This is a genomic window from Polynucleobacter sp. AP-Jannik-300A-C4, from assembly GCF_018688335.1.
In the GTDB taxonomy this organism is placed as follows: domain Bacteria; phylum Pseudomonadota; class Gammaproteobacteria; order Burkholderiales; family Burkholderiaceae; genus Polynucleobacter.
On record NZ_CP061316.1, the window covers coordinates 854,492 to 911,105 of the forward strand.

Below are 56,614 nucleotides of genomic sequence, written 5' to 3' on the forward strand. Positions count from 1 at the left end.
CGCTCATTTGGATTTATCTGACTTGGTGGATTACCTTGGCTGGAGCAGTCTTAGTTGCCAACCTCCCCAGCATTCGGAGCGGGCTGCTTAGGGTTATTCGTTACTGAAATACCTCAATTGACCCTTGATTCCCTTTGGGCTTGAGAATATATTGTTCATATAAGAACTTATTGCTGGAGACCAAATGAAGGTTTGTGACATATTGCGCGTAAAAGGTAGCACTCTATTTACGGTAGCTCCAGAGACTACTTTGCAAACAGCGGTCTTGGTAATGAGTGACCACGATATCGGCTCCTTGGTGGTCATGGAATACGACAAGCTTGTCGGCATCCTGACATTCCGTGAGGTGATTGCTGCCTTGGCTAAGCATCATGGCAAATTGGATAATCTGTTGGTACAAAGCGTTATGAATTCCAAACCACTGACATGCAATATGGAAACTGAGATTGATGAAGTGCGTCGTATGATGTTGGTGGAGCATGCCCGCTACTTGCCGGTGATAGATCAAAAGATGCTGATGGGTGTGATTTCTTTCTATGACGTGGCTAAATCCGTCGTTGAAGCTCAAGACTTCGAAAACACCATGCTGAAGGCATATATCCGCGACTGGCCAGAAGAGTCCGAAAAGGCATCCCCTTAAGTGACCTAGCCCGATAGTCCTGACAGATGACATAATGTCGATATGTCAGGAAATACTTTAGGCCTCCTCTTTACAGTCACCACCTTTGGTGAATCCCATGGTCCCGCAATTGGCGCCGTTGTTGATGGCTGCCCTCCAGGAATGTCTCTGTGTGAAGCAGACTTGCAAATTGATTTAGATCGTCGAAAACCGGGAACCTCGCGTCATGTCACACAGCGTCAAGAGGCGGATAGGGTTGAAATTCTATCGGGTGTCTACGAGGGCAAAACCACTGGGACCCCAATTGGTTTATTGATACGTAATACGGATCAGCGCAGCCAAGACTATGGAAATATCCTGCAGACATTTAGACCTGGTCATGCTGATTACGCTTATCACTATAAATATGGCTTGCGCGATCCTCGTGGTGGTGGACGATCCTCCGCGAGATTGACTGCGCCTGTTGTTGCTGCAGCAGCTATTGCTAAGAAGTGGCTCAAAGAACAGTATGGCACTGAGTTTTATGGCTTCATGAGTCAGCTTGGTGAAATTGAAATTCCGTTTCAAGATGCAGCACTCATTGAGAGTAATCCTTTCTTTGCTGCAAACGCCGATATTGTTCCCCAGTTAGAAGCGTATATGGATGCATTGCGCAAAGCAGGGGATTCCTGTGGCGCCAAGATTGAAGTGCGGGCGCGTAATGTGCCAATTGGTTTAGGTGAGCCTTTATTTGATAAGTTGGATGCCGACATCGCGCATGCCATGATGGGTATTAATGCAGTCAAAGGTGTTGAGATTGGTGCTGGCTTTGGATCAGTAGCGCAACGCGGTAGCGAGCATGGCGATGAACTCCATCCAGATGGATTTGCAAGCAATAATTCTGGCGGTACTTTGGGTGGCATTAGTACTGGCCAAGATTTACGAGTCTCGATTGCAATTAAACCGACTTCTAGCATCTTGAGTCCAAAAGAATCAGTTGACCTAGATGGCAAGCCGATTACCGTGCAAACCAAAGGTCGTCATGATCCTTGTGTAGGTATTCGTGCAACGCCGATTGCTGAAGCAATGTTAGCTTTGGTATTGATTGATCATGCTCTACGCCATCGTGCTCAGTGCGGCGATGTGCAACATGCAGTACCGCCGGTGCCGGCTGCCCGACCTGGTTCAGTAAGCGACTAAATCCGTTTAAGAAAAAGATAATGACACCTTCAGTGCGTTGGGCCTTCGGGTCCTTTTTCTTTTTATATTTCGCGTATGTTGGCTTAGTTTCTCCCTACGCCAGCCTCTTTTTCCTTGACCGTGGTTTTAGTGTTATTGAGATTGCAGTCTTAATGTCCATGCTACAAGTTACACGAATAGTTGGGCCATTCTCCTGGGGATGGCTGTCTGACTATCTATCCGATCGCATTGGCATTATTCGATTCTGCGCTTGCTTAGCAGCAGTCACTTTCTTGTGCATCTTTTTTCTGCAAAGCTATATCGCATTCTTCATTTGGATGTTTGTATTGCACACCATCCTAAGCAGCTTGATGCCATTAGGAGAGTCGGCCACAGTACATGCTTTATTTAAAGATAATTCCTTTGATAAGCGTTATGGCCGCTTACGCTTATGGGGGTCAATTGGCTTTATTGCGATGGTCTTAATTGCTGGTGAGTTATTTCAGCGTGAAGGTATTGAGCTCTATCCGATTGTGGGCGCGGTAGTGTTGATCTTCTTGGCATTAGTTACATTCCGCTTGCATGAGCTCAAGATGGAACGTCGCAAGATGGTGAAAGGCGAACTCTTAGTTGTTTTGTTTAATCCTGATGTGCGTTGGTTCTTGTTATCGGGATTCTTTATGATCTTTGCGCATGCTGCTTTGTATGTGTTCTATTCACTCTACCTAGCAGACCTGGGTTACGATAAATTCGAGATCGGCTTATTTTGGGCTCTAGGCGTTGCTGCTGAGGTGATCTTCTTTTATTTCCAGAGCAAAGTACTCAGTCGTCTGGATGCCGAAGTTGTTTTACAGCTTGCTTTTGGTATTGGTGTGTTTCGATTTATTTTGATTGCCTTTTTCCCATTCACTTGGGTGCTGATATTGGCTCAGTTGATGCATGCAGCTACTTTTGGTGCTCACCATAGTGCTGCGACCAAGTTACTGCAGCGTTGGTTTACTGGCTCGCTGCAAGCTAGAGGGCAGGCTTTGATGGCAACAGTGTCTTATGGCTTGGGTGGGACGCTAGGCGGTTTAGTTGCGGGCTGGCTCTGGGAAGCAACTCAGCCACGCAATGTGTTTGTGATGGCCGCATTAGCCTGTGGATTAGCAGGTATGGCGATTGGGAAAATGCGTCCACGCCACTACCCAGCTAGATAAATCAATCAACATTCTTTACATTGATCCGTAGTTCGGGCCACCACCACCTTCGGGGGTAATCCAAATAATATTTTGACTTGGATCTTTGATGTCACAGGTTTTGCAATGCACGCAGTTTTGCGAATTGATTTGTAACTGTGGCTGCCCATCTTTTTCTACATACTCATATACGCCGGCAGGGCAGTAACGTTGCTCGGGACCTGCATAAGTTTTGAGATTCAAGCTGACAGGCACCGACGCATCTTTTAATGTGAGGTGAATAGGTTGGTTCTCAGCATGATTGGTATTGGAAATAAATACTGAGGAGAGGCGATCAAAAGTAATCTTGCCATCGGGCTTTGGATATTGGATCGGTTGATGCTGCGCTGCTGGTTCAAGGCACTCATGGTCTGCATGTTTTAAATGAATTGTCCAAGGCATATTGCCGCCCAACAGCTTTTGCTCTAGACCAACCATCAGAGTTCCAAGGTAAAGTCCTTTGGACATCCACGGCTTAAAGTTGCGCGCTTGATTTAGCTCGGTATGTAACCAACTATTTTTGAAGGCGCTTGGATATGCAGACAAGACATCAGCAGAGCGATTCTCATTAAGCGCTGCAACTGCGGCTTCAGCAGCCAGCATGCCGGTCTTAATGGCAGCATGGCTTCCTTTAATGCGTGATGCATTTAAGAATCCTGCATCACAACCAATTAATGCACCACCTGGGAATACAGTTTTAGGCAGGCTATTTAATCCGCCAGCCGTTAGTGCACGTGCGCCATAGGCCAAGCGCTTACCGCCTTCAAAGGTCTCGCGAATCTTAGGATGTAATTTATAGCGCTGGAATTCTTCAAAAGGAGAGAGGTAAGGATTCTTATAGGAGAGACCTACCACCAGACCTACTGCGACCTTGTTATCACCCAAGTGATACAAGAATGAACCGCCATAAGTATCGCTCTCCAGTGGCCACCCAGCTGTATGAACCACTAGGCCAGGCTTGCTCTTGGAGGGCTCAACTTCCCATAACTCCTTAATGCCGATGCCGTAGCTTTGTGGGTCAGCATCTTTATCTAATGCAAACTTGCTAATCACTTGCTTGCCTAGATGTCCGCGTGAACCTTCGGCGAAGAGGGTGTACTTGGCACGCAATTCCATACCGAGTTGAAATTGATCAGTAGGATTACCTTCTTTATCTAAACCCATTGCGCCTGTAATGACACCACAAACTGCACCTTGCTCGTTATAGAGAATTTCTGCAGCAGGAAATCCGGGAAAAATTTCTACACCGAGATTTTCCGCTTGTTGACCAAGCCAACGAGTGACATTGGCTAAGCTAACAATGTAGTTACCTTCATTTTTAAAGCAGTGGGGTAGCATCCAGTTTGGAACTTGGAACGAACTTTCTTTTGTTAAGAATAAAAACTGGTCTTGAGTCACTTCAGCATCCAGTGGCGCACCCATTTCCTTCCAGCTAGGGAAAAGTTCTGTGAGGGCTCTGGGATCCATAACGGCGCCCGACAAAATATGAGCGCCGATTTCTGAGCCTTTTTCCAAAATACAAACGCTAATCTCTTTGCCAGCTTCATTGGCTAATTGTTTGGCTTTAATGGCTGCAGATAAACCAGCTGGGCCACCTCCCACGATGACTAGGTCATAGTCCATCGATTCTCTAGGTCCGAACTGTTCGAGCAATTCCTGGGCGTTCATTTCACTCTCCGACATCTCTTAAAAATAGGCTACTGAGTACATTTTCAGCAATTTTTAGCAATTCCACCATTTTTATGGCTTCCTTGAACCCTTTTAGTTTAGTTCCAAGCGGTAAAACCCAGCTAGGTGCCAACTGGCTTCGAGCTTGGATTCCCAAAGCGTTATGATTACTTTTTTACCTTTTTGGCAATATTAGGACGAATGTATGAATAAAACTTACCCATCAGCAGTAGATGCCTTGCGGGATATCTTGAAGGATGGTCAGAAGCTCGCTGTTGGCGGTTTTGGTCTTTGCGGCATCCCTGAGGCTTTAATTCAAGCGGTAAAGGATCTTGGCGCGCAAAATCTGACGGCAATTGCTAATAATGCTGGTGTGGATGGCTTTGGCTTGGGTTTGCTATTGAACTCAAGGCAAGTAAAGAGGATGGTTGCATCCTATGTGGGTGAAAACAAAGAGTTCGAGCGTCAGTTTTTAGCTGGTGAGCTCGAGCTGGAATTTACTCCGCAAGGTACTTTGGCAGAAAAGCTGCGTGCAGGTGGTTGTGGTATCCCTGCTTTCTATACCAAAACTGGTGTGGGTACTCTAGTCGCTGAAGGTAAAGAAGAAAAAGAATTCGATGGCGAGAAATACATCATGGAGCGCGCAATTGTTTCTGATATTTCTCTTGTCAAAGCATGGAAGGCTGATAAGTCAGGCAACTTGATTTATCGCTACACCGCACGTAACTTCAATCCAGTAGTGGCAATGGCCGGCAAGATTACGGTTGCTGAGGTGGAAGAGATCGTGGAGAACGGGGAGTTGGATCCAGATCAGATTCATACGCCAGGCATCTACGTGCATCGCTTGGTGCTGAACACTACGCCCGAGAAGCGTATTGAGCAACGCACTTTATCTGCAGCTTAATACTCATCGCAGCAATATAAAAACAGTACAGAATATTTAGGAAGATTGATATGCCTTGGAATAGAGATGAAATGGCAGCACGTGCTGCTAAAGAGTTAAAGGATGGTTACTACGTCAATTTGGGTATTGGTATGCCAACCCTGGTGGCTAACCATGTTCCTGAAGGAATGGAAGTGTGGCTCCAGTCTGAGAATGGATTATTGGGTATTGGCCCATTTCCAACGGAAGCAACTATTGATGCAGATTTAATTAATGCGGGCAAGCAAACTATTACGACTTTGCCTGGCTCTTCCATTTTTTCTTCTGCAGATTCATTTGGAATGATTCGTGGTGGAAAGATCAACATTGCGATTTTGGGTGCAATGCAGGTGAGCGAGCATGGCGACTTAGCTAACTGGATGATTCCTGGCAAGATGGTGAAGGGCATGGGCGGCGCCATGGATTTGGTTGCTGGCGTTAAGCATGTGGTTGTTCTGATGGAGCACGTTGCTAAGAAGAAAGACGGCACAGAAGAAATCAAGATTCTGCCTAAGTGCACTTTGCCATTGACTGGTGTGGGTGTTATTAGCCGCATCATCACCGATCTGTGCGTGCTTGATATCACTCCAAAGGGTTTGAAGTTGGTAGAGTTGGCTCCAGGCGTCACCAAGGAAGAGGTAGTGTCCAAAACGGGTGCCCCTGTAGATACAACGGGTTTCTAACCTTTTCTACTGGATAGTGAAATAATGGGGTCAATGACCCCATTTCTATTTCTAAAGAGTCTTCTATGAGTGCTGCAGATCATTCTCTTCATGCACATAAGCAGGGTGATGCTAAACATGCTCATGCCAAGCAGGTCTCCAATCAAAACCTTCTCCTCATTGCCCTAGTTCTGACATTAGGTTTTTCTGGTGTTGAAGGTGCTGCAGCGTATTTCGCAAATTCATTGGCCTTAATTTCAGATGCAGGTCACATGGTGACGGATGCAGCTGCGCTAGGCCTAGCCTTACTAGCCCAAATTATTTCCCGTCGCCCACCATCACCAAAACATTCATTTGGATTTGGTCGAGCAGAAGCCCTTGCTGCATTTGTAAATAGTCTTGCGATGTTGGCTTTAGTCGCTTGGATTATGGTGGAAGCAGTGAGCCGATTTTATGATCCGCACCAAGTGGATGGATTGACAGTCACAGTCGTAGCCGCAATCGGCCTGCTGATGAATATCGTTGTGGCATGGGTACTTTCGCGTGACAAGAAAAGTGTTAATACACGTGCTGCTTTGGTTCATGTCATGGGTGACTTGTTGGGCTCTGTAGCCGCATTGATTGCGGGTATTGTTATCCAGCTGACGGGTTGGATGCCAATCGATGCAATTCTCTCCATTTTAGTTTCGTTGCTGATTTTGAAATCTACTATTTCCATTTTGCGTGAGTCATATCACTTCTTGATGGAGGGTGTGCCTTTACATATTGATTACCTGCAAGTGGGCAACGATCTTAAAAATGTTCCCGGTGTATTGGCAGTGCACGATTTACACGTTTGGGAAATGACACCAAGTTTTCCAGCACTGATTGGCCATATTGAAATCGAGCAGATGAGTGAGTGGCCAGAAATCATGGCACGCATCAACGAGATGCTATTGAATAAGCATGGGATTGATCACGTCACTCTACAGCCTGAGATTGCGGGTATGGTGGATGAGCATACCCATGACGAGCAATTGAATGATGAGATTAAAAAACCCAATGTGATTCATCATGGAGATACTTTCTTTGTCACTTGCACTAGTCCCGACGGACCGCATCGCATGGCGTATCACGCCTGGGGCAATCCCAACAACCCAAAGGTTTTGGTTTGTGTTCATGGCCTAACTCGTAGGGGTAGTGATTTCAAAACCCTTGCGCAGGCGATGAGCAATGATTACTACGTCGTCTGCCCTGATGTAGTGGGACGAGGCGATTCTGATCGATTGAAGAACCCAATGCTCTATGCCGTTCCTCAATACGTCGCAGATATGGCGAGCTTGATTCAGCATCTTGGAGTTGCACAAGTCGACTGGTTTGGAACTTCGATGGGCGGCCTCATTGGCATGGTCTATGCCTCAATGCCTAAAAATCCAATACGTCGTATGTTAATTAACGATGTGGGTCCTCGGATTGAGCCTGAGGCCATTAAACGTTTAGGCTCTTACGTTGGGCAAGCTTTTAGCTTTGCCAATCGCGCAGATGCGCTGCAGCGTCTAAATGAGATCTGTGCATCGTTTGGTAGCCATACACCAGAAGAGTGGGAGATTTATAACGGCCCGATGCTTGTACAAAAAGATGGCCTTTGGGTGATGCACTATGACCCTGATATTTCTGTACCGTTTGCATCTGTTAATCCGATTATGGCTAAGGCAGGTGAGATGGCAATGTGGCATGCCTTCAAGCAAATTCATATCCCGATGCTGATCGTTCGTGGCGGTGAATCGGATTTACTCTCTGCTAAAACAGTGGCCGAGATGTGTAAGGTCAACCCCTACATTCGGAGTATTGAAATTCCAGGGGTGGGACATGCGCCTGCCTTTGTGAAGTCAGAACAAGTTGCTTTAGCAAAAGAATTCTTTAGTTAAGGATTTCGGTCTTCCATGTCAAATGCTGGCAATGTATCTGAGAGCATCAAAATCATAGATGGCTGGTATGGAGAGCCCTCTGAAAGTCATGCTGCCGGTGTTCTGAGTATTCTGAAATTGCTTCATCTAGACGAGGCTACATTAACTGCTGCAAGTAATATCGCGCGGACTCACGGCAAAGAATCACTCACTAAACTGATTGGCGATGAGTCAGCCAAACTGTTGATTGGTTATCGTGGTCTAAGGCAGGCTCAAGCTAAGCTCGTTCGTAATGATGGTGGTCTCAGCATCTCTGGGCAGGAAGAAATGCTGAGAAAGATGTTGCTCGCTTTTGGTGACGACTTACGTGTGGTCCTTATTTATCTTGCCTCACGCTTGCAAACCTTGCGATGGATTACCCATGAAAAAATGGAGATGCCAAAAGCCTGGGCGCAAGAGATTCTTAATATTGATGCATCGCTCGCAAATCGCCTCGGTATCTGGCAAATGAAATGGGAGATGGAGGACTTGGCGTTTCGAGTTCTGTCTCCAAAGACCTATCGAGATATTGCCAAGATGCTCGATGGCAAGCGGATTGAGCGTGAATCTTTTATTGAGCAAATTGTCAAAAAGCTTCAGGAAGAATTAACTGTCGCTCATATTCAGGGTGAGGTTCAAGGTCGCCCAAAACACATCTACAGTATTTGGAAAAAGATGCAGGGCAAGTCACTCGACTTTGCCAATCTTTATGACGTCAGAGCATTTAGGGTTCTAGTGGAGGATGTTAAATCTTGCTACGCCATTTTAGGAATAGTGCACAACGTCTGGCAGCCAGTGCCACGTGAATTCGATGACTATATTGCGAGACCCAAACCCAATGGCTACCAATCTTTGCATACTGTAGTGATGGATGAACATGGCACCGCATTTGAGATTCAGGTGCGTACCAATGAAATGCATCAACAGGCTGAGTATGGATTGGCTGCGCACTGGCGTTATAAGGAGGGTGCTTATGTTGGTGCTGCAACACCATCAAAAAATAAACCTGCCTCCAATACTCCGAACACACTAAACCCCAGCCATCAAACTGGCACACATAGTGCAGCGGTTGCTTATGAACGCCAAATTGCTTGGGCAAGGCAGCTCATCTCTTGGAAAGAAGATGCTTGGGATCAATTAAAGCATCATGAAATTGATGATCATATTTACGTTCTCACACCTCTGGGCAAAGTCATTTCCTTGGAGAAGGGTTCTTCACCAATCGACTTTGCATACGCAGTGCACACTGATCTGGGGCACCGCTGTCGTGGTGCTCGAGTTGATGGAGCTATGGTGCCATTAGATACGCCGCTACAAAATGGTCAGACTATTGAAATCATTGCTGTAAAGCATGGTGGCCCCTCGCGTGATTGGATAAGCCCTAATCGCAACTACTTGCGCTCACAGCGTGCTCGTACTCGTGTGCGCACTTGGTTTAATGCCTTGGATGATGAAGAGGCTGGTGCAAAGTCTAGCGATATCAAAACGGAGCAGAAGCCAGACACCAAGGTGACTGCACCAGCGCCAGAAATTATTCTGAAGCAAAGTACCCGTAGACAGGGTCAGGCAGGTGATGTGTTAGTTGTCGGGGTAGATTCATTACTAACTCAGTTGGCGCGTTGCTGCAGACCGGTGCCTCCAGATGCTATTGCTGGATTTGTGACTCAAGGTCGTGGTGTATCGATTCATAGAAGATCCTGTAAAACTTTTAGAGGCTTATTGGAGCGGGCGCCTGAGCGGGTTATTCAGACTGCCTGGAATGAGTCGACCCCAGAAACTCTGACAACAAGTGATCCAAAACGCGTATTCCCAGCGGATCTGGCTATTACTGGTCTTGATCGTCCTGAACTCATGCGCGAGTTGTTTGAAATTCTGACAAGGCAGGGTGTTCATGTGATTGATTTGCGTAAATCAGCTAAACGAGGCCTTGCTCAAATCCTGTTGACTGTGGAAATTAAGGACTCAGAAGCCTTGCGCTTGGTTCAAAATGGTCTTGAGGAAGTCAAAGGGGTGACCCAAGTACGCCGCCGGTGATAAACTCTATGGCTATATAGGCTCGTAGCTCAGCTGGTTAGAGCACCACCTTGACATGGTGGGGGTCGTTGGTTCGAGTCCAATCGAGCCTACCAACGAATAAAGACCCAAAAGTGCGCGGTTGCCGAAAAGCTCCCGCGCTTTCTTTTTGGTGGATGTTGTGCAGTAAATCAGTCAATTGGCTGAATCTTAATAAGATGGAGCGGTCATGCTTGTAGTTACTCTGCCAGATGGATCTAAACGTGAGTTTGATGCTCCCGTGCGCGTGCTTGATGTTGCCCAAAGTATTGGTAGTGGTCTTGCCAAGGCTGCTCTCGGTGGCATTGTTGACGGCAAGATGGTTGATGCCAGTTTTGTTATCGATAAAGATAGCCAGTTAGCCATCATCACTGATAAAAATCCAGAAGCGCTCGAGATTGTGCGTCACTCCACAGCACACTTGTTGGCCTATGCCGTTAAAGAACTCTTTCCAGAAGCGCAGGTCACTATTGGACCTGTGATCGATAATGGTTTTTATTACGACTTCTCATTTCATCGCCCATTTACGCCAGAAGATCTAGCTGCCATTGAAAAGAAAATGGCTGAGCTGGCTAAAAAAGATGAGCCAGTAGTTCGCACAGTCATGCCTCGTGATGAAGCGGTGAAGTTTTTTAAAGACCAAGGCGAAAACTACAAAGCTGAAATTATTGCGAGCATTCCGCAGGGCGAAGATGTATCTTTGTATGCCGAAGGAAAGTTCACCGACTTATGTCGTGGACCTCACGTGCCCTCTACCGGTAAGCTCAAAGTATTTAAGCTTCTGAGCGTTGCCGGTGCTTACTGGCGTGGCGATAGCAAGAATGAGATGCTGCAACGGATTTACGGTACTGCTTGGTTGAAAAAAGAAGACCAGGATGCCCATTTGCATATGCTTGAAGAGGCTGAGAAGCGCGATCACCGTCGCCTTGGTAAGTTCTTGGATTTATTCCACTTTCAGCCTGAAGCGCCTGGTTTAATTTTCTGGCATCCAAAGGGCTGGTCTATTTGGCAAGAAGTTGAGCAGTACATGCGTCGCGTCTATCAGCGCGAAGGTTATCAAGAAGTGAAGGCTCCACAAATACTCGATCGCGGTCTTTGGGAAAAGTCTGGTCACTGGGATAACTACAAAGAAAATATGTTTACGACTGAGTCAGAGAATCGTGCTTATGCATTAAAGCCGATGAACTGCCCAGGACATGTTCAGATTTTTAACTCTGGTTTGCATAGCTATCGTGAGTTGCCATTGCGTTACGGCGAGTTCGGTCAGTGTCACCGTAATGAACCATCTGGTGCTTTGCACGGTTTGATGCGCGTACGTGGCTTTACACAGGATGATGGCCATATTTTTTGTACAGAGGATCAGATTCAATCTGAAGTTGCTGCTTTTGATAAAGCAGTTCGTGAGGTCTATCAGGATTTTGGTTTTACTGAAGTGGCTGTCAAGCTGGCCTTGCGTCCCGCAAAGCGCGTTGGTGACGATGCGATTTGGGACAAGGCTGAAGCTGCCTTACGTGGCGCCTTGACTGCTTCAGGTCAAGAATGGGAAGAGTTACCAGGTGAGGGCGCTTTTTACGGTCCGAAGATCGAATATCACCTGAAGGACTCGATTGGGCGTACTTGGCAGTGCGGCACGATTCAGGTGGATTTCTCGATGCCTGCTCGTTTAGGTGCTGAATACGTGACGGAAGAGAACACCCGTAAGGCTCCAGTGATGCTTCATAGGGCAATTGTGGGCTCCTTAGAGCGTTTTATCGGTATTTTGATCGAAAACCACGCCGGAAACATGCCAGTTTGGCTTGCCCCGACCCAGGCTGTAGTCCTCAATATCTCTGACAATTCCGCTGCATATGCACAAAAAGTCCAGCAATCTCTGAAAAAACAAGGGTTTAGAGTCGAATCGGATTTGCGGAATGAGAAAATTACGTATAAAATACGCGAGCACGCATTACAGAAGCTCCCATTTTTGTTGGTTGTAGGGGATAAAGAAGCAGAAAGTAATTCGGTGGCCGTTCGTGCCCGTGGCGGAGTGGATTTAGGTGTAATGCCTCTTGATGCCTTCGTTGCCCGACTCCAGCAGGATATTTCCCAGAAAGTCGGACCCGAGCCTAGCTAGGGGTGGAATGGTTTTTATTGTTTTTTTAAAGGAATTAAGAAGATCGCTACTGATAAATCGCAGCGCATAAATCGGGAGATTACTGCTCCTGAAGTGCGTCTGATTGGACTGGATGGAGAACCCATCGGTGTAGTTAAGTTGAGTGAAGCCTTGGCTTTAGCGGAAGAGAAAGAGACCGATTTGGTCGAAATTGCTCCGACGGCTGTGCCACCTGTAGTCCGGATCATGGACTTCGGCAAATTCAAGTACCAAGAAGCCAAACGTTTGCATGAAGCTAAGCTTAAGCAAAAAGTGATTCAGGTGAAGGAAGTGAAATTCCGTCCCGGCACAGATGATGGTGACTATGGTGTGAAGCTACGCAATCTAATCCGCTTTTTGGAAGATGGCGATAAGACAAAGATTACGCTGCGGTTTCGGGGTCGCGAAATGGCCCACCAAGAAATCGGAGTCAGAATGTTGGAGCGCCTGAAGTTGGACTTGCAAGAGCATGGCCAAGTCGAGCAGTTTCCAAAGATGGAAGGTCGCCAGATGGTGATGGTATTGGCCCCCATTCGTAAGGCTAAGTAACTAGGTTCTACCTGGTTCTTATGTAGGGAGGAGTCGCAAGACTCTGGCAGTTTGAAGTGCTTCTAGGTACAGGAAGCGTAACCGTCGGTTACCACCTATGTTGCACAAGTAATTGAAGGGGTGCTTTATGCCCAAGATGAAGAGCAAGAGTAGCGCTAAAAAGCGCTTTACGGTTCGCGCAGGCGGAACGATCAAACGAGGTCAGGCTTTCAAACGCCACATCCTCACCAAGAAGACCACAAAGAATAAGCGTCATTTGCGTGGTTCCACAGAAGTTGCGAAGGCAGACGTTAAGTCAATTCGCTCTATGCTTCCATACGCTTAACCTCAGACTAGATTAGGAGAAATAAATGCCAAGAGTCAAACGTGGGGTTACAGCAAGAGCCCGTCATAAGAAAATCACCGATGCCGCAACTGGCTATCGTGGACGTCGTAAAAATGTATTCCGTATTGCTAAGCAAGCAGTTATGCGTGCTGGTCAATATGCATACCGTGACCGTCGTAATAAGAAACGTGTATTCCGCGCATTGTGGATTGCTCGTATCAACGCGGCAGTTCGTCAGCATGACATGACCTATAGCGTATTCATGAATGGTATGAAGAAGGCTGCGATCGAGCTTGACCGCAAAGTGCTTTCTGATATGGCCATTGCTGACAAAGCGGCTTTCGCTGCTTTGGTTACTCGGATCAAATCCGTAGTAAACGCTGCAGCTTAATTCTTAGTTCACTCAAAAACTAAGCTGCAATGGTTTCTCTCGACCACATTGTCGAGGATGCTAAACGTGATTTCCTCGGAGCTGCCGATTCGGCAGCTCTAGAGGACGCGAAAGCCAAGTATCTCGGTAAGTCAGGTGTTCTCACTGAGCGTTTAAAAGCGCTTGGTGGAATGTCGCCTGATGAGCGTAAGAGTGCTGGCGCCCAAATTAATCAAATCAAAACCCAAGTAGAAACTGCATTACAAGAGCGTCGCCAAGCATTGGCTGATGCGGTATTGCTGCAACGTCTTGCGGCGGAATCCATTGATGTCTCATTGCCTGGTCGTGGCCAAGTAGTAGGTAGCTTGCATCCTGTGATGCGCACCTGGGAACGGGTTGAAGAGATTTTCCGCTCTATTGGTTTTGATGTAGCTGATGGCCCTGAAATTGAAACCGATTGGTTTAACTTCACCGCCTTAAATAGTCCCGAGAATCATCCTGCGCGTTCAATGCAGGACACCTTCTATATCGATGGTAAAGATTCCAATGGGAAGCCTTTGTTGTTGCGTACACACACTAGCCCAATTCAAGTTCGTTATGCGAGCGAGCATGTCAAGAAATACGCTCACGCTGATGTGATGCCGCCAATCAAGGTGATTGCCCCAGGCAGAACCTATCGTGTTGATAGTGATGCAACGCATTCTCCAATGTTTCATCAGGTTGAAGGTTTATGGATTGCGGAGAGTGTTTCATTTGCCGATCTTAAGGGTGTTTACACCGATTTCTTGAGAACCTTTTTTGAAACGAATGAATTGCAAGTTCGTTTCCGCCCTTCGTATTTCCCATTCACTGAGCCTTCAGCTGAAATCGATATGGCCTTTGGTAGCGGTAAGTTGGCTGGTCGATGGCTAGAGATTTCTGGAGCGGGGCAGGTTCATCCCAATGTATTGCGCAATATGGGTATTGATCCAGAGCGCTATACCGGTTTTGCTTTTGGCTCTGGCTTAGAGCGCTTGACGATGTTGCGCTATGGCGTAGATGATTTACGCCTTTTCTTTGAGAACGACCTCCGTTTCTTAGCGCAATTTCCGGCTTAATTTGCCAACCTTCTAATAGTAGATAGCGCATATGCAATTTTCTGAATCTTGGTTACGCCATTATGTAAATCCTTCGCTCGATAGCAATGCTTTAGGTCATGCAATGACTATGGCTGGTCTTGAGGTGGAAGAGCAGCATTCAGTAGCGCCCCCATTTACAAAGATTGTTGTTGCACAAATTCTCTCAGCTGAGCAGCATCCGGATGCAGACCGCTTGCGTGTTTGTAAAGTCGATGCTGGCACTGGCCAAGAATTACAAATTGTCTGTGGCGCTCCCAATGCACGCGCAGGTATCAAAATTCCTTGTGCATTAGTTGGAGCTGAATTGCCGCCAGCAGAAGCGGGTGGCAAGCCATTCATGATTAAAGTAGGCAAGTTACGCGGTGTCGAGAGTCAAGGCATGCTGTGCTCTGGTCGTGAGCTTGGTCTTGGTGATGATCACGAAGGCATCCTGGAACTACCTTTAGATGCACCAGTAGGCGAGGATATTCGCAAATACCTAAGCCTGGATGATCAAATCTTTGTGATTAAGCTGACCCCAAATAAAGCAGATTGCTTATCGCTCATGGGTATGGCTCGGGAAGTGTCGGCAATTACCGGCGCTGAGTTGTGCGCGCCTAAGTGGACTCCTGTAGGTGTTGCTATCCAGGACAAGCTCAAAGTCACTATTGAAAACACAGATCTTTGTGGACGATTTGCAGGACGCGTTATTCGTGGTGTCAATCCAAAAGCTGAAACGCCTGATTGGATGATTCAACGTCTTTGCAATGCAGGTCAAAGAAGTATTTCTCCTTTAGTAGACCTGTCAAACTATGTCATGTTGGAGATGGGTCAACCTACCCATGTATTTGATCTTGATAAGTTGACTGGTGACTTATCTGTGCGCTGGGCAAAGCCAGGTGAAACTCTTGAGTTATTAAATGGCCAGACAGTAACTCTGCAAGGCCCAGACTCTGCAGGCAAGATGCAGGATGCTGGTGTAGTTGCTGATCAAAGTGGTCCAGTAGCTTTAGCCGGAATCATGGGTGGCAATCACTGCGCCGTGACTGACGACACTAAAAATATTTATGTTGAAGCGGCTTATTGGCAGCCTTCAGCAATCCAAGGTCGTAGCCGTCGCTTCAACTTCAGTACAGATGCAGCACATCGTTTTGAGCGTGGTGTTGATCCACAAAATACCGCTAATTGCTTGGAGTATTTGACTGCTCTGATTGTTGAGGTATGTGGCGGCCAAGTTGGCCCAATTGATGATCAAGTATTGGCTATCCCTGAGCGCAAACCAGTAAAAATGCGTTTGGCTAGGGCCGAAAAGGTGATTGGTATTCCCCTCACTCAAGACGTAGTTGCCGATGTCTTTAAACGCCTTGGTTTTGAATTCAAACAAGAGGGTGATGTATTTGTCGTTACACCCCCAAGCTACCGCTTTGATATTGAAATCGAAGAAGATCTGATTGAAGAAGTCGCACGCATGTACGGCTTTGAAAATATTCCCGATGTTCCACCCATCTCATCTTTAAAGATGAGTGCCAAAGCTGAGGCAAAGCGTGGAGTGCACTTATTGCGTCAACGTTTGGCTCTGCAAGGGTATCAAGAGGCGGTGAATTTCGGATTTACCGATTTAGAAAGCGAGCAGCGTTTAGCTGCCGCTACTGAAAAAGATTTAATTGCTGTGCTCAATCCAATTGCTAGTCAGTATGGCGTGATGCGCAGCAATCTATGGGGTGGTCTACTAGGTAATCTTAAGTCTAACCTCAATCGTGGTGCTAGCCGCGTCCGTTTATTTGAAACCGGTCGCGTCTTTAAGCGCGATTCGAGTGCACAAGAAGAGGCTGGCAAGGTGGCAGGCTTTCATCAGCCGCAGCAAGTTGGTGGTTTAGCTTACGGATCATTTGTCCCTGAGCAGTGGGCAAGTGTAGATCGCGCAGTGGATTTCTTTGATGTGAAGGGTGATTTGGAGCGCGTTCTGGATCCTTTGCATTTCACGACTGAGGCAGCCGTTCATCCTGCACTGCATCCCGGTCGTAGTGCGCAAATTCAATTAGTAAGCCCAACTGGTAAACAAAATATCGGTTGGATTGGTGAATTGCATCCTGGATTGCAGCAGGCTTATGAGTTACCGCAGGCGCCAGTTCTGTTTGAGATAGATTTAGAGGCGATTCGCAATCTTGGTATTCCGCAACCAGAGGAGTTAAGTAAGTTTCCTGCAGTGCAGCGTGATTTAGCGGTAGTAGTGAAACAGGCAGTCTCATCGCAGGCCTTATTAGATGCAATGAACGCAAAAAAGCAAAACTTTGTTAAAGCAATTGAGTTATTTGATGAGTTCAAGCCAAAAGCTGGTTCAAGCAGCATGGCTGATGACGAAAAGAGTTTGGCTTTCCGCGTAACTTTGCTGAACCCGCAAGAAACCCTGCAGGATGCTCAAATTGAAGCGGCGATGACGGCTTTATTGGCTGCACTTGAGAAAAATTGCGCAGCCCGTCTGCGCTAGGTTTAATATTGGTAAAAGATATTACAAAGAGACTTCCGCCATGAATGATTTAGTTAGCAACGATACCGTTACCAAGAATGAGCTCTCGGAAGCTCTCTTTGATCAAGTTGGTCTGAATAAGCGCGAAGCTAAAGATATGATTGATGCCTTCTTTGATCGCATCGGACAGTCTCTAGGGGCGGGGGTTGAGGTAAAGATTTCTGGTTTCGGTAATTTCCAATTGCGCAATAAATCAGCCCGTCCAGGTCGTAATCCTAAAACTGGTGAGATGATTCCCATTGCAGCGCGTCGGGTTGTTACATTTCACGCAAGTCAAAAGCTCAAGGATGTAGTTGAGTCACATGCTCGAGAAAACAGCATTTGATGCTGGGTCGGCGCTGCTCAGTTCTCAGCTCCCCCCAATTCCCGCCAAGCGTTATTTCACTATTGGTGAGGTATCAGACCTCTGCGGCGTTCGATCGCACGTATTGCGCTATTGGGAACAAGAATTCTCACAACTAAGCCCTCAAAAGCGTCGAGGTAATCGTCGTTACTATCAGCATCATGAAGTTGTTTTAATCCGCAAGATTAGAGCGCTTCTGTATGAGGAAGGCTTCACTATCAGTGGTGCCAGAAATCGCCTAGATGAGGCTCGTGGTGAGCTTCGCTTGCGTGATGAATTGCAGGCTGTACTGCAAATTCTCTCTAAATAGTTACTGATACAATTTTGTTTCTCGTCGGGGCGTAGCGCAGCCTGGTAGCGTACATGCATGGGGTGCATGTGGTCGGAGGTTCAAATCCTCTCGCCCCGACCATCACCTCAATTTCAAAATTGCTATGACATCCAGCACAAACAACACGACTTATTTTGGTTTAACTATTCCATTCTTGGCTCACTTGGGTGTTGTACCTGAGTATGCTGAAGGGGGTAAATCACGAATTAGCTTGGTAATTAAGCCCGAGTTTGAGAATAGCTTTCATATTGCTCATGGTGGTGTTGTGATGACTCTTTTAGATTTTGCGATGGGTGCGGCGGCTCGAAGCACTGTTGATCAGCCCCTTGGTGCAATGACGATTGATATGAGCGTCAGCTTTCTGCGTCCCAGTGTTGGCAAGATCGTGGTGGAGGGCAGCGTCCTGAAATCTGGAAAAACGATTAATTACTGTGAGGCCGTAGTCTTAAATGAGGCCGGTGAAGTTACTGCTAAATCTAGCGGTACATTTATGCTTAGAAGATAGCTCATAAATGGCCATATTCAATATAGTATTTATAATTAATATGTCAGTTAATATAATCAAAACACCTAAAAAGCCTTATTAATCATAGGATATAAATTATATTTAAATATATATACTGAATTATTAATCTCTGTATATAATGACGTTTCAGGAATAACTAATTCTTTTTTATTCCATAAAACTAATATTCGGAGAAATTAATACATGTCTTCTTATAAAGAACTTTTAGCCCAACGTGAATTGTTGGATAAACAGATTAAAGAAGCAGTTTTGCGTGAAAAAGCTGACGGTATCGCAAAAGCAAAACTTATTATTGAGCAGTATGGCCTGACAGCCTCAGATTTATTCAGTCGCAAAGCCGGTGCACGTAGCTCGAGCGGTAAGGTTGCTCCTAAGTATCGTAATCCTGCAACCGGTGAAACCTGGACTGGTCGTGGCAAGGCTCCAAAGTGGATTGAGGGTAGAGATCGCAGTAACTTCCTGATCTAAGATACTGATTTAAATAGATTTATTTTTAAAAAAGGCTGCTCAGTGTAAATTGAGCAGCCTTTAATTTTGGGTATTTGCGATTTAAGACCCTAGGTACATTTCCTGTTCAAAGCCTGGATAAAGAGAGGTTCCAGTATTTCATGCCGATTTTGTCCAAGATTGGCCTCATTGTCTGGATTGGTTGCTGGATAGCCAATAATGAGGGGATTTTGGTCAATTAACCCATTCTGCAGTTCTTCCTGAAGGATTTCTGGGTACCGCGATCTCACCCCGACAGTATTTTCATCTGCGAGGCCCATTACCCCGGGATGAAGCCGAATAAATCCTTCATCTACTAAAATAGGAATACGCTGTGTGTCCTTGTTTTTGCTCAGATAATGGATCAAATGGACTTGCTCAACTGGCGGTATTAGGGCATCCAGAAATATCAAGTCTGGAGTAATGGAAACGGCCTTCATCAGACCTTCTAGGCTATCAACAGCAACCTCCATATCCACCTTTAATTGCCAACATTGAATGGATTCAAGTAATTCATGGCTATTCTCAGCCCTTCTAAAGATGCCCATTGCAATACAGTTTTGAGTGGTTTTTTGGCGCATAGCTCGTTTACGGCGGGCAAGTTGCTGATCAAGCGAGGTGGCTAGAATTCGGCGATGACCGCCCCGTGTCTTCCAGGCGATTAATTCACCTAATTCAACCATTTTCTGGACGGTGCCTAGTGATACCTGCAACACTTTGGCGCTTTGACGGGTACTTAGATATTCTAAATCTGGGGTAATCGCTTTCATATGTCCTTAATCTCATTAATTCATTTGAAGATTTAGAGAATACGAATCAAATCTAAGGGAATCTGTCAGGAGCGGTTTAAATCAGGGTAGGAAAATTCTTATTCAAGATCCAAATAGGGGAAATACTCGTGCAAGCCCAAAATCAGGGAAAGCCCTTTATGGATCAATGGGTAATCGTGTTAAATTAACGGTTGTAACAGTATTCGCACAGATCAATTCGTAAAGCGGTTTAGCCGTAGAGCGAATGGTTTTAACCACAGTTTTTATTCGGGAAACCCGATGAAAGGTGAGCATCATGATGCAGGATCAAAGAGATAATTCCTATCTCTTCGGCGGAAACGCCCCTTACGTAGAGGAACTCTACGAATCCTACTTGCACGATCCAGCTTCTGTAGCTGATCACTGGCGAGATTATTTTGATAACGTGAAGCAAATTCCAGCGGTCGATGGTTCGTCTCGAGCTGACATTGCCCATGGACCTATTGTTGCTTCCTTTGCTGAGCGCGCGAAGCAAGGTCCTATTCGTACGGTATCCGCAGATTCGGCTGACTCTGAAATGGGTCGCAAGCGTGTAGCCGTTCAGCAGCTGATTGCTGCGTATCGCAACGTAGGTAATCGTTGGGCGGATATTGATCCCTTAAAGCGCACAGAGCGTCCGGATATTCCTGAATTAGATCCAGCCTTCTATGGCTTTGGTGACGGCGATATGGATATCGTCTTTAACACCAGCAATACATTCTTTGGTAAGAATGAAATGACCTTGCGTGATTTATTGCAAGCCTTGCGTCAAACCTACTGCGGCACCCTGGGTGCCGAGTACATGTTTATTGCAGACCAAAAGATTAAGAAGTGGTGGCAAGAGAAGTTAGAGTCCATTCGCGCAACCCCGCATTTCAATGTGGATCAAAAGCGCCAGATTCTCGACCGCGTGACTGCGGCCGAAGGTTTAGAGCGCTATTTACAGGCTAAGTATGTCGGTCAAAAGCGTTTCTCTCTTGAGGGTGGTGAAAGCTTCATCGCCTGTATGGATGAGTTAATCCGTGAGGCTGGTTCCAAGGGTGTTCAAGAAATTGTGATTGGTATGGCCCACCGCGGTCGTCTCAACGTGTTGGTCAATACTTTGGGCAAGATGCCTACAGACTTGTTTGCTGAGTTTGAGCACAAGGGCCCAGAAACTTTGCCTGCAGGCGACGTGAAGTATCACCAGGGTTTCTCGAGTGATATTGCTACTCCTGCTGGTCCAGTGCATTTGTCATTGGCCTTTAATCCATCCCATCTAGAAATCGTGAACCCAGTGGTTGAGGGTTCTGCCCGTGCTCGTATGGAGCGTCGCGGCGATTTGTTGGGTGAGCAAGTGATGCCGGTATTGGTGCATGGTGATGCGGCGATTGCAGGCCAAGGCGTGATGCAAGAGACTTTAGCGATGGCGGAAGTTCGTGGCTACTCTACTGGTGGCACGATCCATATTGTGATAAACAACCAAATTGGTTTCACTACTTCAGATCCACGCGATTTGCGTTCAAGCTTGTATTGCACCGACATCATGAAGGTAATTGATGCGCCGGTACTGCACGTGAATGGTGATGATCCTGAGGCGGTGGTATTGGCAACAAAGTTGGCGGTAGAGTTCCGTAGCCAGTTTCACAAAGATGTTGCGATTGATATCGTTTGCTTCAGGAAGCTTGGTCACAACGAACAAGATACTCCTGCAATGACACAACCTTTGATGTACAAAATCATTGCAGCTCACCCAGGTACACGCAAGCATTACGCCGATAAGTTAGAGGCACAAGGTGTATTGCCAGTTGGTACCGGTGATTTGATGGTGAAAGAGTACCGTGCTGCAATGGATGCTGGTAAGCAAACCTCTGATCCAGTATTAAGTAACTTTAAGGGTAAGTTCGCAGTAGATTGGTCACCATTCTTAAATAAGAAGTGGACCGATGAAGCGGACACCGCAATTCCGTTAACTGAATGGAAGCGCTTAGCAGAGAGAGTCTCAACAGTCCGCGAGGGCTTCCAGGTTCACCCGTTGGTTGAGAAGGTTCTCAAAGACCGCGCTGCAATGGGTCGCGGTGAAACTAATATCGATTGGGGTATGGGTGAGCATATGGCTTTCGCATCCTTAGTGGCTAGTGGCTACCCAGTTCGCTTATCTGGCGAGGATAGTGGTCGTGGAACCTTTACCCATCGCCACGCAGTGCTTCATAACCAAAGCCGTGAAAAATGGGATAAAGGGGTTTACATTCCCCTCCGTCACATTGCAAAAGATCAAGCTCCATTTTTGGTAATTGACTCGATCTTGTCAGAGGAGGCTGTCCTTGGTTTTGAGTATGGATATGCAGCAGCTGAGCCTAATACCTTGACTATTTGGGAAGCGCAGTTCGGCGATTTTGCTAACGGTGCTCAAGTTGTAATTGACCAATTTATTGCTTCAGGTGAAGTGAAGTGGGGTCGCGCAAACGGCTTGGTCATGATGTTGCCGCACGGTTATGAAGGTCAGGGACCAGAACATTCATCTGCACGTCTAGAGCGCTTCATGCAGTTGTGTGCTGATACCAATATGCAGGTGATTCAGCCAACTACGGCATCACAGATCTTCCACGTATTGCGTCGTCAGATGATTCGTCAGTTCCGCAAGCCGCTGATCTTGATGACACCAAAATCATTGCTACGTAACAAGGAAGCCGCTTCGCCATTGACTGAGTTCACCAAGGGTGGTTTCCAAACCATTCTTCCTGAACGCGATGACAGTATCGATGGCAAGAAGGTGACTCGTTTAGTAATGTGTTCCGGTAAGGTTTATTACGATCTAGCCAAAACACGTACCGAGAAAAAGCTTGATGATGTGGCGATTATTCGTTTGGAGCAACTCTATCCGTTCCCACATAAAGCGTTGACTGCTGAGTTGAAGAAGTACCCGAACCTTGAAGAGGTTGTGTGGTGTCAGGATGAACCACAAAACCAAGGCGCTTGGTTCTTTGTTCAGCACAATATTTTGGAGAATATGTCTGAAGGTATGAAGTTGGCATATGCGGGTCGTCCAGCATCAGCTTCACCAGCTTGTGGATATGCTCATCTCCATCAAGAACAGCAAAAGTCTCTTCTTACTGCAGCATTCGCAAAACTTAAGGGTTATGTCATTACGAAGTAATCGTAGACATCACTCAATATACAAACACTAAATAGGATTAATCATGGCTATTTTTGAAGTTAAAGTTCCTCAGCTCTCCGAGTCAGTAGCCGAAGCTACTTTGTTGCAATGGAAAAAGAAGGTAGGTGATGCTGTCGGTCAAGATGAGATTTTGATTGAGATTGAAACCGACAAAGTGGTGTTGGAAGTTCCTGCTCCATCTGCTGGGGTAATCACAGAGATCGTTGTTGCTGACGGCGGCACAGTTGTTGCTGAGCAGTTGATTGCGAAGATTGATAGTACTGCTGTTGCTTCTGCTGCCCCTGCAGCGGCTGTAGCTGCTCCAGCACCTGCAGCAGCTCCCGCTGCCGCTCCTGCTAAAGCTGCACCGGCTGCTAAATCGTCTGGCGCTGCTGCTGCACCTTCTGCTGCAAAGATCCTTGCAGAGAAAAATATCGATGCTGGTCAAGTTGCTGGTTCTGGACGTGACGGTCGCATTACTAAGGGTGACGCATTAAACGCTTCTGCCGGTGGTGCAAAATCTGCTGCATTGCCGAGCGCACCAATTCCAATGGGCGATCGTCCAGAAGAGCGTGTACCAATGAGCCGCTTGCGTGCTCGTATTGCTGAGCGCTTGCTTGAGTCACAGGCAAACAACGCCATCTTGACTACTTTCAATGAAGTCAACATGGCTCCAGTAATTGCCATGCGCAATAAGTACAAAGATCAGTTTGAAAAAGTGCATGGCGTGAAGTTGGGCTTCATGTCTTTCTTTGTTAAAGCTGCTACCCATGCGCTAAAGAAATTCCCATTGTTGAATGCCTCTGTTGATGGCAACGACATTGTTTATCACGGTTATTTTGATATTGGTATTGCAGTTAGTTCACCACGCGGCTTGGTAGTTCCAATTCTGCGTGACGTAGATCAAATGAATTTGGCAGACATCGAGAAAAAAATTGCTGAGTTTGGTGCGAAGGCGCGCGACGGTAAGCTGTCGATCGATGAGCTGACTGGCGGTACATTCTCGATTTCTAATGGTGGCGTATTTGGCTCCATGCTTTCCACTCCAATCATTAACCCTCCACAGTCTGCAATCTTGGGTATCCATGCAACTAAAGAGCGTGCAGTAGTTGAGAATGGACAAATCGTAATTCGTCCAATTAACTACCTAGCATTGTCATATGACCATCGCATCATTGATGGTCGTGAGGCGGTTCTTGGTTTGGTTGCGATGAAGGATGCCTTGGAAGATCCTTCACGTCTTCTCCTTGATTTGTAAGAGGGAAGAACATGAGCCACTCATTTGACGTATTAGTAATCGGCGGCGGCCCTGGCGGCTACATCGCCGCGATCCGTGCAGCACAACTTGGCTTTAAGGTTGCTTGCGCTGAATCGAATGCCTATGACGATCCAAAAGGTGAGCCACGCTTAGGTGGAACTTGCTTGAACGTGGGTTGCATTCCATCTAAAGCTTTGCTGGCTTCTTCTGAAGAATTTGAGAAGATTAGCCATCACGTTGCTGACCACGGCATCACTGTAGGATCAGTCAAGCTGGACTCCGGCAAGATGATCGCTCGTAAAGATGCGATTGTGACGAAGATGACTGCGGGTATTCAATTCCTGTTCCGCAAAAATAAAATTACCTTGTTAAAAGGCCATGCTTCTTTTGAAGGCAAAGGTGCCGATGGCTACCAAGTCAAGATTGATGGCAAAGACAAAGAAGTGGTGACTGCTAAGAATGTAATCATCGCAACTGGCTCAAAAGCACGTCATTTGCCAGGCATTCCTGTCGATAACGTATTGATTAGCGATAACGAAGGTGGTTTGAAATTTGATTCCATTCCGAAGAAGCTTGGCGTTATTGGTGCTGGCGTAATCGGTCTGGAGTTGGGTTCTGTTTGGCGCCGTGTTGGTTCTGATGTCACTATTCTGGAAGCGCTCCCAACGTTCTTGGGTGCTTGCGATCAAGGTATTGCTAAAGAAGCGCACAAGATTTTCACCAAGCAAGGGCTCAAAATCAATATGGGCGTCAAGATTGGTGAAGTAAAGGCAGACAAGAAGGGTGTTGTTGTTAACTACACCGATAGTGAAGGAAAAGCTCAGAAGTTAGAGTGTGACCGTTTAATTGTGTCTGTTGGACGTGTTCCGAATACTGAAAAATTAGGTCTCGATAAAATTGGTCTTAAGGTGGATGAGCGTGGCTTCATTCCAATTGATGATCACACTTGCGCAACAGCTGCACCTGGCGTTTACGCCGTAGGTGACGTTGTACGTGGACCAATGCTAGCCCACAAAGCGGAAGATGAAGGTGTGCTGGTTGCCGAAACGATTGCTGGTCAAAAACCCCATATCGACTACAACTGCATCCCTTGGGTAATCTATACCGATCCAGAAATTGCTTGGGTTGGTAAAACTGAAGAGCAGCTAAAACAGGCTGGTATTGCTTATAAGGCTGGTCAGTTCCCATTTGCTGCTAACGGTCGTGCATTGGGTATGGATCGTGCCGATGGCTTCGTCAAAGTATTGGCCGATGAAAAAACCGATGAAATCTTAGGCGTTCATATTATTGGACCAAATGCTTCTGACCTCATTGCAGAAGCAGCTGTAGCGATGGAATTTAAAGCGGCAGCTGAAGATATTGCTCGTATCTGTCATCCACACCCAAGCTTATCGGAAGTGGTTCGCGAAGCAGCATTGGCGACGGACAAACGTGCATTAAACATGTAATTGAAAGCATTAGAGTATTACCATCAAGAGTTAAAGACGCGCGGGTATCAGAGCGATCCCGCGCAGCTTGCTGCCATTGAGCGCTTACAGCGCTGTGAAGATGAATGGATTGCTTATAAAGAAATCCGTAGCAATGGCCTAAAAAAGAAACTGTTCAAACCAAAGCTTCCCCGTGGCGTTTATCTGTGGGGTGGAGTAGGTCGGGGCAAATCCTTTATCATGGATTGCTTCTTTGCTGCATCCCCTTTGGAAAAAAAGATCCGTATTCATTTTCATGAGTTCATGCGCGAGGTTCACCGTGAACTTCATGAGCTCTCTGGTATGGCTGATCCCCTCGATGAACTATCTAAAAGAATTGCCAAGAGATATCGACTGATTTGTTTTGATGAGTTTCATATCAACGATATTGCCGATGCGATGATTCTGTATCGCTTGTTGAGTGCGCTGTTTGAAGATCGAGTGCAGTTTGTCATGACTTCCAATTACCAGCCTAGCCAGCTTTATCCCAATGGCTTGCATCGCGATCGTTTGCTTCCAGCTATTAAATTGCTTGAGGAACAGCTCGACGTGATGAATGTGGATGCTGGTAATGACTATCGCCGTGTGCAGATGGCTCAAGTTGAGGCCTATCTCACGCCAGTCAATGCAGAGACTCATACTGTATTAATGCGGATGTTCCAAACCTTAATTGGGAATCAGAAGGAAACAGTCCGACCTGTATTGCGTATTGAATCTCGAGAATTAAGGCCTTTGCATATGGCCGAGGGTATAGTTTGGTTTGACTTCCAGACTCTTTGCTGCGGCCCAAGATCCCAAAATGACTATTTAGAGATTGCCAAGCTCTTTCATACGGTGATTTTGTCCGGGGTGCCTTATATGCCACCCAGAATGACAAATGAAGCCCGCCGCTTTATTTGGCTGATTGACGTCCTGTATGACCATAAAATCAAGCTAATCATCTCCGCAGAGGTCCCAGCGGTGGATTTATACACTGAGGGTCAAATTACCAGCGAGTTCTCAAGGACGGTTTCACGTTTAATTGAGATGCAGTCTCGTGACTACCTGGATGCGCCTCGCCGGGTAATTGACACCAGCTTGACCTAAAATAGGGTCATGACCAGTAATTCCAGCCTCAACGCAGACTTACACTGCCATTCCGTTGTTTCTGATGGAACCCTAACGCCAGAGCAGTTGGCTGAACGCGCCTATGCCAATGGCGTGCGTTTATGGGCTTTAACCGATCATGATGAATTAGGTGGGCAGGTAAGAGCTCAGGACGCTGCAAGCGCGCTTGGCATGGATTACCTTTCTGGGGTCGAAATTTCAGTGACCTGGATGGGGCAGACTATTCATATTGTTGGTTTAGGAATTGATGCTGCTCATGCAGGAATTTTGGAGGGCTTGCGACTGACTCGCGAAGGCCGTGGTAACCGCGCTAAGCTTATGGCAGAACAATTATTAAAGGCAGGCATACCAGGTGCCTATGATGGCGCACTGCATTTTGCAGGCAATCATGAGCTGATTTCTCGTACGCATTTCGCACGGTTTTTGGTTGAGCAGGGCGTATGTCGCGATACCGATCAAGTATTTAAAAACTATTTAGTGGAAGACAAGCCAGGTTATGTGCCACACCTTTGGGCAACTTTGGATAATGCGGTTGCTTGGATTAAAGCCGCCGGTGGTGTCGCGGTGATTGCCCACCCTGGTCGTTATAAGTTGAGCTCCATGCAGATGGATGAGCTCTATAAGCACTTCAAAGAAATCGGTGGTATGGCAATTGAGGTGATTACTGGAAGCCATAGCCCGAATCAATATCAAACTTATGGCAAGATTGCCCAGCACTATGGATTTTTAGCTTCTCGTGGGTCAGATTTTCATGATCCAGAAGAGAGTTATATTGATCTCGGTACCTTGCCACATTTGCCTGATCACTTAACTCCTGTGTGGTCGCTTTTCCACTAACTGATTCCTCCTATTTGCTTAACTAGTTTTAATTACCTATAAGAATAAAGATCAAGATGTTTGCAGAACGTGTTCTATCTGGCATGCGACCTACTGGTAGCTTGCACCTCGGCCACTACCATGGTGTTTTAAAGAATTGGGTTCGCTTGCAGTCTGAGTACCCCTGCTACTTTTTTGTAGCAGATTGGCATGCCTTAACTACTCACTATGAAACCCCGGATGTGATTGAGCAATCCGTATGGGACATGGTGATTGACTGGTTGGCCTGTGGCGTTGATCCAAACCAAGCTACTTTATTTATTCAGAGCAAAGTGCCTGAGCATGCAGAACTCTTCTTATTGCTTTCTATGGGTACGCCTCTCGGTTGGTTGGAGCGTGTACCAACCTATAAAGATCAGATCGAAAAGCTGAAAGAAAAAGATTTACAGACCTATGGTTTTTTGGGCTACCCCTTGTTACAGGCTGCTGATATTTTGATGTATCGCGCGCAGTTTGTTCCGGTAGGCGAAGACCAAGTGCCACACGTAGAGATGACGCGCGAAGTGGCGCGCCGCTTTAACTATCTTTATGGTCGCGAGCCTGGTTTTGAAGAGAAGGCACTAGAGGCAGTTAAAAAATTAGGTAGTAAACGTGCCAAGATGTATGCCGAGTTGCGCGTGGCTTTTCAGGAGCGGGGCGACGATGAGGCGCTAGAAGAGGCCAAAGCTTTGTTACAAGAAGCACAAAGTCTTTCTATGGCTGACCGTGAGAGATTGTTTGGCTTCTTAGAAGGTGCTCGCAAAATTATTCTGCCTGAACCACAAGCTTTGCTGACAACGGCATCACGCATGCCTGGTATTGATGGTCAAAAAATGTCTAAATCTTATGGCAATACGATTAGCATTCGTGAAAAGCCAGAAGAGGTGATTCGTTCGATTCGTACGATGCCAACCGATCCAGCGCGAGTGCGGAGAACTGATCCAGGTGATCCTGCGCGTTGCCCAGTATGGCAGTTGCATACCGTCTATTCCAATGATGAAACCAAGACTTGGGTTCAAAAAGAATGTCAGTCTGCAGGCATTGGCTGTTTGGAGTGCAAGCAACCCGTAATTGATGCGATTCTTGCTGAGCAGCAACCCATGTTTGAGCGCGCCCAGAAATACTTGGATGATCCAAGCTTATTGCGTTCGATTATTGCAGATGGTTCGGACAAGGCTCGCAAGGTGGCCCAAGAAACGATGCGCGAGGTTCGTGAAGCTATGGGCTTGGCGTACGACTAAGGCATCCCTTTGATTTTAGGCCATGATTCCATTGCAGTTGCCTCTCCCTGGGTAAGGCGTTTTGTACCAGCGATTCCGAAGGATGGCAGGGTCTTAGATCTTGCCTGCGGTACAGGTAGACATACTGCTTTATTGGCTTCTTTGGGCCATCAGATTCTTGCTGTTGACCAAGATATTTCCATGGTGGAGTCGCTTAAAAGTAACTCCATCCAAATTCAAGCACTTGATCTTGAGGGCTCGGATTGGCCTTTGTTAAATCAACAGTTTTCAGGCATTGTGGTGACTAATTATTTATATCGCCCATTTTTGGATGAATTGCCCAAAATGCTGACCGAAGGCGGCGTTTTGATCTATGAAACCTTTGCAGATGGGAACGCTGAGTTTGGCAAACCCTCAAATCCCAATTTCCTACTCAAATCAGGGGAATTGCTTGCTTTGGCCCACCGATCAGACCTTAGGGTCATAGCCTACGAGGATATTTACCTTGATCACCCTAAACCAGCTATGGTTCAGCGGATTTGTGCCGTAAAAGGGCATTTAAAAGGGTGCGTTCCGTTACAATTTGGTGGTTAACATTCAGATAATTCAGACACATTAAGTGACTAATACAACACAATCCCAAGCTAGTAAAAAGCCTATCGCAGGCAGTATGCCCGCTATTGTGACGCCGATGTTCGAGGATGGAAGTCTGGATTTTCCGGCTTTACGTTCGTTGTTGGATTGGCATGTTGCTGAGGGTTCTGATGGAATCGTCATTGTTGGTACGAGCGGAGAGTCTCCCACCGTATCTGTAGATGAGCATTGTGAGCTGATTAAAGTCGCCGTTGAGCATATTGCTGGACGCATTCCAGTGATCGCGGGTACTGGTGGTAATTCCACTACCGAGGCTATCGAGTTAACCAATTTTGCAAAATCGGTTGGTGCTGACGCCAGCCTCCAGGTTGTTCCTTACTATAACAAGCCAACTCAAGAGGGTATGTATGCCCACTTCAAGAAAATAGCGGAGTCAGTTGATTTGCCTGTGATTCTTTATAACGTTCCTGGCCGAACTGTTGCTGATCTTGCGGGTGAGACTACCGTGCGTTTGGCCGGAGTGCCGGGTATTATCGGTATAAAGGATGCAACTGGCAGCATTGAGAGAGGCACTTTGTTGCTAGCCGATCTCAAGCGTGCTGGACATGCTAATTTTTCTGTATTTTCTGGCGACGATCTGAGTGCGGCGATGCTGATGTTGATGGGTGGCAAGGGTAATATTTCTGTTACTGCCAATATTGCCCCACGTCTAATGCATCAATTGTGCCAGGCAGCAATGTCTGACGATGTCGTCAAGACACGTACTATTCAATATCAATTACTGGCTGTGCATAAAGCCATGTTTACTGAGGCAAATCCGATTCCTGTGAAATGGGCTCTGCATGAAATGGGCAAAGTCACTGCTGGAATTCGTTTGCCTTTAACCCCTTTGAGCGTTGCTTTGCGTGAACCTTTGAAGACTGCAATGAAACAGGCCGGCTTACTATGACGAATGTGTTGCAACTTGTGCGCCAGTATTGCGCAACTTTATTTATTCTTTCTTTGGCAAGCATCTCTCTACTGGGATGTAAATCGGTAACAACGAACGATACCGTGGATTACAAATCTGCTGGTGCTGTTCGTGGACCTAATTTGTCCTATCCTCCTGATCTCATCACAGCTCAAGCTGATCGCAGATATATCGTTCAGGATGGCTCCGCTACGATGTCTGAGTACAACGCGGCAGTAAAAAAATCAGTACAAACTCGCAAGAATGTCATGACCGGCATTCCAGGTATGCGTATTGCTCGTGATGGTGAGCGTCGTTGGTTAGTTGTCGAAAAACCTGCTCCAGAGCTCTATCCACAAATCAAAGATTTCTGGCAAGAAAATGGTTTCCTATTGGTGATTGATTCACCATCTACCGGCATCATGGAGACGGACTGGGCGGAGAATCGTGCCAAGATTGCACAAGACTTTATTCGATCAACCATTGGCGGTGCGTTAGATTCCCTTTATGACACTGGTGAGCGTGATAAGTACAAGACTCGTCTTGAGGTGAGTAAGCCTGGCGAAACGGAGATTTACATCACTCAACGCGGTGCTTTAGAGGTGTGCACTACTGACAGTACCGGTTCTTGCATCTCTACTATTTGGACTGCGCGTCCAAATGACCCTGAGCTTGAAGCGGCATTTTTAGCTCGTTTAATGGAGCGCTTGGGGATGACGCAAGAAATGGCCAAGGCTCAAGTTGCTGTACCGCTTGGTCCCAAGACACCAAAAGCAAAGTTAGTTCAAGAGGGTGTTAACACTGCACATATTGAAATGGCCGCAGGCTTTGATCGTGCATGGCGCGACACTGGTTTAGCTTTGGATCGATCTAACTTTACTGTTGAAGATCGTAATCGCGCTAACGGTGTTTACTATGTTCGCTACGTTAATCCCAAGGATTTGGGTGATACCAAAGGGTTCTTCTCAAATCTATTTAGCAGTAAGGATGATTCCAGCTTGAAGGCAAAGAAATACCTCGTAGTAGTTAAATCAACAGGGGATAATTCTTCAAGCATTTATGTTCAAAATGCAGATGGTAAGCCTGAAAATTCTGCCGCTGGCTTGCAACTTTTAACCTTGCTTACTGAGCAAATGGCCAGATAAGCACCAAGTAAAAAAACTGAGCCAATAAAAAAGCCGCTTTTCAGCGGCTTTTTTTCTTCAAGAAGAAGATTACTTCTTAGCGTCAGCAGGAGCAGCTGGGGCAGCAGGAGCAGCAGGAGCAGCGGCAGGTGCAGCAGGTGCATCAGCAGCAGGTGCAGCAGCAGGAGCGGCAGCAGGTGCAGCAGGAGCAGCTTCAACAGGTTTTGCTTCTTCTTTTTTACCGCAAGCGGCCAAAGCGATTGCCAACATTGCTAAGAGTGCTAGTGACTTCTTCATTTGTAATTTCCTCTAAAAAAATTATTATTAATAACCGGTTATTAATACTTGGAATCTTCAGGGTTACCCCTTAGGTATTTTCCAGCAGACATTATAGCCATCTCTAAATTTACTCCTCGAAAACCAGCCAGCCAGCCTCGTACGCCTCAAAAAGACTATTACCCAGCCCATTTTTACCTAGCAGGCCTTGGAAACTCCTCTTGGCCGCAAGCTTGGACCAAGCCACCTGAGTTTGCTGATCTTGCCCACTGGTGACATCCTCTCCGTTGCAGTAAATCCGTTCACCTAGGGCAAGTAGTCTTGTTTGAGGGTGCGGAACTAGAGACCGCTTGGTGATCTGAAGCTGAAATTCCTTAAGGGACAGATGGTTTGCGGAACCATCAAAATAGGCCTGGGGTTTTGGTTCACTCAGGTAGGCAGTAATTCCAGGTAGAAATGTTTGTATGCGATCTAGTTTTAATTCCCTTAATTTTGTGGACACCTGCGCAATGATTTCCTCTGGAAGCTGTTCTGGGAAACGAGTTGCTCTTTGCCGTGGATCAGCAAAACGCTGCTCTAACACAGGGATATCCTCAAGCGATTCAGCAAGACGCCATAAACCTTCTTGCAGGATTTCCTTATAACTTTGCGCCCTGAAACCAACTGACCAAGTTTGACAGCCGACATCTAAAGCAATGCCATCGTGTGCAACGTGAGGAGGTAGATAAAGCATATCGCCTGGCTCCAGATCCCACTCTTGTTCCATCTTAAAGTTCTGCAAGATCTTTAAAGGAAGCTTGGGGTTTAGGCTCAAATCCTTTTGTTCGGAAATACGCCAGCGCCGACGGCCTGACATCTGAATTAAAAAGACATCATAAGAATCAAAGTGTGGCCCAACTCCTCCACCTGGTCCGGCAATGCTAATCATTAAATCATCCAAACGGGCATCTGGAATAAAGCGAAACCAAGAAAGTATTTTTGCAGCTGCTGGATGTCTTGCCTCCATTCCTTGAAGTAGGAGTGTCCAGTCTGGCGAATCCAGCGGTGGGATCGATTTCTTTTTAAAAGGGCCATTTGAAAAAGTCCAGGGCTTGGCCTGAATTAATCTGGACTCAACTGCATCATCACCTGCAATGTTGAATAACTCTTCAGGAGATATTGCGCTACCCAAGGGCTCACCTAATCTTTTTGTAAGCTCAAAGGCGGGAATAGCGCCACGCACCAATAACGGTTTTTTGTGCCAATAGGATTTCATGAACTTCTCAGGGCTAATGCCACCCAGAAGGGCCCATGGGCAATCCAGGGGGAGGTTTTGGGGTGCCTGGGGAGGATCGTATGGCTTGCTCAAGTAAAATGAGTTCATATAGTCAGAAGCTGTTTAAAACACAATGTTGAATGAATTACGCATGAAGATCGAAAAAAATACCGTTGTATCCCTGCGCTACAAATTAACTGATGCGCAAAACAATATTATCGAGGAACCAGATTCTCCGATGGTATACCTGCATGGAGGATATGAGGGTACTTTTCCAAAGATTGAGACTTTATTAGATGGTCAAGATGTCGGTTATGAAGCCAGCATTCAGCTTGAACCCAGCGAAGCTTTTGGCGAGTATGATCCAGAGCTCTTAAAGATTGAACCACGTGCCCGCTTTCCGGAACCTTTGGAAGTAGGGATGCAGTTTGAGGGTGTGCCAGATGCCGAAGAAGAGGGTGAGTCTAGTGATGTGGATGAGGAGCCCTTGATCTATACCGTTACTGATGTAGCAGATAGCCAAGTAGTTTTAGATGGTAATCATCCGCTAGCTGGTATGGCCTTGCGTTTTTGGGTTCAAGTAGAAGATATTCGTGCTGCAACTGATGAAGAAATAGAAAATCAACACCCTGAGGGTGCTGAGGCATTCGCATTTGGCATGCCTGATGATGCTTCAGAGGAAGATGAGGATGAGTTAATTGATGCCACCCCTCATGCTGGCGGTTCATCCCCAACACTGCATTAAGCTACTCTTTAAGCCATTCTTTTAGTGCACCAAGATCACGCTTGGTGTCGCTTGATTCGCTAGCATCAGATGCTGGTGTGTTGCTTAATTTAGCGATTACTTTTTCGAGAGCTGCAATTTTTGCTTCTTGCTCTAAAGTCGCATCAATCAAACCCTTCAACGCCATAGATACTGGGTCATCTACGTTTGGAGTCACGCCATAAGCAGAGAAGTACTCTTTCACTTTGCTATCTGGTGTGCTTGCCTGCGGTAAATCTGGATGCAAAATACGCGCAGGAATTCCTACTGCGGTGGCTCCGGCAGGGATTTCTTTCAGTACTACGGCATTAGATCCAACTCGAGCACCATCACCCACAGTAAAGCCGCCAAGAACTTTTGCTCCAGCACTAATGACTACGCCTTTACCTAAAGTAGGGTGACGCTTTACTCCTTTGTAGAGAGAGGTTCCACCTAAGGTAACCCCTTGATAGATGGTGCAATCATCACCAATCTCGGTAGTTTCTCCAATCACAATCCCAAGGCCATGATCTAAAAAAACGCGACGACCAATCTTCGCTCCAGGGTGAATTTCAATGCCGGTAATAAAGCGAGCCAACATTGACAGAAGGCGTGCAACCCATTTCAGGCCCAAGTTCCACAGACCATGAGATGCCCGATGAATCCACACGGCATGCAAACCTGGATAGCAGGTAATGACCTCTAGACGATTTCTCGCGGCGGGGTCACGCACGATGATGGAGTCGACTTGGTCGAAAAGTGAATTAAACATAAATCAATTTTAACGGGTAAAGACCAAATTTATTTTCTGGAGAGCATCTGCTTAGCAATGCCGCGTAGAAGATCGATCTCTTCTTTATGGAGTCGAGTTCTAGCAAAGAGGGCTTGCAAGCGTGGCATAAGCTTCTTCGGGTTGGCGGGATCGAGATAGCCAATTGCTTCTAGCCCCTCACGCCAGTGCTCTAACATGGCGGCTACGGCAGCCGGATCCGCAAAATCTACCACTTCCATGCTCGAATTAAGGGGGGCAACTCCAGCATCTTTTGTCAAAGCCTCTCGCAGGGTAAAGGCGCAAACCATCATGGCTTGGGCGAGATTTAGAGATGGGTACAAGGGGTTTGCATCGAGCCAAACCCGATGGGTGCAAAGTGAGAGGTGATGGTTGTCTAAGCCGGTACGCTCTGGCCCAAACAGAAGAGCGACACGCTGTTTACTAGCAATAGCTGCCTGAATGAGGGGGCGGGCATCTAGCCAGCTGATTGCTGGTGGCCCAAATTCACGATCGCGACTAGTTAAGCCCAGTACAAGGGGGCAGTCTTGAACGGCTGACTCTAGTGATGAGCTCTCTTGACTAGATTCCAGGATATCAACGGCACCACTAGCTAGGGCGATTGCCTCTGATGTGTGGGCAACCCTCGCAATCTTTGGTGAAATCAGGCGCAGATCACTAAATCCCATGGTTTTAAGTGCGCGCGCAGCTGAACCTACGTTTCCAGGGTGGCTGGTTTCAACTAAAACCCAACGTAGTAACTGTGCTTGTGCGTTATTCATATCAACAGGAATTCTCTAGGAGCTTGGATGTTCAAAGGAGCAATCGTTTAGAATCAGGGTGTTAGCTCCTTATTGTCCTGCAGTTTGCAATCTAGTGAGCTTGTTCTTATTTAATTTGTCCATCAATACTATGCATCCCATGTTAAATGTGGCCGTTAAGGCTGCCCGTCGTGCCGGAACCGTGATTAATAGGGCTTCTCTCAATTTAGAGCGCCTTCAGGTTGACCGCAAACAACATAATGACTTTGTTACCGAGGTGGACAGACAAGCTGAAGCGGCCATTATTGAGACGCTCAGCGAAGCATATCCAACACATGGTTTTTTGGCTGAAGAGACTGGCGCTCAAAATAGCGATGCAGAAAACGTATGGATCATTGATCCCCTGGATGGCACAACCAACTTTATTCATGGCTTTCCGCAATATGCAGTTTCGATTGCGCTCTCAGTCAACGGCATCACTCAGCAAGCAGTGGTGTATGACCCAACCCGCGACGAACTCTTTACCGCTACACGTGGTGCAGGCGCCTACTTAGACCGCCGGCGTTTACGTGTTGCTACTCAAGACCGTTTAGCTAATTCTTTACTTGGCACCGGTTTTCCGTATCGCGAAGATCAGGATCTAGAAAAGTATTTAAAAATCTTTGCAGAGATGTCACGAAATTGTGCTGGTCTGCGTCGTCCTGGTGCTGCATCTTTGGATTTAGCTTATGTTGCTGCTGGTCGTTACGATGGATTCTTTGAGAGTGATCTCAAGCCATGGGATATGGCTGCAGGGGCTTTATTAATTACTGAAGCAGGTGGACTCATCGGCAACTACCGCGGCGAAGAAGGCTTCTTGCAAAGCGGTGAAGTAATGTGTGCAAACCCGCGTATTTTTGGTCAGATGGTGCAGTGCTTATCGAAATATTCCATCTGTTAATTTAGGTAACAGAATTAAGTCTTAATCAGGTCGGCGTATCGAACGCCGTCTTGGTTAATGAGTAGTGCACTTGCGCGTGGTCGTCCACTCTCCGGGTGATCTAAATCCCAATCGGATAAGACCCAGCGCTGCCATTCTTGGCCCAAAAGATTTTCTTGATGGTGCTGGGGAAGATGGGTATGTCCATGAATCAATTGATTGCCATTCTGATCTCTCAGTACTGCAGCGCATGCTGCTAAGGTGACATCTGTTTTGGCCTGTGCGCCATCAACAGTAGAGTGCATCGAACGCTGATACTGCATGCCACTATTGTTTCGCAGATGATTTGCAATCGAACGACGCCATTTCAAAGGCAATTTCAAGAATAATTTTTGAATCCAAGCTTTGCGAACCCAACCACGAAACACTTGATAACCAATATCTGCTGTGCAAAGAGAATCGCCATGACAAAGAACATATTCAGATCCAGCAATGTTGATATTGCTTGGATCGGGCATGAAGGTCATGCCCGTCTTGCTTAAGAAATGCTTTCCAACTAAAAAATCTCGATTACCGTGAAGATAATACGTTTTCACTTTAGTCGAGAGTGTTGCAAGCGCATGCTTCACTTCTTGTTGAAAAGGGGAGTGCTGGGCAGCATCATCTCCAACCCAATATTCAAACAAGTCACCCAGGATAAATACAGCCTCTACCTTGGGGGCATCCTTTTCACAAAAATCAAAAAATCGTTGCGCGGTCAAGGGCATTGACGGCGTGAGATGTAAATCAGAAATGAATAACGCGCTCGCGTATTGCGGGATCATTCCTCGAGAACGCTTGCCTTTTCAATAACAACATCTTCTTTAGGAACATCTTGATGAAAGCCGGAATTACCAGTCTTTACTTTACGAATCGTATCAACCACATCTAGGCCATCAGTAACCTTGCCAAAAACGGCATAACCCCAGCCTTGAGCACTTGGTGAAGTGTGATTCAAGAAGTCATTGTCATTTACGTTAATGAAAAATTGGGCTGTCGCAGAGTGTGGATCACTAGTGCGTGCCATGGCTACTGTGCCACGATCGTTCTTGAGACCATTGTTTGCTTCATTCTCAATTTGGGCGCCAGAAGATTTTTCTTTCAGACCAGCAGTCATGCCTCCGCCTTGAATCATGAAGTTATCAATGACGCGATGGAAAATCGTGCCATCGTAGTGACCGCTTTTAACGTACTCTAAAAAATTGGCAACGGTCTTTGGTGCCTTAGCAGCATCTAAGGTGAGGGTGATATCACCCTGATTTGTTTTGAGTAAAACTTTGGCCATGGTGTATTAACTTTCTGATGAGTTAGTAGATAAAAAAGTATAAAAATTAGTTTGAACTAGGTGATATCGGCGCGATTGCTGGTGCTGTTGGGGCAGCCCTTTTCTTGGGCGGCTTTAATATTTCCATCAGTGCTTTTGCACGATTGGTGTATTGGCGCTGATTGAGAACAGCATCTTTTGCTGCATTGTCGTAGGACTGTGCCGCAAGGCGAATGTAGACCTCACCTAAGTTGGCTGCAGCTACGGTATAGCTAGGGCGTAATTTCAGAGCAAGCTCTAAGTAATCCCTAGCCTCAATCCAATTGCCCTGATTAGCAGCAAGTGCAGCTAGGTTGTTATAGGGCTCTGGCAACTCTGGAAATTGTTGGGTAATTTCAATTAATGTCTTCTTGGCTGGATCCCACTGACGCATTTCAATCTGCATGCGCGCTTTGACATAACGTAACTGCACGTTACCTGGGGTTTTCTTGAGACGCTGGTTAATGAGGTCGATGGCTTCCGGATATTTTTTGGCTTTAACCAATTTTTCAATATCTGATGGAATCCCATTTTTAGTGACTGGATCTGGCTCAATAATCAAAAACGATAGAAAAGGAACGGCTACTGAGTCTGAAAGCTCAGAATTAAATTGATCGTACCCAGCATCATTGCCGGCTAGTCTTGGTGGGTCATTGGGGCCGTAGGAGCCCAAATAGGGGGCTTGGGTGCCTTGAGCAGCGCCGGCTGAGGCGGCATTAAGAGCCTTAATTTCAGCATCAGCCAGTTGTTGGCCTGGCGTGCTGCAGCCAGCTAGTAATAAAACAGCAAAAATACAGCTCAAGCCAGCCAATTGGGCCGGACGTGGTGAAAAAAGGTTAACTGGCATAGGGGGCGGGGTGAAAAACGGGCTCATTCGATATACTCAGCGCTCAGTCTAACAAATTGGCGCTACTTGCCCACCTTTATAGCCCCTATGCTGCAAATCTATAACACCCTCAGTCGCTCTAAACAGGCCTTTGTACCCATCGAGCCGGGTAAGGTGAAGATGTATGTCTGTGGAATGACCGTATATGACTTTTGCCATATTGGGCATGCCCGGGTGATGATTGTGTTTGATATGGTGGTGCGCTGGTTGCGGGCTAGTGGCTACGAAGTGGTTTACGTTCGCAATATCACTGATATCGATGACAAGATCATCAATCGCGCCATTGAGAATGGTGAGCCCATTGCGGCGCTGACCCAGCGTTTTATTGATGCAATGCATGCTGACTCGGATGAGTTGGGCTTAATGCATCCAGATCACGAGCCCCGCGCAACAGATTACATAAGCCAAATGCAGGGCATGATTGGGCGTTTGATAGAAAAAGAATTGGCCTATCAAGGCGAGGATGGCGATGTCAATTTTGCTGTTCGCTTATTCCCTGAGTACGGTCGTCTCTCCGGTAAATCTTTAGATGAATTAAATGCGGGTGAGCGTGTCGCAGTTGGCGGTGGCAAACGGGATCCCTTGGATTTTGTTTTATGGAAAAGTGCTAAGCCAGAAGAGCCTGCGGATACTCGCTGGAAATCACCGTGGGGTGAAGGTCGTCCTGGATGGCATATTGAGTGCTCTGCTATGTCCTGCGATTTACTAGGTGAGCATTTTGATATTCATGGTGGTGGTGCTGATTTGCAATTTCCTCATCATGAGAACGAGATCGCTCAGAGTGAGGGAGCTTTATATGGCCAAGATCATCAGGCTAGCGATGAACCTTTTGTAAATTACTGGATGCACAACGGACATATTCGCGTGAATGAAGAAAAAATGTCCAAGTCCTTGGGTAATTTTTTCTTGATTCGGGATGTTCTGAAGAATTTCGACCCTGAGGTCTTGCGTTTCTTTATGCTGCGTGCCCACTATCGCAGTCCTATTAACTATAGCGATGCTCAGCTTGAAGAGGCACGCTCAGGCTTAGTTCGTTTGTACACGGCATTAGCTCAAGCGCCAGCAAGCAATCAGGCTCTAGACCCTTATTCTCCATGGGCTAAGCGTTTTACTGATGCTATGAATGATGACTTCAATACACCTGAAGCTATTGCAGCTCTATTTGATTTGGCAAGCGAAGTCAATCGTACGCAGGGTGATGAGAAGGTGCAGCTTGCCTCTATCCTCAAAGGCTTGGCTGGAACCCTCAACTTCTTGCAGCGAGAGCCAACTCTATTTTTACAAGAAGGATCTCGTGGTGGTGATGTAGGTTTATCTGCTGCTGCAATTGAAGAGCAGATCGCTGCACGAGTTGCGGCAAAGCAAGCCAAAGATTTTGCCAAGGCAGATTTGATTCGCACAACTTTATTGGAACAGGGTGTAGTCTTAGAAGACAAACCTGGTGGCCTGACTGAATGGCGTAGAAATTAAGTAATTCAATTCGTGATTGAGAATGTATTTTGACTAAAGCAGCAGAGCAAGAAATTTTTGAAGAATCAGCCCCGGAGTATTGGGAGCAAGCTTGTGCTGAGTTGATTAAACAAGACCGTATCCTAAAAAAATTGATTCCAAAGCATGGCTCAGTTTTTTTGAGGACTCGCGGTGATGCATTTACGACATTGGCCAGATCGATTGTTGGTCAGCAAATTTCTGTAGCAGCAGCTCAGTCAGTTTGGAATAAAGTTTTGCTTGCCGCTAAAAACAAAGTTAACCCTAAAAATATCCTTGCTTTAAGTGTTGAAGAATTACGTTCGGCTGGTTTATCGGGTCGTAAGGTCGAGTACATCCGTGATTTAGCTGAGCACTTCAATTCTGGCCGTTTGCATGCCAATCAGTGGAAAGGCATGGAAGATGAGGCCATCATCAAAGAGTTATGTGAAATTCGGGGTATTGGGCGCTGGACCGCTGAAATGTTCCTTATTTTCAATATGGTTAGACCGAATATCCTCCCTTTAGACGATGTCGGTCTAATTAAGGCCATTTCCCTCAATTACTTCAGTGGAGAGCCTGTTAGCAGGCATGAGGCCCGCGAAGTGGCTGCCAATTGGGCCCCTTGGCGCACGGTTGCAACCTGGTATATGTGGAGAAGTCTCGACCCCATTCCCGTTGAATATTAAAATCAAGCTATGAAAACGACTTTCCTGGATTTTGAGCAGTCAATCGCTGAACTAGAGTCAAAGATTGAAGAGCTGCAATTTGTGCAAGATGAATCATCGGTAGACATCTCTGATGAGATTAAAACGCTTTCCGAAAAAAGTCAGCAGCTGACTAAAGATATTTATGCCAATCTCAGTCCTTGGCAAGTTTCACAAGTGGCGCGTCATCCACAGCGTCCTTATACCCTCGATTATGTTGGCGCTTTATTTACAGATTTTCATGAGCTCCATGGCGATCGCAATTTTGCAGATGATCAATCCATCATTACCGGCTTAGCGCGCTTCGAGAATCAACCATGCGTAGTGATTGGCCATCAGAAGGGTCGCGATACTAAAGAGCGCGCCTTGCGTAACTTTGGTATGAGCCGCCCCGAGGGTTACCGCAAAGCAAAGCGTGTGATGCGCTTGGCTGAAAAATTTAAATTGCCTGTATTTACTTTTGTCGACACACCAGGCGCATTTCCAGGGATCGACGCAGAAGAGCGTAACCAGTCCGAGGCGATTGGTCACAACCTCTATGTACAAGCCGAATTAGAAGTGCCTATCATCGCGACCATTATTGGTGAGGGTGGTTCTGGCGGTGCTTTAGCAATTGCAATGGGTGATGTGGTGTTGATGTTGCAGAACTCAACCTATTCTGTGATTTCACCCGAAGGCTGCGCATCTATTCTTTGGAAGACTGCTGACAAGGCGCCAGAGGCTGCTGAGCAATTGGGTTTGACAGCGCAACGTTTAAAGACAATCGGCTTGATTGACAAGATCGTTGCTGAACCAACTGGTGGTGCGCATCGTGATTACGAGACCATGATGAATAACATGCGCAAAGCCTTGGCTGAGTCACTGAAAACCTTCGATGGTATGAAAGTGGATGCGCTTCTTGAGCGTCGACATGAACGCTTAATGGGCTATGGCAAGTTCAAGGAAATCGAAGCCAAGTCCTAAGGCGACTCTTCAGGCGGCTTCAGCAGCGGCCAAACGTATTGGTCTTGCCTTAAGTGGTGGGCTTGATTCGGTTGTCTTGCTTGATGCCGTTTGCAAGACAGTCCAAACAGATCCTAATAACTCAACTGAGATTTGGGTATTCCATATTCACCATGGCTTACAAAAGCCTGCCGATCAGTGGCTGGAGTTTTGCGAGAAGCTAGCCAAAAAGTACCGAGTACATTTTGATTTCCGTTTATTGCATTTTGCAGATCAATCGCAGGGCAATATTGAAGCCCGGGCTAGAGCAGAGCGCTACGATGCCTTAACGGAGTTGTGTATTGAGCATGGCATTGAAGATCTACTCTTAGCCCACCACCAAAACGATCAAGCCGAAACCGTCCTATTGCAGCTCTTGCGAGGTTCTGGTGTATCTGGTTTATCTGGTATGCCACTTAACCGTGTCAACGCATATGACAATCAGTTTATTACGCTCTGGCGACCTCTGCTCAATCTCAGTAAGCCTGAGCTTGAAACTTACGCCAAAGAACACAAACTCAAATGGGTAGAAGATCCCAGCAATCAAAATACGCGCTATCGCCGAAATGCGATTCGTAAAGACATCATTCCGAGGTTGGAGAAAATTCAGCCAGGTGCGATTGCCAATTTAGCTCGCAGTGCAGACCTGCTTGCCCAGTCTCAATTGCTGCTCGATCGCCTGGCTAGACAAGATGGCAAGCATATTCTTCAAGCCCAGTGCTTAAGGCTAACACCTCTCTTGCTTCTTGCGAAGGAAAATAAAGCGGCTGCTAATAATTTGATGCGCTACTGGCTCAAGCTAAATGATTTAGCAATGCCATCCCAGGAGCGTCTTGAGGCTTGGTGGAAAGATCTGATGGCTGTAAAAACAGATTCAAATTTGGCATGGCAACATGATGAGGCGAGCATTTATTTATGGCGTGGCCTCTTACAAGTGGCAAATCGCAAAGTCGGGCAGTGGGTATTTCGTGATGTCCCTGCTCGGAGCAGGTCGCTTGGCTTGCCTGCTGGCTGGGTTAAACAAGCCCAAAATCAGGGTCTTGTTGAGGAAAGGCTTCGTCTGGGGGCAGAAAAGCTCCAAATCAAGCCCAATACCCCACGAAAAACCCTCAAGAACCTTTTCCAAGAATCAGATACCCCGCCTTGGGAGCGACAGGCGCCACTGCTTTATATCAATGATGAACTGATAGCGGTCGCTGGGGTGGGGGCGAGCTACCCACATTTGGTGTCGACTGGTAAGCGAGTGCTACCATGCTGGGAATCGCTTTAAGTTAATAAATTCCGCCGGATTCTTTTTGGTGTCGAATGGCATTGATGAGGATTGTTTTTTTCGACTCCTCGAAGCTATACAAGGCGATATACCCACTCTTTCCCCGTGAGATCACTAACTCTCTTTGATGGGTATTGCAAAGCCGCCCAAGTAGTGGGTGCCTTGCTAGGATTTTTATAGCCTCTTCAATTAATTCGATAGTGAGAAGTGCCTCACTTTTGTTATTTTCAATTAGGAAGTCAGTAAGCCGTTCTAGATCATCAAGTGCTTGTGGAGCAAAAACAATTCTTACCAATTGCTAACTTTCAATGTCGATTTTTTCCCTGCGATACAGGCTTTCATTGCTTCGAAAACTTTGTCTGATTCAAAGACCTTACCATTTTTGATAACCCCTTCGCGTGCAATGTTGGCTTGCTCGATGAAGTTCCTGCGTATTTCCGCATTGATGCTGGCCTGCTTAATAGCCTCCACCATAAATGCGTGGGGAGTCATGCCAAGCTCTTTAGCTGCATTTGTAGCTTGCTGTTTAATTTCTTCGGTGAGCTTTAGGGATGTTGTGCTGACTATGCTCATATCGGTCTCCTGGTGTTACTTTAGTAACACCAATCCTATCCCCAGACCAAGCTGCTGTCAATGCCTGGCGTTTAGGGTGATAAAAACCCTGTAAAATAAGCCCCTTTTAGACCCTAGGGAATGCATTTCCCTATAAACAGACAATACAACGGATTTATGGCTCTTATCGTTCATAAGTATGGTGGCACCTCAATGGGCTCAGTTGAGCGCATTCAGAACGTCGCTAAACGCGTTGCCAAGTGGATGCGTGCTGGCCACCAGGTAGTCGTAGTGCCCTCAGCGATGTCGGGCGAAACAAACCGTTTGCTTGGTTTGGCGAAGGACATCAATCCTGATGCCAATCCCCGAGAACTAGATCAAATCGCTTCTACGGGTGAGCAGGTTAGCTCTGGCTTATTGGCTTTGGCATTACTGCGCGAAGGAGTTGATGCAGTCAGCTATGCTGGTTGGCAGGTAACAGTTCACACGGATTCATCATTTACTAAAGCCCGCATCAAGAGCATTGATGACAAGAAAATTCTTGCTGATCTCAATGCTGGACGTGCTGTAGTAGTTACTGGCTTCCAAGGCGTTGATCCAGATGGCAACATCACCACTTTAGGTCGTGGCGGCTCTGACACTTCAGCTGTTGCCATGGCTGCTGCACTGAAGGCGGATGAGTGCTTGATTTACACCGACGTCGATGGCGTCTACACGACAGATCCACGCGTTTGTGAAGATGCACGTCGCTTAGACAAAATTACTTTTGAAGAAATGCTCGAGATGGCAAGTCTTGGTTCAAAGGTATTGCAAATTCGTTCGGTTGAGTTTGCTGGTAAGTACAAAGTTAAAACCCGTGTTCTGTCATCGCTGACAGATCCATTGATGCCCCTTGCTGAAGAGATGAAGTCGGGCACCTTGATTACATTTGAAGAGGACAGCACTATGGAAGCCGCAGTTATTTCCGGCATCGCCTTTGCGCGTGATGAAGCAAAAATTACCGTTCTTGGCGTTCCTGATCGCCCAGGTATCGCTTATCAAATTTTGGGTCCAATTGCGGATGCCAATATTGATGTGGATATCATCATTCAGAACCAATCCTTTGAAGGTAAGACGGACTTCACTTTCACAGTGCCTCGTGCTGATTATCAAAAAGCTCTGGACTTACTCAAGAGCAATGTCCAATCCCATATCGAAGCTAAAGAAATTTCAGGCGACCCTAAGGTTTCTAAAGTATCCGTAGTTGGTGTTGGTATGCGCTCCCATGTTGGCGTTGCCAGCAAAATGTTCCGCACATTATCAGAAGAGGGCATCAATATCTTGATGATCTCTACCAGTGAAATCAAGATCTCAGTCGTTATTGATGAGAAATATATGGAGTTGGCTGTACGTGCTCTCCATAAGGCCTTTGAGTTAGATCAGAAGTAAGAATCGGCATTAAACCGCTGTAAATCCCTGCAGGCATAGGAATCAGTTAAACTGTGGGGCGTTGTTAATGTATCAATACGGAGACGTGGCCGAGCTGGTCGAAGGCACTCCCCTGCTAAGGGAGCATCGGGGCTAAAACTCTGATCGGAGGTTCGAATCCTCTCGTCTCCGCCAAAATCCTTGTGATTTAACTGCTTGAGCCGCTACGACAAATAACGAAGCCCCGTAACTGGGGCTTTTTTATTTTCGCAATTGGTAAATTTAGACTCATACTGTGCTCAAGTTTTTAAATTGGGGCAAGGGGCACCAATAATGCTTTTCTTGCACCGCTATGGCCAGTTGCTTAAATTGATATCTCATTCTTGCCGATATTCTCATGGTGTGTCTTGTCTCTAGAGCTACCCTTAAAGCTAATAATCTAGGGGTATACGAGCACCTAAAAGAGATGACTAAGGTCAATATTTAAGAAATAGAATATTGCTACACTGAATGGTAAGTGGTTGAAAAAAATATTATTAGGAGATTAGTTATGAAATCAATTGTTTCAGCTTTAGTCCTTGCTTTATGTTCTGGCCTTTCTTTCAGCGTTTCCGCAAAAGATACTGTCAAGATTGCCTATATTGGACCTTTGACGGGTGGTGTATCGGCTAACGGAATAGGTGGCCGAAATTCTGCGGATCTTGCAGTGCGCATGAGAAATCAAGATCCCAATGCTAAATATAAATATGAGCTTGTATCTGCCGATGACGAGTGCAAGCCAAACGTTGGCGTTCAGGTGGCCACAAAAATTGCTTCCGATAACTCAATCATTGCCGGTGTAACTCACTACTGTTCTGCTGTAGCGATGAGCACAGTGGATGTTTATCATAAGTTTGGCCTGCCTGTGATGGTGTGGGGTGCAGTTTTGCCTGAGATCACCTATGCCAATGATTACAAAGAAGTCCATCGTGTTAACGGTACTATGATCAACCAAAATGAGGTTGCAGCTAAATTCCTAACAGGGCTTGGCTATAAAAAGTGGGTCATTATTCATGACACCACTGACTACGGCAAAGGTCACAACAAATATTTCACTCAATACTTAACTAAAAATGGCGGTCAGATTCTTGGTACATTTGGAGTAACGGCTGATCAACAAGACTTCACAGCTGAGCTAACAAAGATCAAAGAGTTGAAGCCTGAGGTGGTTTATTTTGGCGGTCTAACACCAATCGGTATTCGTATTCGTACTCAAATGGATCGCCTAGGCATCAAAGCAGTATTCGAAGGAACCTCTGGAATCAAGTCTGATGCCTATATTGAGGGCTTAGGTAAGCTGTCAGAGGGCTCGCTCTCCTTTATTGAGGGTGCTCCATGGGAGAAATTACCAGGAGGCTTGGAGTTTATAGCCAAGTACAACCAGCAAAAATACCCAGACGCACCTGAAGCTTATGGCCCATTTGCATATACGGCCGCAAACCTCATCATGGATGCTATTGAAAAGGCTGGGCCAAATCGTAAAAAGGTAATGGACGTACTTAATAAGACCAACAACGTTGAGACCATCATCGGTAAGGTTAGCTTTGATGATCGTCGCCAAAACATTGTTCCTTTGATTTCCAAGTATGTAGCTCAAGATGGCAAGTGGGTTGTTTGGGAGGATAGTTTGTACGCCAAGAAGCAACGTAAGTTAGGGCAATAAATTTAATTTATTGTTTTCCAACCGAAGTGAAGAGGGTGATAGTGCATGTCGTTTGATATCTTTTTGCAGTACTTGCTTAACGGTTTAATGTTAGGCGTTATTTACGCGATTGTTGCCGTAGGGTTCACTCTTTACTTCGGTGTTTTGGACGTCATTAAGTTCTCGCATGGCGATATTTTGATGGTAGGTGCTTTTGCGGGCCTCACTGCTTATATTGGTATAGCAGGAACTTTTGATTCTCCTTGGCTTCAGCTTTTAGTGCTCGTCCTTATTAGCTTGTCAGTGGCTGCTTTTTTAGGCGCTGTGATTGCTCGCTATTTAATTTTGCCTTTGCAAAAGGCTCCGCCAATTAATACATTGCTTGTCACATTGATGCTGGGCTTGGCCTTGCGTGAAGCTGTACGCCTTTTTTATCCCAATGGTTCGAATCCCAAGCCCTTCCCAAGGTTGTTGCCAACAGATGGAATCTCACTCGGTGAATTTACCCTTCGTTCGGATAGTTTGATTCTGTTGTTAACCGGAATCATCTGTATCGTAGCCGTTCAAAGATTAATTACGCGCAGCAAAATTGGTTTGGCAATTAGGGCGGTTGCGCAAGATAGCGAGACTGCCCGCATTATGGGAATCAATTTTCGGCAGATTGTTCTAATCACCTTCATGCTAGGTTCTGCTCTAGCAGCCCTCGCTGGCTTAATGAACGGCCTTTATTACAACGAGGTGAACTTTAGTATGGGTCTTTTGCTTGGTGTCATTGGTTTCTCTGCTGCAGTTGTTGGAGGGCTTGGTAACTTTTATGGTGCCATTGTCGGAGGTTTTCTATTTGCGGCACTTCAGACTCTTGGTGCTGTGATGTTGCCGGCAATTTTCCCGGATGTACCAAGCGCTTATAAAGATGTATTTGCATTTACAGTCGTCATCATAATCATGGGATTAAAGCCAACCGGCTTGATTTCTGAAAAATCAAGCGAGCGAGTGTAAGAATGAAGCTATTAATCACTACTTTTGTATTGGGTCTGCTTTACAGCATGTTATTGCTGGGGTCGGAGAATCAGGCTGAGGTTGGCGGTTTAGTCGTTCTTGGTTTTATTGTTAGCTTAGTTGGCAAGAAGATGGGATTAATGGATCGACTCGCTGCAGCTGTCCGGGTGCATCCGCAATTTCCAGCATACGCCTCAGTTGCGGGTGTGCTCATCACTATGGCGGTGTTCCACAATTCCCATTTCGCATTGCTGATGTTGGCAACAGTGCTAATTTATTCTGTAGTTTGTCTTGGGTTAAATATTCAGTTCGGCTATGTTGGAATCGTTAACTTCGCTGGAGCTGCATTCTTTGGTATTGGAAGCTACACAGCAGCTGTTTTGGCGACTCATACTGAAGTTCCGCACTTAGTCATTCTTCTGTTGGCAGCATGTGTATCTGCATTGATTGGATCGATCCTGATTTATCCAGTATTGAGAACGCGGGGACACTATGCGGCATTGGTCACCATTGCATTCGGTATTTTGTTTAGAAATTTTTTAGAAGTAAACGACACGTTGGGTGGCCCCCAGGGTATGAAAATCCCCGCGCTAAATCTATTCGGCTGGAATCTTTCCAATGGAATTGAAATAGCTGGCTATGAAATTTCTTTTTACATTCCTTATTTGCTAATCGCCTTAATCCTATTAATTTTAAGTTTCAAAATTACCCGAAACTTAGAGCGTTCGTGGATTGGTTTGAGTATGGATATGGTGCGTACTGATGAGATTGCCGCATCTACATTTGGCGTCAATATTGCCAATTGGAAAATTGTGGCATTCACACTAGGTAACTTCATAGCAGGTATGGCTGGAGCGCTATATGGAATGATGACTGCCTATGTAGCCCCTAATAACTTCACGTTCGCGGACTCCTTGATCATGGTATCCATTGTGATTTTGGGGGGCATCGGCAATCCCTGGGGAATAATTCCTGCTGCAGCAATTGTGGTGATCCTTCCAGAGAAGCTGCAGTTTATTCAAGAGTATCGTTTTTTACTCTACGCAATCGTCGTGATTTTAATTTTGCTATTCCGCCCAGATGGTCTATTACCACGACGTATCCGAGAGTATTTCCCTGGCAAGAAAGCAGGGGGTGAAAAATGAGCCAAGTTAAGAATAAGATTCTGGAATCAAGCAACCTTACTATGCGATTTGGAGGCGTTACTGCGCTAGATTCTCTCAGTTTGCATGTAAATGAGGGTGAGGTTCTCGGTCTTTTGGGTCCGAACGGATCTGGAAAAACAACATTCTTTAATGTGATTACGGGACTTTATCGTGCCACTTCCGGCAATGTAACGTTTAGGGGTAAGGATCTCACTGATGCAACCGCACAAGATGTATATCGTGAGGCGATTACTCGAACTTTCCAGCGCTCAAGACTTTCTTTGCCTTTAACTGTTTTTGACAATATTGCTATTGGTGACAATCGCCGTCTTAATACTGGGCTAATTTTTAATCTTTTTAAACGAAAAGAATTTAAAGACGAATATGACCGGGTAGTCGAACAAGTAAATCAGCTGCTACTGACTTTCAACCCTAAATTAGCTGGAAAAATTTTTGAGCCAGTGGCTAGCTTGCCAATGATTGACCGTCGTCGCATTGAGATTTGTCGTGCTTTGATTAGCGAGCCAGATCTCCTCCTGTTGGATGAGCCTTCTGCGGGAATGACTCACGATGAAACGGCGGAGGTGATGGATGATATTTTGCAAGTTCGCAGCAAAATTAAGCCGTTCACAATTATTTTGATTGAACATGAAATGGGTCTAATCCAGCGTATGACTGAGCGATGCATTGTTTTGAATTACGGCAAAAAAATTGCTGAGGGCACCTATGACGAGATTGTTAATAATCCTGAGGTTCAGGTTGCCTATTTAGGACAAGAATAATCATGAATTTGCTCAATATTCATAATATTTACACGGCCTATGATCGTATTGATGTGCTTGAGGATGTCTCGATTGAGGTTAAGCAAGGTGAAATCACTTGCATCTTGGGTGCGAACGGGGCAGGAAAGTCAACTTTAATTCGATCTATTCTGGGTCTAACGCCGGCTAATCGTGGTCAAATTTTATTTAAAGGTGTAGATATCACGCGCTTACCTTCGCACCGAATTATTGAAGAAGGTATTGCCTGCGTGCCTGAAGGTAGGCGCGTTTTTCCTCGAATGACGGTTGATGAAAATCTTTCCGCCGGGGCCTATTTGGTGAAAGAAAAAAGTGTAATTGAAGAGCGCCGCGCACATGTGAAGGCATTATTTCCGCGTTTAGCTGAACGATCTTCTCAGCTCGCTGGAACGATGTCTGGTGGCGAGCAGGCTATGCTGGCCATTAGCCGCAGCTTAATGAGCTCGCCTGATCTATTAATTTTTGATGAGCCATCTTTAGGGCTATCCCCTCTCTTTGTTAAAGAGAATTTCAAAATTATCAAAGATATAAATCAAATGGGTACAACCGTTCTATTGGTGGAGCAGAATGTGCGACAAACGTTGGCAATTGCCCACCGCGGATATGTAATTTCTAAAGGCCGGGTTGTAGCCAAGGGCGATGCTAAGCAGCTTGCCGAGAATGCAGAAGTTCAAGCTGCCTATTTTGGATAAATCATTGTGAATACAAAATTGAATCCTATTGAATTAACGCAAGAGCTCATTCGTTTTGATACAGTCAATCCTCCCGGTAATGAAGACCAGATTTGTAAATACCTTCAATCTATTTTGGAGGCTGCGGGATACGAATGTCGTCAGATAGAGTTTGCTCCAAGGCGTATGAGTCTAGTAGCAAAAATTGGCTCTTGCAGTCCCGCTAAACCAAGCATTTGCTTTACTGGGCATGTTGATGTTGTTCCGTTGGGTGCTCGTTCCTGGAAGTTTGAGCCATTTGCTGGTTTGATTGATGATGGGAAGCTGTATGGACGCGGCTCGAGTGATATGAAAAGCGGTGTTGCTGCATTTGTAGTTGCTGCAGTACAGGCGGCAAAAGAAGCCAAGCAAGGTGGCGGCGTAACTATGATCATCACCGCTGGTGAAGAAACCGGCTGTGAAGGCGCTTTTCACCTTGCAGCAAGCAAGGAGATCGTTGATTTTCTTGGTCCAGCCGGATGCTTTGTTGTGGCCGAGCCAACTGCCAATGAGCCGCTCTTAGGTCACAAAGGCGCATATTGGTTAAAGGCTACAACAGAGGGCGTTACCGCTCATGGCTCTATGCCTGAAAGAGGAGACAATGCCTTTTATAAGCTGGCTAAAGCTGCTTTAACGCTTGAGCAATTTACCTTTGATACGCCGCCCCACGAGTTGATGGGGCAGGGAACATTAAATGTAGGTACGGCGAAGTCGGGACTAAATATCAATTCCGTGCCAGATGCTGCTGAAATGACTTTAGATATTCGTACAGTTGCTGGACAGAGTCATTCTCATATCTACGGGTGCTTATGTAAGGCGCTAGGACCAACAGTTCAGCTTGATACTATCATTGATATAGAGGGTGTATTTACCCCGGCAAATGACCCGTGGATGGAGCAGGTATTTGAGCACTGCACAAAAATTAATGGTATTCGACCTGTAGAGAAGACGGTATCTTATTTTACGGATGCATCCGCTCTTAAATCAGCGATTGGGAATCCGCCAACGGTAATTCTCGGGCCGGGGCAGCCAGAAATGGCCCATCAAACGGATGAGTTTTGCTATGTTGATAAGATTAAGGATGCAACCCAATTATTTGCCAATCTAATCTCTGACTGGCAAAATACTTAAGCTGGTAATTTTTCGGCTTTGAAGCACTGCTCAGCAAATTCAGCCACGTTCAGTAGTTTTTCATCAGCTCGGTAATTTCCAATTAACTGAATTCCTAGCGGAAGCCCATTGCTTGACCTTCCAACCGGCAGCGCAATAGCTGGAGTCCCTATAAAAGTCCAGAGAGAGCAGAAGATTGGATTGCCAGTAAAGTTAAGACCCTTAGGGGCCTCGCCCGTTGCAGGTGCCGCTAATATCGCATCAAAGTTTTGAAAATATTCAGCTATTGAGAGGCGTAATTCCATCTGCAAATTTTTTGCTTTTATGTAATCGCCTACTGAGCAAGCGTTACCCTTATCGATTAACTCTTTCATATCCTTGCTTAGCAGTTCTGGGAACTTCTCTAGGTGCTTTTCATGCACAACCGCCGCTTCACAGGACATGAGTACGGCTAAAGCCTCTATACCATCCCAATAATTCTGGGGAAGTGAAAGTTCTTTGATATCAGCCCCCGACTTCTCTAGGCACCTTGTGGCGATCTTCACCGTCTCGATCTGTTCTTGGCTTAATAAATCATCAAAGGGTGTTTTCAGGACAACGATGCGAAGTTTGGCATTCCCCAGGGTCTCATTGATTGACTTGGGCAGGAGTTCATCGATAATAATGGCATCTTTCTCATTGAGATCGGTATTCCGAAGTAAGTTAAATGCATATCTAGCATCAGGAACTGTTCTGGTGAAGAATCCTATGTGGTCTAAGGAATCAGAGACCGGGTGCGCCCCTTTCCGAGGGACGGCTCCAAAGCTAGCCTTGTAGCCTACAACGCCACAAAAGGATGCCGGCCTAATGATTGAGCCGGCAGTTTGGGATCCTAGCGCCAATGGGACAATGCCGCTTGCAACGGCGGCAGCGGAACCACTGGAAGAGCCTCCAGGAGTATGAGCATTATTCCAGGGGTTAGTCGTGACACCAGCATGACGCCATGCAAATTCAGTCGTTACGCTTTTGCCGAAAATGACGCCACCTAAGTTACGGATTTTTTTGACAATTTCAGCGTCCTCGCTGGGGACAAAATCTTTGTAAATCATCGATCCATTGCTTGTTGCTAGATCTTTAGTTGCAATGATGTCTTTTATAGCAACTGGGATGCCTTTAAGTGGTCCAGGCCTAGATTCTGTCTGCAGGTCTTTTAATGGGGCTCTTACCGTAAATGCCTTTAACTCGGGCTCTATTTCATCCGCTCGAGAGAAGCATTGCTCTAGGTAATCGTCAGCCTGAAGTTGACCTTTTTGGATTTGCTCGCATGCCTGCAATAGATCTAGAGTTGGTTTCATGTGTCTCATATTTGTTTTTATATTGATTTCCATACTTTATCACTAGCCCTATTTGTTGCCCATTTCTACCGGGGCATTCTGAGCTTAAACCCATTTTTTATTGCTTTTTCCTGGAATATTGATCGAAAAAATATTTATTACTAAAGTTCACAACTTCACAACTTCTGTAGTATAGTATTGATAAAGGAGGTGAAATGAGAAGAGCGATACCAAAAACACATCAGGCTTTAGATTGGATAGGGAAGGGGATGACTGCAGCTCAAGCCGCTAGGAAGATGGAGATTTCAGAATCCAGCGTCTACGCCGCCTTAAGAAAAACAAAAGCAAAAGATTTGGGTTGTTGTCCAACGTGCGGTCACAAATTAAGGAAATAAGATGAAAAAAACTCTATTAGCTGTTGTTTCAATTTCTATAGCTGCATTTGCATATGCAAATACTTCATCTGACTCTTCTGAATTGCTCAGTCAGCAATGCAAAATTTCCGCTGAAGCAGTTTCCACATTGAAAGATTTGCGCTATGGAAATACCTCAATCCGCAAAGATGTATCTAGCCTCATTAATTCAAATCTGAAGGTTCAAGAGAATAAGGATGCAGCCAAAATCACCTTAAACCGAATGGTGGATGATCAAGCGAGTTCAGCATCTGCTTTGGAAGCAAAGTATTGCTCATAATGTTTTCTGAATGGCTTACTGTAATTACCGCTAAGGGTATTGATGGTCCATTCATTTGAGTGTCCGGAGTGTGGCAACCCCAGAGGGATGCTAGGAGAATGTCGCCAATGTGGAAGCGAAGATCTTCCTATTCCGCATAGCGGTACGATGGTAATGAATTTAAAGTTCGATAGTCCAAGCGCTGAAGAGGCCTTGGATCGATTAACTATTGGACTTCGCCGAGCTTCTGAGGTGGGTATTAAAGCAATGATCTTGATACATGGATATGGAGCCAGTGGTGAGGGTGGCAAGATCAAGCGGGCTGTTCATAATGCCCTGAATAACAACTACTTCTCTGATCGGGTGGATGAATACCATTTTGGTGAGCAAACTGCGTTTGGCAGTGAGGCCTACCATGCGCTTTTGAGAAGAAGGCCGGGATTAAAGGCTTATCTCAAGCACTTCAAAGAAGGTAATGCCGGAATGACAGTGTTATTACTGTAATCCCTGCGTGGAATTGCTTAGAATAGATCCATCATTTATTTATTTGCCATCAGCTAGGAACGGTAATGACAGCTAAAAAATCAAGCACTACACATGAAGAAGCTCAAATCAGTTCAGAGCATTTGATTGGTGACTTCAAAGCACTCATGGCTGATGCTGAGGAGTTGATTATGGCAACCGCAAGCCATGAAGATGGTCCGTTAAGTGCAATTCGTTCAAAAGCCTTGGATACCCTTAATAATGCCAAAGAAAGTCTTTCTTCTGTCGAGGGTACGGTAACTGAAAAGGCTAAGGTCGTGGCGGAGCGCGCTGATGAGTTTGTCCATCGAAATCCATGGGAGGCAGTCGGTGTTGCCGCTGGTCTCGGTCTTTTAATTGGACTCTTTATGCGTCGTCGCTAGGTCCTCATGTCACAAGAAAACCTTTTATCTTCTCTTAAGCATCTCGTCTCCACTGGGGCATCTATTGCTCAAACCCGTTTGGAGTTAATTTCTACAGACGTACAGATTGCGCGCGCTAAGTTCCTGAGTCTGCTGGTGATGATCATCTTCACTTTATTTTTCTTATTCTTTGGCTTGGTGATGCTAGCCCTTCTTATTGTGATTTATAGCTGGGAGGCGGATCGCATCCTTGCACTAAGTTTGCTTACTGCTGGATTTTTGGCTACAGGTTGCATTTTGGCCCTGGTAGTTTTACGCTCCCTTAAAACAATGCCTAAGTTGTTCGAATCAACTATTGCGGAGTTGGCTAAGGACCGTCAGGAGCTTACTAAGCGATGAGTCAAAAATTGTCGGAGCTGGAAGCTAGGCAAAGAGTGCTCCAAGAGCGAGCTGCACAAGAGCGTGCAGATTTTGCCCAATATTTTGAGCCTATTGAAAAGCCGCTATCTTGGGCTGATAAGGGTATAGATGCTTTTCATTTTCTAAAGAGTAGCCCAGTGCTTTGGACCAGTGCATTTGCCGTTCTGGCTCACTATCGACCTAAGCTAGCAAGCAAAGTACTGGCTGTTGGTTGGGGTACTATGAAATTGCTCAAGAGCGCTAAGAGTCTGATTTAAAGTTTTTAGGCAATCAGTACGGTCTTATTTGAAATTCCATTTTTTATCAGAATTTCACCGCCTTTGAGGCCATCAATCTCTAAAAAAGTCAGGGCACCAGCCACTTCAAACCCCGCCTTGTTGAGTAACTTACTGGCGGCGATAATAGTGCCACCAGTTGCTAAAACATCATCGACAATTAATACTCGAGAACCTGCAGGTAAGGTTGACTGTTGAAGCTCCAAGGAGTCTGATCCATATTCAAGCCCGTAGGACTCCCGATGACTTGCTAATGGCAGCTTATTGGGCTTTCTAGCCAGTGCAAATCCTTTATGGGCATGGTGGGCTAGGGCGGAGCCAAAAATAAAGCCGCGAGACTCAATGCCCAGAATATGGCTATAGTCAAACTGCTTGGCTAGGGCCTCTAATTGCAGTACAGCCTCCTTAAATGCAGCGGGATTTGCAAGCAGGGGTGAAATATCCCGAAAGAGAATCCCAGGTTTTGGGAAGTCAGGGACTCCGGGTAGATAATCTAGTAAATTCATTTTTGGCTGATATGAAAACACAATTGCTCATTATTACCGCATTAGAGTCCGAACTCAATCAAGCTGCCTTGCCGCCGGGAGTGGGTATTGTGTATTCAGGGGTTGGCAAGATTAATGCTACTGCAGCTACCCTGCAAGCCATACACCAATTTGAGCCAAAACAGATTATTAACTTTGGTACTGTTGGGAAAATTAATCCATCTCTTGCTGGTTTGCTCGAGATAGGGAAGGTGATACAACGTGACATGATGACTGTGCCATTAGCGCCCAGGGGTCAAACCCCTTTTTGCCCCAAACCAGTTGAGTATCTCTCTTTGAATGGTGATCATGTCTGCGGTACGGGCGATAGTTTTGTGACGGCCCATGACCCTTGGCTGAAAGAGCAGGGTGTAGATGTTGTTGATATGGAGTTATTTGCAATTGCTAGCATTGCCTACCAATTTAATATCCCGTGGCAATCCTTTAAGTATGTGACTGATGATGCTAATTCAGACTCCGGAAATGAGTGGAAGCATCGGGTCAATCATGGCCAAGAGCTCTATGTAAGCAAGCTCCATGATCTATTAAGTGCACAGAGCATTTAGATAAACCCAAGAGTTTCTGATGAACCCAAAGTTTCCTTGGCTCAAAAATTATCTCGAGGGAGTTCCTCATGAGATTGATCTGGCTGGACACGCATCGATTGTTCATTTCTTAGAGGAATCGTTTGATAGCTACTCCGATCGAATTGCAATAGAGTCGATGGGTCACAAAATCAGCTACCGTCAGCTGGATATTCTGTCAAAAGATTTTGCTGCCTATTTGCAGACCTTAAGTCTAGAACCAGGATCGCGAATCGGCATCATGTTTCCTAATGTCCCGCAATACTTGATTGCGATGTTGGGTACCCTGCGTGCTGGATTTGTGGTGGTCAATATTAATCCGCTCTATACGACCAGAGAGTTGGAGCATCAACTACAAGATAGCGGTGCAGTCATCTTGGTAATGCTAGAAAACTTTGCCCATGTGTATCAGGAGATTGCCAATCAAGGGCTTGTTAAGAGGGTGATTGTGAGTAGCCTCGGTGAAACCTTAGGTCCCAAAGGCGTCATCATTAACTTGATTGCTCGGCATGTTAAGAAGCTCATTCCGCATTGGAGCTTTCCTTGCGTTAAGTTTAATCAAGCCCTCAAGATAGGCGCCGGTCATGGCTTTACTAGGCCACATCTAAGGCAAGACAGCATTGCATTTTTGCAGTACACCGGTGGCACCACGGGAGTTTCTAAAGGTGCTGTTTTGTTACACCGAAATATCTTAGCCAATATCATTCAGATCGAGTCTTGGCTTGAGCCTGCCTTGAAGGATCGACATCAGCAGCTTG

At 46.1% G+C, this 56,614-nt stretch carries 59 protein-coding genes, 3 tRNA genes and 1 pseudogene (2 of these 63 cut by a window edge); 50 read left to right on the plus strand and 13 right to left on the minus strand.

The genetic code is table 11. The features are described from left to right. The 4 genes from FD975_RS04485 to FD975_RS04500 form a co-directional block, all read left to right on the plus strand. A protein-coding gene (locus tag FD975_RS04485; RefSeq protein ID WP_215303447.1) for a YihY family inner membrane protein crosses the window boundary here: on the plus strand, positions 1–107 show its 3' portion. The gene continues 742 nt to the left of window position 1, outside the view; only the last 107 of its 849 coding nucleotides appear in the window; the start codon falls outside the window, past its left edge; it ends in the stop codon at positions 105–107. 77 nt (positions 108–184) lie between these two features. Further along, positions 185–640, plus strand: a complete 456-nt coding sequence (locus FD975_RS04490; protein ID WP_215303449.1) for a CBS domain-containing protein — start codon at positions 185–187, stop codon at positions 638–640. A 42-nt stretch (positions 641–682) separates the two neighbouring features. After that, positions 683–1,798, plus strand: a complete 1,116-nt coding sequence (gene aroC / locus FD975_RS04495) for a chorismate synthase (protein ID WP_215303451.1) — start codon at positions 683–685, stop codon at positions 1,796–1,798. A gap of 20 nt (positions 1,799–1,818) precedes the next feature. Next, a complete protein-coding gene (locus FD975_RS04500; RefSeq protein ID WP_215303453.1) occupies positions 1,819–2,976 on the plus strand; it encodes an MFS transporter in 1,158 nt (385 codons plus the stop codon). Between the two features lie 15 nt (positions 2,977–2,991). On the opposite strand, the gene FD975_RS04505 is transcribed toward FD975_RS04500, so the two are convergent. Next, positions 2,992–4,662: an electron transfer flavoprotein-ubiquinone oxidoreductase gene (locus FD975_RS04505; protein ID WP_215303455.1), complete on the minus strand. Its 1,671-nt coding sequence runs from the start codon at positions 4,660–4,662 to the stop codon at positions 2,992–2,994. A gap of 205 nt (positions 4,663–4,867) precedes the next feature. On the opposite strand from FD975_RS04505, the gene FD975_RS04510 reads away from it, so the two are divergent. The 16 genes from FD975_RS04510 to FD975_RS04585 all read left to right on the plus strand — a co-directional run bounded on the left by FD975_RS04510 (position 4,868) and on the right by FD975_RS04585 (position 18,890). Further along, positions 4,868–5,566 (plus strand): CoA transferase subunit A, encoded by a 699-nt coding sequence (locus FD975_RS04510; protein ID WP_215303457.1) that lies wholly within the window; start codon positions 4,868–4,870, stop codon positions 5,564–5,566. Positions 5,567–5,616: 50 nt separating this feature from the next. After that, positions 5,617–6,267 carry a CoA transferase subunit B gene (locus FD975_RS04515; protein ID WP_215303459.1) on the plus strand — a complete coding sequence of 217 codons (651 nt, stop codon included), beginning with the start codon at positions 5,617–5,619 and terminating at the stop codon, positions 6,265–6,267. Positions 6,268–6,332: 65 nt separating this feature from the next. Further along, positions 6,333–8,153, plus strand: coding sequence for an alpha/beta fold hydrolase (locus tag FD975_RS10535; protein ID WP_215303460.1), 1,821 nt, complete (start codon positions 6,333–6,335; stop codon positions 8,151–8,153). 15 nt (positions 8,154–8,168) lie between these two features. Beyond that, positions 8,169–10,205 (plus strand): bifunctional (p)ppGpp synthetase/guanosine-3',5'-bis(diphosphate) 3'-pyrophosphohydrolase, encoded by a 2,037-nt coding sequence (locus tag FD975_RS04525; protein WP_215303462.1) that lies wholly within the window; start codon positions 8,169–8,171, stop codon positions 10,203–10,205. 18 nt (positions 10,206–10,223) lie between these two features. Then, a tRNA-Val gene (locus FD975_RS04530) sits at positions 10,224–10,300 on the plus strand. Between the two features lie 113 nt (positions 10,301–10,413). Next, positions 10,414–12,336, plus strand: a complete 1,923-nt coding sequence (gene thrS, locus FD975_RS04535) for a threonine--tRNA ligase (protein WP_215303464.1) — start codon at positions 10,414–10,416, stop codon at positions 12,334–12,336. A 42-nt stretch (positions 12,337–12,378) separates the two neighbouring features. After that, positions 12,379–12,903 (plus strand): translation initiation factor IF-3, encoded by a 525-nt coding sequence (gene infC, locus FD975_RS04540; RefSeq protein ID WP_215303837.1) that lies wholly within the window; start codon positions 12,379–12,381, stop codon positions 12,901–12,903. Positions 12,904–13,030: 127 nt separating this feature from the next. Beyond that, complete coding sequence (gene rpmI / locus FD975_RS04545) at positions 13,031–13,228, plus strand: 50S ribosomal protein L35 (protein WP_011902674.1); 198 nt, start codon at positions 13,031–13,033, stop codon at positions 13,226–13,228. Between the two features lie 25 nt (positions 13,229–13,253). Then, entirely contained in the window at positions 13,254–13,619 is a 366-nt protein-coding gene (gene rplT / locus FD975_RS04550) for a 50S ribosomal protein L20 (RefSeq protein WP_011902675.1), read from the plus strand. A gap of 29 nt (positions 13,620–13,648) precedes the next feature. Further along, a complete protein-coding gene (gene pheS / locus FD975_RS04555) occupies positions 13,649–14,695 on the plus strand; it encodes a phenylalanine--tRNA ligase subunit alpha (RefSeq protein WP_215303466.1) in 1,047 nt (348 codons plus the stop codon). A 31-nt stretch (positions 14,696–14,726) separates the two neighbouring features. After that, positions 14,727–17,183: a phenylalanine--tRNA ligase subunit beta gene (gene pheT / locus FD975_RS04560; protein ID WP_215303468.1), complete on the plus strand. Its 2,457-nt coding sequence runs from the start codon at positions 14,727–14,729 to the stop codon at positions 17,181–17,183. A gap of 40 nt (positions 17,184–17,223) precedes the next feature. Beyond that, positions 17,224–17,547, plus strand: coding sequence for an integration host factor subunit alpha (locus FD975_RS04565; RefSeq protein WP_215303470.1), 324 nt, complete (start codon positions 17,224–17,226; stop codon positions 17,545–17,547). Continuing rightward, entirely contained in the window at positions 17,525–17,875 is a 351-nt protein-coding gene (locus FD975_RS04570) for a MerR family transcriptional regulator (RefSeq protein ID WP_215303472.1), read from the plus strand. Before FD975_RS04565 ends, FD975_RS04570 begins: the two co-directional genes overlap by 23 nt. Positions 17,876–17,900: 25 nt before the next feature. After that, positions 17,901–17,977 (plus strand) — tRNA-Pro (locus FD975_RS04575). Positions 17,978–17,999: 22 nt separating this feature from the next. Beyond that, positions 18,000–18,401, plus strand: coding sequence for a PaaI family thioesterase (locus tag FD975_RS04580; RefSeq protein WP_215303474.1), 402 nt, complete (start codon positions 18,000–18,002; stop codon positions 18,399–18,401). A gap of 204 nt (positions 18,402–18,605) precedes the next feature. Then, positions 18,606–18,890, plus strand: coding sequence for an H-NS family nucleoid-associated regulatory protein (locus tag FD975_RS04585; RefSeq protein ID WP_215303476.1), 285 nt, complete (start codon positions 18,606–18,608; stop codon positions 18,888–18,890). An 89-nt stretch (positions 18,891–18,979) separates the two neighbouring features. On the opposite strand, the gene FD975_RS04590 is transcribed toward FD975_RS04585, so the two are convergent. Continuing rightward, positions 18,980–19,678, minus strand: coding sequence for an excisionase family DNA-binding protein (locus tag FD975_RS04590; protein ID WP_215303478.1), 699 nt, complete (start codon positions 19,676–19,678; stop codon positions 18,980–18,982). A gap of 295 nt (positions 19,679–19,973) precedes the next feature. On the opposite strand from FD975_RS04590, the gene FD975_RS04595 reads away from it, so the two are divergent. The 9 genes from FD975_RS04595 to bamC all read left to right on the plus strand — a co-directional run bounded on the left by FD975_RS04595 (position 19,974) and on the right by bamC (position 31,426). After that, positions 19,974–22,832 (plus strand): 2-oxoglutarate dehydrogenase E1 component, encoded by a 2,859-nt coding sequence (locus FD975_RS04595; protein WP_215303479.1) that lies wholly within the window; start codon positions 19,974–19,976, stop codon positions 22,830–22,832. 43 nt (positions 22,833–22,875) lie between these two features. Further along, positions 22,876–24,090 carry a 2-oxoglutarate dehydrogenase complex dihydrolipoyllysine-residue succinyltransferase gene (gene odhB / locus FD975_RS04600; RefSeq protein ID WP_215303481.1) on the plus strand — a complete coding sequence of 405 codons (1,215 nt, stop codon included), beginning with the start codon at positions 22,876–22,878 and terminating at the stop codon, positions 24,088–24,090. 11 nt (positions 24,091–24,101) lie between these two features. Continuing rightward, complete coding sequence (gene lpdA, locus FD975_RS04605; protein WP_215303482.1) at positions 24,102–25,538, plus strand: dihydrolipoyl dehydrogenase; 1,437 nt, start codon at positions 24,102–24,104, stop codon at positions 25,536–25,538. Beyond that, positions 25,539–26,642 carry a cell division protein ZapE gene (gene zapE / locus FD975_RS04610; RefSeq protein ID WP_215303484.1) on the plus strand — a complete coding sequence of 368 codons (1,104 nt, stop codon included), beginning with the start codon at positions 25,539–25,541 and terminating at the stop codon, positions 26,640–26,642. It abuts the gene before it with no gap. 9 nt (positions 26,643–26,651) lie between these two features. Next, the gene (locus FD975_RS04615; protein ID WP_215303490.1) at positions 26,652–27,500 is read left to right on the plus strand and encodes a 3',5'-nucleoside bisphosphate phosphatase; all 849 of its coding nucleotides are present in this window, start codon (positions 26,652–26,654) and stop codon (positions 27,498–27,500) included. 56 nt (positions 27,501–27,556) lie between these two features. After that, positions 27,557–28,759, plus strand: a complete 1,203-nt coding sequence (locus FD975_RS04620) for a tryptophan--tRNA ligase (RefSeq protein ID WP_215303492.1) — start codon at positions 27,557–27,559, stop codon at positions 28,757–28,759. 9 nt (positions 28,760–28,768) lie between these two features. After that, complete coding sequence (locus FD975_RS04625; protein ID WP_251371422.1) at positions 28,769–29,332, plus strand: bifunctional 2-polyprenyl-6-hydroxyphenol methylase/3-demethylubiquinol 3-O-methyltransferase UbiG; 564 nt, start codon at positions 28,769–28,771, stop codon at positions 29,330–29,332. Positions 29,333–29,408: 76 nt separating this feature from the next. Further along, the gene (dapA, locus tag FD975_RS04630; RefSeq protein ID WP_215303841.1) at positions 29,409–30,281 is read left to right on the plus strand and encodes a 4-hydroxy-tetrahydrodipicolinate synthase; all 873 of its coding nucleotides are present in this window, start codon (positions 29,409–29,411) and stop codon (positions 30,279–30,281) included. After that, the gene (bamC, locus tag FD975_RS04635; protein ID WP_215303494.1) at positions 30,278–31,426 is read left to right on the plus strand and encodes an outer membrane protein assembly factor BamC; all 1,149 of its coding nucleotides are present in this window, start codon (positions 30,278–30,280) and stop codon (positions 31,424–31,426) included. The genes dapA and bamC overlap by 4 nt, the downstream gene beginning before the upstream one ends. A 69-nt stretch (positions 31,427–31,495) precedes the next feature. Here the strand turns inward: bamC and FD975_RS04640 are convergent, their stop codons facing one another. Further along, positions 31,496–31,702 (minus strand): hypothetical protein, encoded by a 207-nt coding sequence (locus FD975_RS04640; protein ID WP_215303496.1) that lies wholly within the window; start codon positions 31,700–31,702, stop codon positions 31,496–31,498. Positions 31,703–31,811: 109 nt separating this feature from the next. Continuing rightward, a complete protein-coding gene (locus tag FD975_RS04645; protein WP_215303498.1) occupies positions 31,812–33,044 on the minus strand; it encodes a cupin domain-containing protein in 1,233 nt (410 codons plus the stop codon). Between the two features lie 43 nt (positions 33,045–33,087). Here FD975_RS04645 and FD975_RS04650 point away from each other — a divergent pair, with 43 nt between their 5' ends. Beyond that, positions 33,088–33,681: a peptidylprolyl isomerase gene (locus FD975_RS04650; RefSeq protein WP_215303500.1), complete on the plus strand. Its 594-nt coding sequence runs from the start codon at positions 33,088–33,090 to the stop codon at positions 33,679–33,681. 1 nt (position 33,682) lies between these two features. On the opposite strand, the gene cysE is transcribed toward FD975_RS04650, so the two are convergent. Both cysE and FD975_RS04660 read right to left on the minus strand, forming a co-directional pair. Further along, positions 33,683–34,450, minus strand: a complete 768-nt coding sequence (cysE, locus tag FD975_RS04655; RefSeq protein ID WP_215303502.1) for a serine O-acetyltransferase — start codon at positions 34,448–34,450, stop codon at positions 33,683–33,685. Positions 34,451–34,479: 29 nt separating this feature from the next. Then, positions 34,480–35,229, minus strand: coding sequence for an RNA methyltransferase (locus FD975_RS04660; protein ID WP_215303504.1), 750 nt, complete (start codon positions 35,227–35,229; stop codon positions 34,480–34,482). Between the two features lie 130 nt (positions 35,230–35,359). On the opposite strand from FD975_RS04660, the gene FD975_RS04665 reads away from it, so the two are divergent. Further along, positions 35,360–36,148 carry an inositol monophosphatase family protein gene (locus FD975_RS04665; protein WP_215303506.1) on the plus strand — a complete coding sequence of 263 codons (789 nt, stop codon included), beginning with the start codon at positions 35,360–35,362 and terminating at the stop codon, positions 36,146–36,148. A 14-nt stretch (positions 36,149–36,162) separates the two neighbouring features. Here FD975_RS04665 and FD975_RS04670 read toward each other — a convergent pair whose 3' ends face one another. The 3 genes from FD975_RS04670 to FD975_RS04680 are packed head-to-tail and all read right to left on the minus strand — an operon-like array spanning position 36,163 to position 38,316. Then, on the minus strand, positions 36,163–36,951 hold the full coding sequence (locus FD975_RS04670) for a UDP-2,3-diacylglucosamine diphosphatase (RefSeq protein ID WP_215303508.1): 789 nt from the start codon (positions 36,949–36,951) through the stop codon (positions 36,163–36,165). Continuing rightward, positions 36,948–37,451 (minus strand): peptidylprolyl isomerase, encoded by a 504-nt coding sequence (locus FD975_RS04675; RefSeq protein ID WP_215303510.1) that lies wholly within the window; start codon positions 37,449–37,451, stop codon positions 36,948–36,950. Before FD975_RS04675 ends, FD975_RS04670 begins: the two co-directional genes overlap by 4 nt. 46 nt (positions 37,452–37,497) lie before the next feature. Beyond that, on the minus strand, positions 37,498–38,316 hold the full coding sequence (locus FD975_RS04680; protein WP_251371423.1) for a M48 family metallopeptidase: 819 nt from the start codon (positions 38,314–38,316) through the stop codon (positions 37,498–37,500). Positions 38,317–38,403: 87 nt separating this feature from the next. Here FD975_RS04680 and cysS point away from each other — a divergent pair, with 87 nt between their 5' ends. The 4 genes and pseudogenes from cysS (at position 38,404) to tilS (ending at position 42,780) form a co-directional block, all read left to right on the plus strand. Continuing rightward, entirely contained in the window at positions 38,404–39,825 is a 1,422-nt protein-coding gene (cysS, locus tag FD975_RS04685; RefSeq protein WP_215303513.1) for a cysteine--tRNA ligase, read from the plus strand. A gap of 59 nt (positions 39,826–39,884) precedes the next feature. Next, a pseudogene (locus FD975_RS04690) lies at positions 39,885–40,511 on the plus strand (DNA-3-methyladenine glycosylase); the annotation flags it as partial. 9 nt (positions 40,512–40,520) lie between these two features. Continuing rightward, on the plus strand, positions 40,521–41,492 hold the full coding sequence (locus FD975_RS04695; protein WP_215303517.1) for an acetyl-CoA carboxylase carboxyltransferase subunit alpha: 972 nt from the start codon (positions 40,521–40,523) through the stop codon (positions 41,490–41,492). Then, positions 41,458–42,780, plus strand: a complete 1,323-nt coding sequence (gene tilS, locus FD975_RS04700; protein WP_215303519.1) for a tRNA lysidine(34) synthetase TilS — start codon at positions 41,458–41,460, stop codon at positions 42,778–42,780. Before FD975_RS04695 ends, tilS begins: the two co-directional genes overlap by 35 nt. A gap of 1 nt (position 42,781) precedes the next feature. Here the strand turns inward: tilS and FD975_RS04705 are convergent, their stop codons facing one another. Together FD975_RS04705 and FD975_RS04710 are read right to left on the minus strand one after the other, a co-directional pair. Next, positions 42,782–43,075 (minus strand): type II toxin-antitoxin system RelE/ParE family toxin, encoded by a 294-nt coding sequence (locus FD975_RS04705; RefSeq protein WP_215303522.1) that lies wholly within the window; start codon positions 43,073–43,075, stop codon positions 42,782–42,784. Then, complete coding sequence (locus tag FD975_RS04710) at positions 43,069–43,353, minus strand: hypothetical protein (protein WP_215303524.1); 285 nt, start codon at positions 43,351–43,353, stop codon at positions 43,069–43,071. Before FD975_RS04710 ends, FD975_RS04705 begins: the two co-directional genes overlap by 7 nt. 156 nt (positions 43,354–43,509) lie before the next feature. Between FD975_RS04710 and FD975_RS04715 the strand changes: the two genes are divergently transcribed. From FD975_RS04715 to FD975_RS04750, 8 genes are all read left to right on the plus strand, one after another. Continuing rightward, on the plus strand, positions 43,510–44,760 hold the full coding sequence (locus FD975_RS04715; protein WP_215303526.1) for an aspartate kinase: 1,251 nt from the start codon (positions 43,510–43,512) through the stop codon (positions 44,758–44,760). 79 nt (positions 44,761–44,839) lie between these two features. Next, positions 44,840–44,934: transfer RNA gene (locus FD975_RS04720), tRNA-Ser, on the plus strand. Between the two features lie 355 nt (positions 44,935–45,289). Further along, the gene (locus FD975_RS04725) at positions 45,290–46,441 is read left to right on the plus strand and encodes a branched-chain amino acid ABC transporter substrate-binding protein (RefSeq protein ID WP_215303528.1); all 1,152 of its coding nucleotides are present in this window, start codon (positions 45,290–45,292) and stop codon (positions 46,439–46,441) included. A gap of 45 nt (positions 46,442–46,486) precedes the next feature. After that, the gene (locus FD975_RS04730; protein WP_215303530.1) at positions 46,487–47,419 is read left to right on the plus strand and encodes a branched-chain amino acid ABC transporter permease; all 933 of its coding nucleotides are present in this window, start codon (positions 46,487–46,489) and stop codon (positions 47,417–47,419) included. 2 nt (positions 47,420–47,421) lie between these two features. Next, positions 47,422–48,564: a branched-chain amino acid ABC transporter permease gene (locus FD975_RS04735; RefSeq protein ID WP_251371424.1), complete on the plus strand. Its 1,143-nt coding sequence runs from the start codon at positions 47,422–47,424 to the stop codon at positions 48,562–48,564. Continuing rightward, a complete protein-coding gene (locus tag FD975_RS04740) occupies positions 48,561–49,346 on the plus strand; it encodes an ABC transporter ATP-binding protein (RefSeq protein WP_215303532.1) in 786 nt (261 codons plus the stop codon). Before FD975_RS04735 ends, FD975_RS04740 begins: the two co-directional genes overlap by 4 nt. Positions 49,347–49,348: 2 nt before the next feature. Beyond that, entirely contained in the window at positions 49,349–50,056 is a 708-nt protein-coding gene (locus FD975_RS04745) for an ABC transporter ATP-binding protein (protein ID WP_215303534.1), read from the plus strand. Positions 50,057–50,062: 6 nt separating this feature from the next. Continuing rightward, a complete protein-coding gene (locus FD975_RS04750; protein WP_215303535.1) occupies positions 50,063–51,205 on the plus strand; it encodes a M20 family metallopeptidase in 1,143 nt (380 codons plus the stop codon). Here the strand turns inward: FD975_RS04750 and FD975_RS04755 are convergent. Beyond that, a complete protein-coding gene (locus tag FD975_RS04755) occupies positions 51,202–52,527 on the minus strand; it encodes an amidase (RefSeq protein WP_251371425.1) in 1,326 nt (441 codons plus the stop codon). The genes FD975_RS04750 and FD975_RS04755 overlap by 4 nt on opposite strands. Before the next feature lie 366 nt (positions 52,528–52,893). Here FD975_RS04755 and FD975_RS04760 point away from each other — a divergent pair, with 366 nt between their 5' ends. From FD975_RS04760 to FD975_RS04780, 5 genes are all read left to right on the plus strand, one after another. After that, positions 52,894–53,190: a hypothetical protein gene (locus tag FD975_RS04760; protein ID WP_215303537.1), complete on the plus strand. Its 297-nt coding sequence runs from the start codon at positions 52,894–52,896 to the stop codon at positions 53,188–53,190. A gap of 42 nt (positions 53,191–53,232) precedes the next feature. Beyond that, a complete protein-coding gene (locus tag FD975_RS04765; protein ID WP_215303539.1) occupies positions 53,233–53,673 on the plus strand; it encodes a Smr/MutS family protein in 441 nt (146 codons plus the stop codon). A gap of 65 nt (positions 53,674–53,738) precedes the next feature. Next, positions 53,739–54,074, plus strand: a complete 336-nt coding sequence (locus FD975_RS04770; protein WP_215303541.1) for a YqjD family protein — start codon at positions 53,739–53,741, stop codon at positions 54,072–54,074. A gap of 6 nt (positions 54,075–54,080) precedes the next feature. Next, positions 54,081–54,452, plus strand: coding sequence for a phage holin family protein (locus FD975_RS04775; protein WP_215303543.1), 372 nt, complete (start codon positions 54,081–54,083; stop codon positions 54,450–54,452). After that, positions 54,449–54,730, plus strand: coding sequence for a YqjK-like family protein (locus FD975_RS04780; RefSeq protein WP_215303545.1), 282 nt, complete (start codon positions 54,449–54,451; stop codon positions 54,728–54,730). The genes FD975_RS04775 and FD975_RS04780 overlap by 4 nt, the downstream gene beginning before the upstream one ends. A gap of 5 nt (positions 54,731–54,735) precedes the next feature. Here FD975_RS04780 and FD975_RS04785 read toward each other — a convergent pair whose 3' ends face one another. Then, positions 54,736–55,254, minus strand: coding sequence for an adenine phosphoribosyltransferase (locus FD975_RS04785; RefSeq protein WP_215303546.1), 519 nt, complete (start codon positions 55,252–55,254; stop codon positions 54,736–54,738). 11 nt (positions 55,255–55,265) lie between these two features. Here FD975_RS04785 and FD975_RS04790 point away from each other — a divergent pair, with 11 nt between their 5' ends. Both FD975_RS04790 and FD975_RS04795 read left to right on the plus strand, forming a co-directional pair. Next, positions 55,266–55,838: a 5'-methylthioadenosine nucleosidase gene (locus FD975_RS04790; RefSeq protein ID WP_215303548.1), complete on the plus strand. Its 573-nt coding sequence runs from the start codon at positions 55,266–55,268 to the stop codon at positions 55,836–55,838. Positions 55,839–55,857: 19 nt separating this feature from the next. Further along, positions 55,858–56,614: the 5' portion of an AMP-binding protein gene (locus FD975_RS04795; RefSeq protein WP_215303550.1), read on the plus strand. It continues 911 nt past the right edge of the window; only the first 757 of its 1,668 coding nucleotides appear in the window; the start codon lies at positions 55,858–55,860; its stop codon lies off the right edge, out of view.

Bases quoted from the DNA above. Each gene is read 5' to 3' on its own strand.
- FD975_RS04490 (WP_215303449.1), top strand. From the start codon at position 185: ATGAAGGTTTGTGACATATTGCGCGTAAAAGGTAGCACTCTATTTACG.
- aroC (WP_215303451.1), top strand. From the start codon at position 683: ATGTCAGGAAATACTTTAGGCCTCCTCTTTACAGTCACCACCTTTGGT.
- FD975_RS04500 (WP_215303453.1), top strand. From the start codon at position 1,819: ATGACACCTTCAGTGCGTTGGGCCTTCGGGTCCTTTTTCTTTTTATAT.
- FD975_RS04505 (WP_215303455.1), bottom strand. From the start codon at position 4,662: ATGAACGCCCAGGAATTGCTCGAACAGTTCGGACCTAGAGAATCGATG.
- FD975_RS04510 (WP_215303457.1), top strand. From the start codon at position 4,868: ATGAATAAAACTTACCCATCAGCAGTAGATGCCTTGCGGGATATCTTG.
- FD975_RS04515 (WP_215303459.1), top strand. From the start codon at position 5,617: ATGCCTTGGAATAGAGATGAAATGGCAGCACGTGCTGCTAAAGAGTTA.
- FD975_RS10535 (WP_215303460.1), top strand. From the start codon at position 6,333: ATGAGTGCTGCAGATCATTCTCTTCATGCACATAAGCAGGGTGATGCT.
- FD975_RS04525 (WP_215303462.1), top strand. From the start codon at position 8,169: ATGTCAAATGCTGGCAATGTATCTGAGAGCATCAAAATCATAGATGGC.
- thrS (WP_215303464.1), top strand. From the start codon at position 10,414: ATGCTTGTAGTTACTCTGCCAGATGGATCTAAACGTGAGTTTGATGCT.
- rpmI (WP_011902674.1), top strand. From the start codon at position 13,031: ATGCCCAAGATGAAGAGCAAGAGTAGCGCTAAAAAGCGCTTTACGGTT.
- rplT (WP_011902675.1), top strand. From the start codon at position 13,254: ATGCCAAGAGTCAAACGTGGGGTTACAGCAAGAGCCCGTCATAAGAAA.
- pheS (WP_215303466.1), top strand. From the start codon at position 13,649: ATGGTTTCTCTCGACCACATTGTCGAGGATGCTAAACGTGATTTCCTC.
- pheT (WP_215303468.1), top strand. From the start codon at position 14,727: ATGCAATTTTCTGAATCTTGGTTACGCCATTATGTAAATCCTTCGCTC.
- FD975_RS04565 (WP_215303470.1), top strand. From the start codon at position 17,224: ATGAATGATTTAGTTAGCAACGATACCGTTACCAAGAATGAGCTCTCG.
- FD975_RS04570 (WP_215303472.1), top strand. From the start codon at position 17,525: ATGCTCGAGAAAACAGCATTTGATGCTGGGTCGGCGCTGCTCAGTTCT.
- FD975_RS04580 (WP_215303474.1), top strand. From the start codon at position 18,000: ATGACATCCAGCACAAACAACACGACTTATTTTGGTTTAACTATTCCA.
- FD975_RS04585 (WP_215303476.1), top strand. From the start codon at position 18,606: ATGTCTTCTTATAAAGAACTTTTAGCCCAACGTGAATTGTTGGATAAA.
- FD975_RS04590 (WP_215303478.1), bottom strand. From the start codon at position 19,678: ATGAAAGCGATTACCCCAGATTTAGAATATCTAAGTACCCGTCAAAGC.
- FD975_RS04595 (WP_215303479.1), top strand. From the start codon at position 19,974: ATGATGCAGGATCAAAGAGATAATTCCTATCTCTTCGGCGGAAACGCC.
- odhB (WP_215303481.1), top strand. From the start codon at position 22,876: ATGGCTATTTTTGAAGTTAAAGTTCCTCAGCTCTCCGAGTCAGTAGCC.
- lpdA (WP_215303482.1), top strand. From the start codon at position 24,102: ATGAGCCACTCATTTGACGTATTAGTAATCGGCGGCGGCCCTGGCGGC.
- FD975_RS04615 (WP_215303490.1), top strand. From the start codon at position 26,652: ATGACCAGTAATTCCAGCCTCAACGCAGACTTACACTGCCATTCCGTT.
- FD975_RS04620 (WP_215303492.1), top strand. From the start codon at position 27,557: ATGTTTGCAGAACGTGTTCTATCTGGCATGCGACCTACTGGTAGCTTG.
- dapA (WP_215303841.1), top strand. From the start codon at position 29,409: ATGCCCGCTATTGTGACGCCGATGTTCGAGGATGGAAGTCTGGATTTT.
- bamC (WP_215303494.1), top strand. From the start codon at position 30,278: ATGACGAATGTGTTGCAACTTGTGCGCCAGTATTGCGCAACTTTATTT.
- FD975_RS04640 (WP_215303496.1), bottom strand. From the start codon at position 31,702: ATGAAGAAGTCACTAGCACTCTTAGCAATGTTGGCAATCGCTTTGGCC.
- FD975_RS04645 (WP_215303498.1), bottom strand. From the start codon at position 33,044: ATGAACTCATTTTACTTGAGCAAGCCATACGATCCTCCCCAGGCACCC.
- FD975_RS04650 (WP_215303500.1), top strand. From the start codon at position 33,088: ATGAAGATCGAAAAAAATACCGTTGTATCCCTGCGCTACAAATTAACT.
- cysE (WP_215303502.1), bottom strand. From the start codon at position 34,450: ATGTTTAATTCACTTTTCGACCAAGTCGACTCCATCATCGTGCGTGAC.
- FD975_RS04660 (WP_215303504.1), bottom strand. From the start codon at position 35,229: ATGAATAACGCACAAGCACAGTTACTACGTTGGGTTTTAGTTGAAACC.
- FD975_RS04665 (WP_215303506.1), top strand. From the start codon at position 35,360: ATGCATCCCATGTTAAATGTGGCCGTTAAGGCTGCCCGTCGTGCCGGA.
- FD975_RS04670 (WP_215303508.1), bottom strand. From the start codon at position 36,951: ATGATCCCGCAATACGCGAGCGCGTTATTCATTTCTGATTTACATCTC.
- FD975_RS04675 (WP_215303510.1), bottom strand. From the start codon at position 37,451: ATGGCCAAAGTTTTACTCAAAACAAATCAGGGTGATATCACCCTCACC.
- FD975_RS04680 (WP_251371423.1), bottom strand. From the start codon at position 38,316: ATGCCAGTTAACCTTTTTTCACCACGTCCGGCCCAATTGGCTGGCTTG.
- cysS (WP_215303513.1), top strand. From the start codon at position 38,404: ATGCTGCAAATCTATAACACCCTCAGTCGCTCTAAACAGGCCTTTGTA.
- FD975_RS04695 (WP_215303517.1), top strand. From the start codon at position 40,521: ATGAAAACGACTTTCCTGGATTTTGAGCAGTCAATCGCTGAACTAGAG.
- tilS (WP_215303519.1), top strand. From the start codon at position 41,458: ATGGCAAGTTCAAGGAAATCGAAGCCAAGTCCTAAGGCGACTCTTCAG.
- FD975_RS04710 (WP_215303524.1), bottom strand. From the start codon at position 43,353: ATGAGCATAGTCAGCACAACATCCCTAAAGCTCACCGAAGAAATTAAA.
- FD975_RS04715 (WP_215303526.1), top strand. From the start codon at position 43,510: ATGGCTCTTATCGTTCATAAGTATGGTGGCACCTCAATGGGCTCAGTT.
- FD975_RS04725 (WP_215303528.1), top strand. From the start codon at position 45,290: ATGAAATCAATTGTTTCAGCTTTAGTCCTTGCTTTATGTTCTGGCCTT.
- FD975_RS04730 (WP_215303530.1), top strand. From the start codon at position 46,487: ATGTCGTTTGATATCTTTTTGCAGTACTTGCTTAACGGTTTAATGTTA.
- FD975_RS04735 (WP_251371424.1), top strand. From the start codon at position 47,422: ATGAAGCTATTAATCACTACTTTTGTATTGGGTCTGCTTTACAGCATG.
- FD975_RS04740 (WP_215303532.1), top strand. From the start codon at position 48,561: ATGAGCCAAGTTAAGAATAAGATTCTGGAATCAAGCAACCTTACTATG.
- FD975_RS04745 (WP_215303534.1), top strand. From the start codon at position 49,349: ATGAATTTGCTCAATATTCATAATATTTACACGGCCTATGATCGTATT.
- FD975_RS04755 (WP_251371425.1), bottom strand. From the start codon at position 52,527: ATGAGACACATGAAACCAACTCTAGATCTATTGCAGGCATGCGAGCAA.
- FD975_RS04760 (WP_215303537.1), top strand. From the start codon at position 52,894: ATGAAAAAAACTCTATTAGCTGTTGTTTCAATTTCTATAGCTGCATTT.
- FD975_RS04765 (WP_215303539.1), top strand. From the start codon at position 53,233: ATGGTCCATTCATTTGAGTGTCCGGAGTGTGGCAACCCCAGAGGGATG.
- FD975_RS04770 (WP_215303541.1), top strand. From the start codon at position 53,739: ATGACAGCTAAAAAATCAAGCACTACACATGAAGAAGCTCAAATCAGT.
- FD975_RS04775 (WP_215303543.1), top strand. From the start codon at position 54,081: ATGTCACAAGAAAACCTTTTATCTTCTCTTAAGCATCTCGTCTCCACT.
- FD975_RS04780 (WP_215303545.1), top strand. From the start codon at position 54,449: ATGAGTCAAAAATTGTCGGAGCTGGAAGCTAGGCAAAGAGTGCTCCAA.
- FD975_RS04785 (WP_215303546.1), bottom strand. From the start codon at position 55,254: ATGAATTTACTAGATTATCTACCCGGAGTCCCTGACTTCCCAAAACCT.
- FD975_RS04790 (WP_215303548.1), top strand. From the start codon at position 55,266: ATGAAAACACAATTGCTCATTATTACCGCATTAGAGTCCGAACTCAAT.